The 56,277-nt window shown below is 72.0% G+C and carries 52 protein-coding genes (2 of these 52 cut by a window edge); 23 read left to right on the top strand and 29 right to left on the bottom strand.

What is annotated here, in order from left to right:
- Positions 1-748 carry the 5' portion of a GntR family transcriptional regulator gene (locus ACWD11_RS28120; protein WP_389420601.1) on the bottom strand. The gene continues 2 nt to the left of window position 1, outside the view, so the window shows 748 of its 750 coding nt (coding positions 1-748); the start codon lies at positions 746-748; its stop codon straddles the left edge of the window (only 1 of its three bases is visible, at position 1).
- Positions 749-865: 117 nt separating this feature from the next.
- Here ACWD11_RS28120 and ACWD11_RS28115 point away from each other — a divergent pair, with 117 nt between their 5' ends.
- Positions 866-1,888 (top strand): Gfo/Idh/MocA family protein, encoded by a 1,023-nt coding sequence (locus ACWD11_RS28115; RefSeq protein ID WP_451286318.1) that lies wholly within the window; start codon positions 866-868, stop codon positions 1,886-1,888.
- 58 nt (positions 1,889-1,946) lie between these two features.
- On the opposite strand, the gene ACWD11_RS28110 is transcribed toward ACWD11_RS28115, so the two are convergent.
- The 3 genes from ACWD11_RS28110 to ACWD11_RS28100 form a co-directional block, all read right to left on the bottom strand.
- Positions 1,947-3,125 (bottom strand): cytochrome P450 family protein, encoded by a 1,179-nt coding sequence (locus tag ACWD11_RS28110; RefSeq protein ID WP_451286316.1) that lies wholly within the window; start codon positions 3,123-3,125, stop codon positions 1,947-1,949.
- Positions 3,126-3,181: 56 nt separating this feature from the next.
- Complete coding sequence (locus ACWD11_RS28105) at positions 3,182-3,862, bottom strand: response regulator transcription factor (protein WP_389420561.1); 681 nt, start codon at positions 3,860-3,862, stop codon at positions 3,182-3,184.
- A gap of 193 nt (positions 3,863-4,055) precedes the next feature.
- Complete coding sequence (locus ACWD11_RS28100) at positions 4,056-5,291, bottom strand: sensor histidine kinase (protein WP_389420560.1); 1,236 nt, start codon at positions 5,289-5,291, stop codon at positions 4,056-4,058.
- Between the two features lie 191 nt (positions 5,292-5,482).
- Between ACWD11_RS28100 and ACWD11_RS28095 the strand changes: the two genes are divergently transcribed.
- Positions 5,483-5,683, top strand: a complete 201-nt coding sequence (locus ACWD11_RS28095; RefSeq protein WP_389420559.1) for a hypothetical protein — start codon at positions 5,483-5,485, stop codon at positions 5,681-5,683.
- Here ACWD11_RS28095 and ACWD11_RS28090 read toward each other — a convergent pair whose 3' ends face one another.
- Positions 5,684-6,070 (bottom strand): ribonuclease domain-containing protein, encoded by a 387-nt coding sequence (locus ACWD11_RS28090; RefSeq protein ID WP_389420558.1) that lies wholly within the window; start codon positions 6,068-6,070, stop codon positions 5,684-5,686. It abuts the gene before it with no gap.
- A 118-nt stretch (positions 6,071-6,188) separates the two neighbouring features.
- A complete protein-coding gene (locus tag ACWD11_RS28085; RefSeq protein ID WP_451286313.1) occupies positions 6,189-6,815 on the bottom strand; it encodes a dihydrofolate reductase family protein in 627 nt (208 codons plus the stop codon).
- Positions 6,816-6,968: 153 nt separating this feature from the next.
- Between ACWD11_RS28085 and ACWD11_RS28080 the strand changes: the two genes are divergently transcribed.
- Entirely contained in the window at positions 6,969-7,715 is a 747-nt protein-coding gene (locus tag ACWD11_RS28080) for an SDR family oxidoreductase (RefSeq protein WP_451286311.1), read from the top strand.
- Positions 7,716-7,784: 69 nt separating this feature from the next.
- On the opposite strand, the gene alc is transcribed toward ACWD11_RS28080, so the two are convergent.
- Positions 7,785-8,900 carry an allantoicase gene (gene alc / locus ACWD11_RS28075; protein ID WP_451286309.1) on the bottom strand — a complete coding sequence of 372 codons (1,116 nt, stop codon included), beginning with the start codon at positions 8,898-8,900 and terminating at the stop codon, positions 7,785-7,787.
- 38 nt (positions 8,901-8,938) lie between these two features.
- Positions 8,939-10,276 carry an allantoinase AllB gene (gene allB / locus ACWD11_RS28070; RefSeq protein WP_451286307.1) on the bottom strand — a complete coding sequence of 446 codons (1,338 nt, stop codon included), beginning with the start codon at positions 10,274-10,276 and terminating at the stop codon, positions 8,939-8,941.
- 272 nt (positions 10,277-10,548) lie between these two features.
- Between allB and ACWD11_RS28065 the strand changes: the two genes are divergently transcribed.
- Together ACWD11_RS28065 and ACWD11_RS28060 are read left to right on the top strand one after the other, a co-directional pair.
- Entirely contained in the window at positions 10,549-11,343 is a 795-nt protein-coding gene (locus ACWD11_RS28065; protein WP_389420553.1) for an IclR family transcriptional regulator, read from the top strand.
- Positions 11,340-12,014, top strand: coding sequence for a DUF6304 family protein (locus tag ACWD11_RS28060; RefSeq protein ID WP_451286305.1), 675 nt, complete (start codon positions 11,340-11,342; stop codon positions 12,012-12,014). The genes ACWD11_RS28065 and ACWD11_RS28060 overlap by 4 nt, the downstream gene beginning before the upstream one ends.
- Here ACWD11_RS28060 and ACWD11_RS28055 read toward each other — a convergent pair.
- Positions 12,011-12,364, bottom strand: coding sequence for a DUF5955 family protein (locus tag ACWD11_RS28055; RefSeq protein WP_389420551.1), 354 nt, complete (start codon positions 12,362-12,364; stop codon positions 12,011-12,013). The genes ACWD11_RS28060 and ACWD11_RS28055 overlap by 4 nt on opposite strands.
- A 189-nt stretch (positions 12,365-12,553) precedes the next feature.
- Between ACWD11_RS28055 and ACWD11_RS28050 the strand changes: the two genes are divergently transcribed.
- Positions 12,554-13,165, top strand: a complete 612-nt coding sequence (locus ACWD11_RS28050; RefSeq protein ID WP_389420550.1) for a nucleotidyltransferase family protein — start codon at positions 12,554-12,556, stop codon at positions 13,163-13,165.
- A 184-nt stretch (positions 13,166-13,349) separates the two neighbouring features.
- Entirely contained in the window at positions 13,350-14,972 is a 1,623-nt protein-coding gene (gene aceB, locus ACWD11_RS28045) for a malate synthase A (RefSeq protein ID WP_451286302.1), read from the top strand.
- A 1-nt stretch (position 14,973) separates the two neighbouring features.
- Here the strand turns inward: aceB and ACWD11_RS28040 are convergent, their stop codons facing one another.
- The 3 genes from ACWD11_RS28040 to ACWD11_RS28030 are packed head-to-tail and all read right to left on the bottom strand — an operon-like array spanning position 14,974 to position 17,658.
- On the bottom strand, positions 14,974-15,255 hold the full coding sequence (locus tag ACWD11_RS28040) for a SelT/SelW/SelH family protein (RefSeq protein ID WP_389420548.1): 282 nt from the start codon (positions 15,253-15,255) through the stop codon (positions 14,974-14,976).
- The gene (locus ACWD11_RS28035) at positions 15,252-16,157 is read right to left on the bottom strand and encodes a HipA family kinase (RefSeq protein WP_451286300.1); all 906 of its coding nucleotides are present in this window, start codon (positions 16,155-16,157) and stop codon (positions 15,252-15,254) included. The genes ACWD11_RS28040 and ACWD11_RS28035 overlap by 4 nt, the downstream gene beginning before the upstream one ends.
- 10 nt (positions 16,158-16,167) lie before the next feature.
- Complete coding sequence (locus ACWD11_RS28030) at positions 16,168-17,658, bottom strand: IucA/IucC family protein (protein ID WP_451286298.1); 1,491 nt, start codon at positions 17,656-17,658, stop codon at positions 16,168-16,170.
- Between the two features lie 92 nt (positions 17,659-17,750).
- Here ACWD11_RS28030 and ACWD11_RS28025 point away from each other — a divergent pair, with 92 nt between their 5' ends.
- Genes ACWD11_RS28025 through ACWD11_RS28015 form a run of 3 tightly spaced genes read left to right on the top strand, consistent with a single transcriptional unit; the run spans position 17,751 to position 21,301 of the window.
- Positions 17,751-19,247, top strand: a complete 1,497-nt coding sequence (locus ACWD11_RS28025) for an IucA/IucC family protein (RefSeq protein ID WP_451286296.1) — start codon at positions 17,751-17,753, stop codon at positions 19,245-19,247.
- 45 nt (positions 19,248-19,292) lie between these two features.
- On the top strand, positions 19,293-20,552 hold the full coding sequence (locus ACWD11_RS28020) for a VWA domain-containing protein (protein WP_389420544.1): 1,260 nt from the start codon (positions 19,293-19,295) through the stop codon (positions 20,550-20,552).
- Positions 20,552-21,301 carry a hypothetical protein gene (locus ACWD11_RS28015; RefSeq protein ID WP_451286294.1) on the top strand — a complete coding sequence of 250 codons (750 nt, stop codon included), beginning with the start codon at positions 20,552-20,554 and terminating at the stop codon, positions 21,299-21,301. The genes ACWD11_RS28020 and ACWD11_RS28015 overlap by 1 nt, the downstream gene beginning before the upstream one ends.
- Before the next feature lie 47 nt (positions 21,302-21,348).
- On the opposite strand, the gene ACWD11_RS28010 is transcribed toward ACWD11_RS28015, so the two are convergent.
- Entirely contained in the window at positions 21,349-21,975 is a 627-nt protein-coding gene (locus ACWD11_RS28010) for a winged helix-turn-helix transcriptional regulator (RefSeq protein WP_451286292.1), read from the bottom strand.
- 85 nt (positions 21,976-22,060) lie between these two features.
- Between ACWD11_RS28010 and ACWD11_RS28005 the strand changes: the two genes are divergently transcribed.
- The 4 genes from ACWD11_RS28005 to ACWD11_RS27990 are packed head-to-tail and all read left to right on the top strand — an operon-like array spanning position 22,061 to position 25,033.
- On the top strand, positions 22,061-23,269 hold the full coding sequence (locus tag ACWD11_RS28005; protein ID WP_389420541.1) for a pyridoxal phosphate-dependent aminotransferase: 1,209 nt from the start codon (positions 22,061-22,063) through the stop codon (positions 23,267-23,269).
- Between the two features lie 10 nt (positions 23,270-23,279).
- Positions 23,280-23,879 (top strand): histidine phosphatase family protein, encoded by a 600-nt coding sequence (locus ACWD11_RS28000; protein ID WP_389420540.1) that lies wholly within the window; start codon positions 23,280-23,282, stop codon positions 23,877-23,879.
- 40 nt (positions 23,880-23,919) lie between these two features.
- On the top strand, positions 23,920-24,558 hold the full coding sequence (locus ACWD11_RS27995; RefSeq protein ID WP_451286289.1) for a hypothetical protein: 639 nt from the start codon (positions 23,920-23,922) through the stop codon (positions 24,556-24,558).
- A gap of 52 nt (positions 24,559-24,610) precedes the next feature.
- The gene (locus tag ACWD11_RS27990; RefSeq protein ID WP_451286287.1) at positions 24,611-25,033 is read left to right on the top strand and encodes an acyl-CoA thioesterase; all 423 of its coding nucleotides are present in this window, start codon (positions 24,611-24,613) and stop codon (positions 25,031-25,033) included.
- 64 nt (positions 25,034-25,097) lie between these two features.
- Here ACWD11_RS27990 and ACWD11_RS27985 read toward each other — a convergent pair whose 3' ends face one another.
- The 7 genes from ACWD11_RS27985 to ACWD11_RS27955 all read right to left on the bottom strand — a co-directional run bounded on the left by ACWD11_RS27985 (position 25,098) and on the right by ACWD11_RS27955 (position 30,775).
- A complete protein-coding gene (locus ACWD11_RS27985; protein WP_451286285.1) occupies positions 25,098-26,486 on the bottom strand; it encodes a nucleobase:cation symporter-2 family protein in 1,389 nt (462 codons plus the stop codon).
- 230 nt (positions 26,487-26,716) lie between these two features.
- Positions 26,717-28,096: an 8-oxoguanine deaminase gene (locus tag ACWD11_RS27980; RefSeq protein WP_389420536.1), complete on the bottom strand. Its 1,380-nt coding sequence runs from the start codon at positions 28,094-28,096 to the stop codon at positions 26,717-26,719.
- 105 nt (positions 28,097-28,201) lie between these two features.
- The gene (pucL, locus tag ACWD11_RS27975; protein ID WP_389420535.1) at positions 28,202-29,125 is read right to left on the bottom strand and encodes a factor-independent urate hydroxylase; all 924 of its coding nucleotides are present in this window, start codon (positions 29,123-29,125) and stop codon (positions 28,202-28,204) included.
- 4 nt (positions 29,126-29,129) lie between these two features.
- Positions 29,130-29,543, bottom strand: coding sequence for a hydroxyisourate hydrolase (uraH, locus tag ACWD11_RS27970; RefSeq protein WP_389420534.1), 414 nt, complete (start codon positions 29,541-29,543; stop codon positions 29,130-29,132).
- A gap of 4 nt (positions 29,544-29,547) precedes the next feature.
- The gene (uraD, locus tag ACWD11_RS27965; protein WP_451286283.1) at positions 29,548-30,057 is read right to left on the bottom strand and encodes a 2-oxo-4-hydroxy-4-carboxy-5-ureidoimidazoline decarboxylase; all 510 of its coding nucleotides are present in this window, start codon (positions 30,055-30,057) and stop codon (positions 29,548-29,550) included.
- Between the two features lie 110 nt (positions 30,058-30,167).
- Positions 30,168-30,479 (bottom strand): helix-turn-helix domain-containing protein, encoded by a 312-nt coding sequence (locus ACWD11_RS27960; protein WP_389420600.1) that lies wholly within the window; start codon positions 30,477-30,479, stop codon positions 30,168-30,170.
- A gap of 44 nt (positions 30,480-30,523) precedes the next feature.
- On the bottom strand, positions 30,524-30,775 hold the full coding sequence (locus tag ACWD11_RS27955) for a thiamine-binding protein (protein ID WP_389420532.1): 252 nt from the start codon (positions 30,773-30,775) through the stop codon (positions 30,524-30,526).
- A 137-nt stretch (positions 30,776-30,912) separates the two neighbouring features.
- Between ACWD11_RS27955 and ACWD11_RS27950 the strand changes: the two genes are divergently transcribed.
- The 4 genes from ACWD11_RS27950 (at position 30,913) to ACWD11_RS27935 (ending at position 34,854) form a co-directional block, all read left to right on the top strand.
- Positions 30,913-31,734 carry a TIM barrel protein gene (locus tag ACWD11_RS27950; RefSeq protein WP_389420531.1) on the top strand — a complete coding sequence of 274 codons (822 nt, stop codon included), beginning with the start codon at positions 30,913-30,915 and terminating at the stop codon, positions 31,732-31,734.
- A 26-nt stretch (positions 31,735-31,760) separates the two neighbouring features.
- Complete coding sequence (locus ACWD11_RS27945; protein ID WP_389420530.1) at positions 31,761-32,654, top strand: 2-hydroxy-3-oxopropionate reductase; 894 nt, start codon at positions 31,761-31,763, stop codon at positions 32,652-32,654.
- 192 nt (positions 32,655-32,846) lie between these two features.
- Positions 32,847-34,304: a catalase gene (locus tag ACWD11_RS27940; protein WP_451286280.1), complete on the top strand. Its 1,458-nt coding sequence runs from the start codon at positions 32,847-32,849 to the stop codon at positions 34,302-34,304.
- 295 nt (positions 34,305-34,599) lie between these two features.
- Positions 34,600-34,854 carry a hypothetical protein gene (locus ACWD11_RS27935; RefSeq protein ID WP_389420528.1) on the top strand — a complete coding sequence of 85 codons (255 nt, stop codon included), beginning with the start codon at positions 34,600-34,602 and terminating at the stop codon, positions 34,852-34,854.
- 317 nt (positions 34,855-35,171) lie between these two features.
- On the opposite strand, the gene gcl is transcribed toward ACWD11_RS27935, so the two are convergent.
- Positions 35,172-36,956, bottom strand: a complete 1,785-nt coding sequence (gene gcl / locus ACWD11_RS27930; protein ID WP_389420527.1) for a glyoxylate carboligase — start codon at positions 36,954-36,956, stop codon at positions 35,172-35,174.
- 158 nt (positions 36,957-37,114) lie between these two features.
- Here gcl and ACWD11_RS27925 point away from each other — a divergent pair, with 158 nt between their 5' ends.
- Entirely contained in the window at positions 37,115-37,834 is a 720-nt protein-coding gene (locus tag ACWD11_RS27925; protein ID WP_451286278.1) for a hypothetical protein, read from the top strand.
- A 64-nt stretch (positions 37,835-37,898) separates the two neighbouring features.
- Here ACWD11_RS27925 and ACWD11_RS27920 read toward each other — a convergent pair whose 3' ends face one another.
- The 7 genes from ACWD11_RS27920 to ACWD11_RS27890 all read right to left on the bottom strand — a co-directional run bounded on the left by ACWD11_RS27920 (position 37,899) and on the right by ACWD11_RS27890 (position 49,459).
- Complete coding sequence (locus ACWD11_RS27920; protein WP_451286276.1) at positions 37,899-38,999, bottom strand: lytic polysaccharide monooxygenase; 1,101 nt, start codon at positions 38,997-38,999, stop codon at positions 37,899-37,901.
- A 100-nt stretch (positions 39,000-39,099) separates the two neighbouring features.
- Positions 39,100-41,313 (bottom strand): glycoside hydrolase family 6 protein, encoded by a 2,214-nt coding sequence (locus tag ACWD11_RS27915; protein ID WP_451286274.1) that lies wholly within the window; start codon positions 41,311-41,313, stop codon positions 39,100-39,102.
- Positions 41,314-41,354: 41 nt separating this feature from the next.
- Positions 41,355-43,595 carry a glycoside hydrolase family 3 N-terminal domain-containing protein gene (locus tag ACWD11_RS27910; RefSeq protein WP_451286272.1) on the bottom strand — a complete coding sequence of 747 codons (2,241 nt, stop codon included), beginning with the start codon at positions 43,593-43,595 and terminating at the stop codon, positions 41,355-41,357.
- 118 nt (positions 43,596-43,713) lie between these two features.
- Complete coding sequence (locus ACWD11_RS27905; RefSeq protein ID WP_389420522.1) at positions 43,714-44,847, bottom strand: GH12 family glycosyl hydrolase domain-containing protein; 1,134 nt, start codon at positions 44,845-44,847, stop codon at positions 43,714-43,716.
- A 263-nt stretch (positions 44,848-45,110) separates the two neighbouring features.
- Positions 45,111-46,142, bottom strand: a complete 1,032-nt coding sequence (locus tag ACWD11_RS27900) for a LacI family DNA-binding transcriptional regulator (protein ID WP_451286270.1) — start codon at positions 46,140-46,142, stop codon at positions 45,111-45,113.
- 63 nt (positions 46,143-46,205) lie between these two features.
- Positions 46,206-47,795, bottom strand: coding sequence for an AMP-binding protein (locus tag ACWD11_RS27895; protein ID WP_451286268.1), 1,590 nt, complete (start codon positions 47,793-47,795; stop codon positions 46,206-46,208).
- Positions 47,792-49,459: an AMP-binding protein gene (locus ACWD11_RS27890; RefSeq protein ID WP_451286266.1), complete on the bottom strand. Its 1,668-nt coding sequence runs from the start codon at positions 49,457-49,459 to the stop codon at positions 47,792-47,794. Before ACWD11_RS27890 ends, ACWD11_RS27895 begins: the two co-directional genes overlap by 4 nt.
- Positions 49,460-49,573: 114 nt before the next feature.
- Between ACWD11_RS27890 and ACWD11_RS27885 the strand changes: the two genes are divergently transcribed.
- The 3 genes from ACWD11_RS27885 to ACWD11_RS27875 all read left to right on the top strand — a co-directional run bounded on the left by ACWD11_RS27885 (position 49,574) and on the right by ACWD11_RS27875 (position 54,817).
- Complete coding sequence (locus tag ACWD11_RS27885) at positions 49,574-50,404, top strand: response regulator transcription factor (protein ID WP_451286264.1); 831 nt, start codon at positions 49,574-49,576, stop codon at positions 50,402-50,404.
- A gap of 170 nt (positions 50,405-50,574) precedes the next feature.
- Positions 50,575-53,805, top strand: coding sequence for a helix-turn-helix transcriptional regulator (locus tag ACWD11_RS27880; RefSeq protein WP_451286262.1), 3,231 nt, complete (start codon positions 50,575-50,577; stop codon positions 53,803-53,805).
- Positions 53,806-54,022: 217 nt separating this feature from the next.
- Positions 54,023-54,817 carry a S1 family peptidase gene (locus ACWD11_RS27875; protein ID WP_389420516.1) on the top strand — a complete coding sequence of 265 codons (795 nt, stop codon included), beginning with the start codon at positions 54,023-54,025 and terminating at the stop codon, positions 54,815-54,817.
- 93 nt (positions 54,818-54,910) lie between these two features.
- Here ACWD11_RS27875 and ACWD11_RS27870 read toward each other — a convergent pair whose 3' ends face one another.
- The gene (locus ACWD11_RS27870; protein ID WP_451286260.1) at positions 54,911-56,017 is read right to left on the bottom strand and encodes a winged helix DNA-binding domain-containing protein; all 1,107 of its coding nucleotides are present in this window, start codon (positions 56,015-56,017) and stop codon (positions 54,911-54,913) included.
- Between the two features lie 115 nt (positions 56,018-56,132).
- Between ACWD11_RS27870 and ACWD11_RS27865 the strand changes: the two genes are divergently transcribed.
- Positions 56,133-56,277 carry the start of a magnesium and cobalt transport protein CorA gene (locus ACWD11_RS27865; RefSeq protein WP_389420514.1) on the top strand. Its footprint extends 983 nt past the window's final position, so the window shows 145 of its 1,128 coding nt (coding positions 1-145); the start codon lies at positions 56,133-56,135; its stop codon lies off the right edge, out of view.

Below are 56,277 nucleotides of genomic sequence, written 5' to 3'. Positions count from 1 at the left end.
ACGGGCGTACGAGGAGCTGGAACTCGAAGGCGTAGCGGCTCGGGCGGTAGATGTGGTCGCCGAACTCGACGGCGCGGCCGGTGTCGTCGAAGGTGGTGCGCTGCATGGTGAGCAGCGGGGCGCCCTCGTGCTCGGTGAGCCGTTCGGCCTCGGCGGCGGTCGCGGAGCGGGCGCCGATGGACTGGCGGGCGCTGTGCAGGGTGATCCCGGCGCTGCGCATCAGCCGGTACAGGCCGGTGGCCTCCAGCTGCGCGGTGTCCAGGTCGAGCAGTCCGCCGGGCAGGTGGTTGCACAGGTACGCCATCGGCTCGCCGTGCGCGAGGCGCAGCCGCTCCACCCGGTGCACGTCGCCGCCCTCGGGGACGCCGAGCGCGGCGGCCACTTCGGCGGAGGCCGGGACGACGGTGTTGACCAGCACCTTCGTGGCCGGGCGCTGGCCGGCGGCCTCCAGGTCGTCGAAGAGGCTGCTGAGTTCCAGGGGGCGCTTGACCTGGCTGTGCACGACCTGGGTGCCGACGCCGCGGCGGCGGACCAGCAGGCCCTTGTCGACGAGCGACTGGATGGCCTGGCGGACGGTGGGCCGGGAGAGGCCGAGGCGTGCGGCCAGCTCGATCTCGTTGCCCAGCAGGCTGCCGGGAGTGAGCGCCCCGTGCTCGATCGCCGCCTCCAGCTGCTGGGACAGCTGGAAGTACAGCGGCACCGGGCTGCTGCGGTCCACACGGAGGGCGAGCGGCGAGGTCGGGTCCACTTCTGGTTTCGGCACGGGCCGAGCGTAGCTCCATGGCCGGTTGACGGGAAGTCGTGTAGTTCGATTGTCCGGACATTCAGATTGACAGGGTGGCCGGTACGACCGCACTTTGGTCCCATGCGCATCGGAGTCATCGGTACCGGCCGGATCGGGACGATCCACGCGAACACCCTGAGCCGGCACCGGGAGGTCGGATCCCTGATCCTCACGGACGCCGATCCGGCGCGGGCGGCGGAGCTGGCCCTGCGGCTGGGCGAGACGGCGGCGCCGGGGGTGGACGAGATCTTCCGGTGGGGTGTGGACGCGGTGGTCATCACGACGGCCACCCCGGCGCACGCCGAGCTGATCGGGCGGGCGGCGCGGTCGGGGCTTCCGGTGTTCTGCGAGAAGCCCATCGCGCTGGACCTGCCCGGCACGCTTCAGGCGATCGCCGAGGTGGAGACCGCCGGAACGATCCTGCAGATGGGGTTCCAGCGCCGCTTCGACGCGGGGTATCTGGGCGCCCGGGAAGCGGTGCGCGCCGGGCGGCTGGGACGGCTGCACACCGTACGGGCGCTCACCAGCGACCAGGCGCCGCCGCCGGCCGCGTATCTGCCGGGGTCCGGCGGGCTGTACCGGGACACGCTGATCCATGACTTCGACGCGCTGCGCTGGGTGACCGGGCGCGAGGTGACCGAAGTGTACGCGGCCGGGTCCGACGCCGGGCCCGCGATGTTCCGTGAGGCGGGTGACGTCGACACCGCGGCGGTGGTGCTCACGCTGGACGACGGCACGCTCGCGACGGCCACGGCGACCCGGATGAACGGCGCGGGCTACGACGTGCGCATGGAGCTGGCCGGGGAGCGGGACACGGTCGTCGTCGGCCTGGACGACCGCACGCCGATCGCGTCCACGGAACCGAGCGGACCCCCGGCCGCCGACAAGCCCTGGCCCGGCTTCCTGGAACGCTTCGGACCCGCCTACGAGGCCGAGCTGGCGGCGTTCGTCGAGGTGGTCCGGGGTGAGCGGGCCAACCCCTGCGACGGCCGCGAGGCCTTGCAGGCCCTGCGGATCGCCGAGGCCTGCGAACTGTCCAGACACGAGCACCGTCCGGTCCGCCCGGCCGAACTGCCGGGCGGGCACGAGACGTCGGCGGTCTGAAGGCGGACAACCGGGGTCCGGCGTCCGGCGGCGCACGCCTCCGGAGCCCGCCCCGTGTCTACCAGCGCACCGGCAGGGTGCGCATGCCTCGGATCAGCATGCCTGGGAGCCATTCGCCGGGTGGGCCGTCGAGGGTGAGGTGGGGGGTGCGGTCCAGGAGTGTGCGGATCGCCGTGCGCGCTTCCAGGCGGGCCAGGGGGGCGCCCAGGCAGAAGTGGAGGCCGTGGCCGAAGGCGATATGGCCGCGGGTGTCGCGGCGGATGTCGAAGCGGTCCGGGTCGGGGTAGCGGCCCGCGTCCCGGTCCGCCGCGGTGAGGCAGATCATCACCGGGTCGCCCGCCTCGATCCGGGCGCCCCCTATCTCCAGCGGCTCGGCGGCGTACCGGAAGGTGGCGTTCTCCACCGGGCCCTCGTAGCGCAGCATCTCCTCGACCGCGCCGTCGAGGAGGGTCATGTCGGCCCGCAGGGCGGCGAGTTGGTCGGGATGGGTGAGCAGGGCGTGGACGCCGCTGCTGATGAGGTTGACCGTGGTCTCGTGGCCGGCGATCAGCAGGATGAAGGCCATGCCGCGCAGTTCGTCCGGGGAGAGCCGGTCGCCGTCCTCCGCGGTGGTGCGGATCAGGTCGCTGAGCAGGTCGCCGCCCGGGCCCGCGGCCCGCTTGTCCTCGATCAGGTCGGTGAAGTAGGCGGCGAGGCCGACGAAGGCGTCGTACTCGCTGCCCGGACTGCTGGGCGCGACCGCCTCCGTGGACATCTTGCGGAACTCCGCGCGGTCCATCTCGGGCACGCCGAGCAGTTCGCAGATGACGGTGAGCGGGAGGGGATGCGCGAAGGACTCCACCAGGTCGGCCCGGCCGTGCGGCAGCATCGCGTCGAGGAGGTCGTCGGTGATCCGCTGGACGCGCGGGCGCAGTTCCTCCACCCGGCGCATGGTGAAGGCGCGGGAGATCAGGCCGCGCAGCCTGGTGTGCTGGGGCGGGTCGCAGACCAGGAGGTTCTTGCCGATCATCTCCTCGTCCAGGGACGACATGCCGATCTTGGAGGCGTCCTTGGACAGGCGCGGGTCGGCCAGCGCCGCGCGGGCCTCCTCGTGGCCGACGACGAGCCAGGTCGCGGACTCCCACTCCGGCGGCCGGACGCGGTGCACGGGCCCCATGGCCCGCAGGCTCGCGTACGCCGGATGCGGATTGCGGCGGAACTCCTCGCCGAACTCCCCCAGATCGATGACACCGCTCATGACCGCTCCCCCTCGGACCCTTCCCCCGACACCCTCACAACGGACGGGGCCCGCGCCTAGTGCCCCGCCTCGTCGGGTTCTTCGAGGAGCCCCGCGTCATGGGCGAGCAGGGCAATCTGGACCCGGTTGTTGAGGTCGAGCTTGGTCAGGATGCGGGAGACATGGGTCTTGACCGTGGCGACGCTCAGGAACAGGGCGCCGGCGATCTCCGCGTTGGACAGGCCGCGGCCCACCGCGACGGCGACCTCGCACTCGCGGTCGTTCAGTGCGGCGATCCGGGCCCGCGCGCGGGTGCGGCGAGTATCGGCGGCGGCGCCCGCCGCGTGCTCCATCAACTGCCGTGTCACCGTGGGCGACAGGACCGGATCACCCGCGGCGACCCGCCGTACCGCCTCGACGATCTCCGCGGGCGGGGTGTCCTTCAGGACGAATCCGGCGGCGCCCGCGCGCAGGGCACGCAGGACGTGCTCGTCGGCGTGGAAGGTGGTGAGCAGGACCACCTGCGGGGCGTCGGGCCGGCCGCGCAGCCGCTCCGTGGCGGTGAGACCGTCCACCGAGGGCATCCGGATGTCCATCAGGACGACGTCCGGGCGGGTGCGCTCGACGAGGTCCCCGACCTCCGCGCCGTCGGCGGCCTCACCGACGATCTCGATGTCGTCCGCGCCGCCCATCATCAGGGACAGACCGGCCCGCACCAGCGGGTCGTCGTCGACGAGGAGGAGTCTGATCGCAGTCATGGCGCTTACGTAATCATGATTGCCGGGGCGGGACGCGCGCGCTGTGACATCGAGCGGGAACTGCTGCGGCCGGCCGAGGTGTTCGGGATGCCCGGTGGCGGCGTGGAGCCCGTTGCGGGGCGGGTTCCTCCGGCTCCGTCGAGGCCGGTGCGGCTCGGGCCCGGTCGTCACCCCCAGGGCGGCCAGGCGGTCGTCATCCCCAGGGCAGCCAGGCCCGTACCTCGAAGCCGCCGTCCGTCGTCGGGCCGTGGGCCAGGCGGCCCCCGGTCAGGGTCGCCCGTTCGGTCAGCCCGATCAGTCCCTGCCCGGAGCCCGGCACCGGCGGTACGTCGCCGTCCGGCGCCGGATTGCGCAGGCACACGTCGAGCCCTTCGCCCGGGCCGCCGGTGACCGTGACGGTGACCTCGGTGCCGGGGGCATGCTTGCGGGCGTTGGTCAGGCCCTCCTGGGCGATGCGGTACGCGGTGCGGCCCACGGAGGCGGGGACGGCGGCGGGGTCGGTGACGCGGAGGTCGAGGGTGACCTTCATCCCGGCCTCGCGGGACTCGGTGACCAGCGCCTCCAGCGCGCCGAGGGTGGGCTGGGGCCGGCTGGTGTCGTCGCGCTCCCCCGCCCGCAGTACGCCGATGATCTCCCGCAGGTCCTGGAGCGCCTCGTGGGCGCTCTCCCGGATGACCCCGGCGGCCCGCACGATCTCCTCCCGGGGCGCGTCCGGCCGGAACTCCAGCGCGCCCGCGTGCACGCTCAGCAGGGTCAGCCGGTGGGCGAGGACGTCGTGCATCTCCCGGGCGATGGCCTCGCGCGCCAGCCGCTGCGCCTGCTCGGCCCGCAGCCGCGCCTCGGTCTCGGCACGGCGGGCGCGGTCCCGCAGACTGAGCATGAGCTGGCGCTTGGAGCGCACGAACATGCCCCAGCCGACGACGGCACCGGTCAGCACGACACCGATGAACAGCGTCCAGCCGTACGGGATCTCGGGGTCGGGCCGGTACCAGTAGAACAGCGGCGTCACCGCCAGCCCGGCCCCGCTCACCCAGGCCACGTACCGGAAGGGGCGGTGCACGGCGAGGGTGAACATCGCCACCAGGCTCGCGCCGCCCGCGGTGGCCGACAGGAAGGCGACCGGGATCATCGCCACGGCGAGCCCGAGGGGCCAGCGGCGGCGCAGCCAGACGGCCGCGCAGGCGAGCGCGCCCAGCACCTGGTCGAGGGCGGCGACGGCCTCCGGGAGCTTCTCCTGCTCCATGGCGTCGGCGCTGAGCAGGCCGAAGGAGATGGCCACCAGGAAGCACGAGAAGTCGACCACCCAGTCCCGCGCGGTGCGCCGGTGGCGCCGCCCCGCCCGCTCGTCATCGGGATCGAGTTCCTTCACCACGGCCGAGGGCAGCAGCCAGGGCTGCTCGACGAAGGGCTGCGACTCGGGCCCTGGCATGTCACCACTCACGGTCGACAAATCTACGCAGCCGCGCGCCCCGGCACCCCTGCCCCGGCGGGATCGTCGACCAAAGTCGCGGCACGTCAGACTTTCGGCGCGCCGGGGCCCGGGAGGCGGGGACTTCGGTCGGGCCGCTCTCGCCCCGCGGCCGATGTCCGTGGGGGGTCCGCGAGGCGAGGGTGCTGTCCATGAAGCAGTTGCTGGAACTTCTCGGATTCCTTGCCCTGGTCCAGGGCGTCGCCGGTCTGGTGCACCAGTTCACCGACTGGGACTGGGGGCTGGTGCAGCGGGTCGGCCTGCTCGACGGCTACGAGATCTACGCGAGCATCACGCTGCTGGTGCTGGCGTTCGCGCTCTTCGCCGTCGCCGAGAACCGGGGGTCCGGCTGATCAGCAGCCGTAGTCGATCAGGTCGAACGAGGCGTAGTGGTCGGCCGTGTAGTAGTCCTCCTGGTGTTCCTCGCCGGTGACGATCCGGCGTGCCCCGCGCGTGGACGCACCGGGCGTGATGACCGTGTACTCGTGGTAGTACCCGGTGGACTGCCCGGGCAGGATGCCTTCGCGGTTCTGGAAGACGGTGCCGTCCTGGGTGTACGGGAAGGGTCCGCCCTGCTCGATCAGGTCGAGCGTGTCGTGCGCCTGGGAGGGCAGGGCGCTGTAGCAGATGTCGCCGACCGCGGCGGCGGCCGGAGTGGCGGTGACGGTGCCGCCGACGAGGAGGGCGGACAGGACGGCGGCCGCGGCGCCGAGGCGAGTGATCCGTGGGGGGAATCTCATGGCCCCATGATGATGCGCGTAGATCATGGCACGTCAATGACCACCCGGCGGATCTTCACGGCAAGTCCGCGAAGGTTGCGGGGAGTTGACCCGCCGGGGCCGGCGTCGATCCGCCGCGTCACGCGTTCTCGGGGAGTTCGAACGCGCCGTACTCGGGCTTCCCGGCCACGTCGTACGTCTGGATGGAGACGCCCGTGGAGGTGACGCGGCCGCCCGTGCCGCGGAAGGCGGTCGGGGCGGTGCGCTCCGGGAAGAGGCGCCGGCCGGCGCCCAGGACCACCGGGAAGGTCAGCAGGTGCAGGGTGTCGAGGACGCCCAGGCCGAGCAGGGAGTGGACGAGGGCGCCGCTGCCGTGGATCTGCAGTTCGCCGTCGGTGCGCTCCTTCAGGGCGGTGACCTCCGTGGCGAGGTCGCCGCTGATCACGGTGGTGCCGTCCCAGTCCGGGTCGGTGAGGGTGGCGGAAGCGACGTACTTGGGCAGGGTGTTCAGCCGCGAGGCGACCGGGTCGGCGGGGTCGGTCACCTTGGGCCAGTACCCGCTGAAGATGTCGTACGTACGGCGGCCGAGGAGGAAGGCGCCGGCGCGGTCGAAGACGTCGCTGATGAACCGTCCGAAGTCCTCGTCGGCGTAGGGGAAACTCCAGCCGCCCTGACCGAAGCCGTCGCGGGTGTCCTCCTGGGGGCCGCCAGGGGCCTGGTAGACGCCGTCGAGGGTGACGAAGACCGTGGAGACGAGCTTGCCCATGGCGGGTACCTGCTTCCTGGTGCGGGATCTGCTGTCATCAGGGCAGACCCCGCGGGCCCCCGCAACTCATCGGTCCGGCGGGCGAGGAGTGCCGGTGATCTCCCTGTCCGTACGCCGCCAGCGCCGGGGCGGGCGGGCCGCTGGGATGGACCCATGACTTCTGACAGCGGAACTCTTGACGGCAAGGTCGCCCTGGTGACCGGCGGCAGCCGGGGCATCGGTGCGGCGACGGCGGTGCGGCTGGCCCGGGCGGGCGCGGACGTGGCCGTGACCTATGTGAACGGCAAGGAGGCGGCCTCGGACGTGGTCCGGGCCGTGGAGGCGCTCGGGCGGCGCGGGGTGGCGCTGCGCGCGGACTCCGCGGACGCCGGGGAGGCGGCGGAGGCCGTGGCGCGTACGGCGTCGGCGCTGGGCGGGCTGGATGTGCTGGTGAACAACGCGGGCGTGGGGGTGATCGGGCCGCTGGCGACCCTGTCGACGGAGGACGTGGACCGGGTGCTGGCGGTGAACGTGCGGGGGGTGTTCCTGGCCTCGCAGGCGGCTGCCGCGCTGATGCCGGAGGGCGGGCGGATCATCACGATCGGCTCGTGCATGGCGCAGCGGGTGCCCGGCCCCGGGGGGACCCTCTACACGATGAGCAAGTCGGCGCTGATCGGGCTCACGAAGGCGCTGGCGCGGGAGCTGGGGGCGCGGGGCATCACGGCGAACATCGTGCACCCGGGCCCGATCGACACGGACATGAACCCGGCGGACGGTCCGTACGGGCCCGACCAGGCGGCCCTCACGGCTCTGGGCCGCTTCGGCACCGTGGAGGAGGTCGCGTCCACGGTGGTGCATCTGGCGGGGGCGTCCTATGTGACCGGCGCGGAGTTCTCCGTGGACGGCGGCCACGCGGCGTGACCGCGGCGGCGGGGGTGGCCGCCCCCGCCGCCTGCCGGCCTGCGATTCCCCGTTCCAGGGCCGCACGGTTCAGCCGCCCAGCTCCTGGTGGCGTGCCGTCAGGCCCGCCGCCCCTTCGTCCGTCAGGGAGCCGAACAGGCGCAGGCGGGAGATTCCGCCGTCCGGGTAGATGTCCACGCGCGCGTGGGTGCCCACCGCGGGGGCCGCGAGGAGGAAGCGGTGGTTCGTGTCGGGCTGGAGGCGGGTCCGGGGAAGGACCTCGTGCCAGTCACCGGACTCGCCGTCCCGCACCGACACCGACGCCCACCCGGCGCTGTTGCCCTTGAGGTACGCCGTGTCGATCTCGATCGCCCGGATCCGGGACTGGGCCACCAGCCGGTACCGGATCCAGTCGTTGCCCTGGTCCCGGCGCCGCCGTGTCTCCCAGCCGTCGTCCATCTTCCGGGACCGGCCCGGCTGGATCGTGTTCGTGGCCGGCGAGTAGAAGAGGTTCGACGCGTCCTCGACCTGGCCGCCGTTCTCCAGCGCGACCACGTCGAAGGCGCCCAGCGCCGACAGCCACGCCGGATCCGGGACGACCTCGCCGTACACCCGCAGCCGTGCGATGCCGCCGTCGGGGTGCTGGTTGACCCGCAGGTGGGTGAAGCGCTGTTCGGCGGAGACGGCGAAGCCGTTCGCCGCGTGGCCCCCCACCGGGGTACGCGCCACCAGCGTCGTCCACTTCACGTCGTCGCCGAGCAGTTCCTCCGGCGAGGGGGAGCCCACGACCGACGTGCCCTCGACCGACACCGCCTGCGGGTAGTTCCCCCGGAAGTGGGCCGTGTCGACCACGATGCCGCGGATGACCCCCGGCGCTCCCAGGCGCACCAGCGCCCAGTCGTGGTCCTGCTCGGCCGGCCACGGGTGCCGCGCCGACACGCCCCGCCGGCGCCGCGTCTCCCAGCCGTCCATGATCTTGCCCTTGTGCCCGAAGTGCTCGGGGTCGAACTCGGCCCGCTCGGGCAGCAGCAGGTTCTCCCGCTGCGCGAAGAACTCGTCGTTGGCGGCGATGACACCGGCCCCGAGCTGCCGGTCGGCGAGGTTGGCGTACTGGGTGAAGGGGAAGTCCGCGGTGCGGTAGTCCGCGTACGGGTCACCGCCTCCGTACGGGTTCGCGTCGCCGGTGAAACTCACAATCGCCGTCACTTCAAGTGCCTTTCGGGTGTCGGGGCTGGGCAGGGCGGTCAGGGGGTGCGGTTGAGCAGGTGTCCCCTCGGCTCCGTGAACTCGCCGTCGAGGACCACGCGTTCGCCGCGCAGCCAGGTCGACTTGACCACTCCGTACAGGGTCTTGCCCGCGTAGGCCGTCACCCGGTTGCGGTGCTGGAGGGCCGCCGGGTCCACGGTGAAGGTCTCGTCCGGTGCGAGGACCGCGAAGTCGGCGTCACGGCCGGCCTCGATGGCGCCCTTGCGCCCGTCCAGGCCGACGAGTTCCGCCGTGCGGGAGGACATCCAGCGCACCACGTCCTCCAGGCCGTGCCCGCGCTTGCGGGCCTCCGTCCACACGGCCGCGAGGCTCAGCTGGAGGCCGGAGATACCGCCCCACGCGGTGGCGAAGTCGTCCGTCTTCAGGTCGGCCGTGGACGGCGAGTGGTCCGTGACCACGCAGTCGATCGTGCCGTCCGCCAGCGCCTGCCAGAGCAGGTCCTGGTTGGCGGACTCGCGGATCGGCGGGCAGCACTTGAACTCGCTCGCGCCGTCCGGGACTTCCTCGGCCGTCAGGGTCAGGTAGTGCGGGCAGGTCTCCACCGTCAGCCGTACCCCCGCCGCCTTCGCCTCGGCGATCAGCGGGAGCGCGTCCGAGGACGACAGATGCAGGACGTGCACCCGGGCGTCCAGCCGCCGCGCCTGCGCGATCAGCTGGGCGATCGCCGTGTCCTCCGCGTCGCGCGGGCGCGAGGCCAGGAAGTCGGCGTACTTGGGTCCGCCGTGCTGCGGTGCCGCCTCGAGGTGGTGCGGGTCCTCCGCGTGCACGATCAGCAGGCCGCCGAAGGAGGCGATCTCGGCCAGGGACTGGGCGAGTTGCTCCTGGTCCAGGTGCGGGAACTCGTCCACGCCGGACGGGGAGAGGAACGCCTTGAAGCCGAACACCCCCGCCTCGTGCAGCGGGCGCAGGTCCTTGACGTTGTCGGGCAGCGCGCCGCCCCAGAAGCCGACGTCGATGTGCGCCTTGTCGGCGGCGACCCGCTGCTTCACCCGCAGGTTCTCCACCGTCGTGGTCGGCGGGAGGGAGTTGAGCGGCATGTCGACGAGGGTGGTGATGCCGCCGGCCGCCGCCGCGCGGGTGGCGGTCCAGAAGCCCTCCCACTCGGTGCGGCCGGGGTCGTTGACGTGCACGTGGGTGTCGACCAGGCCGGGCAGCAGGACGTCGTCGCCGAGGTCCTCCACCCGGGCGTCCCCGACGGGCGCGTCGTACGGCAGTACGGCCGTGATCTTCCCGGCGGACACGGCGACCGATGCGGCCCGCGTCCCCTCCGGGGTGATGACGCGCGTCGAGCGCAGCACCAGTTCTACGTCGGACACCCGGGACCCCTCTCTCTGCCGTCGTCTGCTTCCGGCAACGGGATGCACTTCCACGCTACGGAATTCAACGTTCTGTTGAAGGAGTCTTCACTCCCGCTCCGGCGCCGTCAAGGGCAGACTGCCTCCTGGGGCATCCCGCACGGCCACTCTGGACGTTTCCACAAAGCGGAATTAGAATTCCACCAAGCAGAACGTAGCTACGCACAAGCGGGGAGTCAACCGCCTGCCGGGTACGCTTCTGCCCTTCCCGCCAGCCTCGAAAGGAACGTGCCGTGCCGACGTCCAGCGCCAGCACCACCGACTCCGCCAAGTCCGCCAGCGGTGGCGTCCAGTCACTCGAGCGCGCCTTCGACCTGCTGGAGCGGATGGCGGACGCCGGCGGCGAGGTGGGCCTGAGCGAGCTCTCCGCGAGCAGCGGACTGCCCCTGCCCACCATCCACCGGCTGATGCGCACCCTGGTGGCCTGCGGTTACGTCCGCCAGCAGCCCAACCGGCGGTACGCCCTCGGCCCGCGCCTGATCCGCCTCGGCGAGTCCGCCGCCCGGCTGCTCGGCACCTGGGCCCGCCCCTATCTCGCCCGGCTGGTCGAGGAGACCGGCGAGACCGCCAACATGGCGCTGCTGGACGGGGACGAGATCGTCTACGTCGCCCAGGTGCCGTCCAAGCACTCGATGCGGATGTTCACCGAGGTCGGCCGGCGGGTGCTGCCGCACTCCACGGGCGTCGGCAAGGCCCTGCTGGCGAGCACCCCGGACGCCGAGGTGCGCGCCCTGCTCTCCCGCACCGGCATGCCGGCCGCCACGGAGAAGACGATCACCACGGCGGACGGCTTCCTCGCGGCGCTGGCGGACGTACGCCGCCTCGGGTACGCGGTCGACGACAACGAGCAGGAGATGGGGGTGCGGTGCCTCGCGGTGTCCGTGCCCGACTCCCCCACCGCCGCCGCGATCTCCATCTCCGGTCCGGCGGGGCGCGTCACCGAGGCCGCCACCGACCGGATCGTGCCCGTGCTCCAGCAGATCGCCCAGGAGCTCTCCGAGGCGCTGGCCACCCAGGCTCCCGCGTGACCGGCTTACTGCGCCTGCCGGGCCGGTACACCGACCGGCACGGCGCGCAGGACATCGTCTTCGAGACGGACGGCCGCGAGCTGATCCGCACGACGATCAGGGGTGTCCGCTTCGAGGGCGGGACCATGGACTCGCTCGGCGCGCTGAGCGGGGAGCCGCCCGAGCCGATGTTCACCTTCCGGGACGGCGACCTGTGGTCCTGTCTGCTGGAGTGGGGGCTGACCGTGCCGGTGGAGGCCGAGGGGCAGGGTGAGCGGATCGCGACGGTGCACTGCGCGTTGCGGCTCGGGTATCCCGTGGAGAGGGAGGACCTGACCGTCACCCTGCGCCTGGACGGGCGCGAATACCGTGCCACGCACCCCGACTTCGAGGACGCGCTGCACGAGATCGGGGCCGCCCTTCCCCGGCAGGCCCGCCTCAAGGCGTGCATCTCCTGCGCCTGGTCCGACTACCACCCGGTGGGCCACGGCATGATGAGCGGGCTGGCCTGTTTCCGCGGCGCCAAGGACGTCTACCGGCGGTGCGACGGCAAGAAGGGCCCCCACGGCATCCTCACGATCTGGCCGCTGCACACCGAGTTCGTCCAGGAGACCTGGCTCTGCGAGCAGTTCGAGCACCGCACGTCGGACCGGGGCTACCGGGGGCCGTTCCCGTTCCGCGGCTGGGACTAGGGTCTGCCGGTGGGATCGTCCCGGCGTGGGCCCTGGTGCCGCTGCCGACCGAAGAGGTCCACCGCGTTCCGTACGTCCGTCAGCCCCCGTGAGAGCGCGCTCACCGACCCGATGGCCCCGGCGATCAGCAGTAACGACCGCTGCAGCCGCGGGATCTCGGGCGCGCCGCCGGCCGTCATCGCGGCCAGCGCGGCGAGTTCGTCCTCCGCGATCCCCCGGTCCGGGAACTCGGCCGGGAGCACGGCGAGTTGGCGGCGCAGCCGGGACACCGCGGTCCGCAGTTCCGCCACTCTCGGATCCTCGTCGCTGCCGGTCACCGGCCTCTGCCTCTGCCCCACGCTCCGCAACACAGTTCTCCCCCCGCGCACGCCGTTGTGCGCGTCCACGTCCTGATCCCGCCGGGCCGGCCCCGGTGTGTCGGCCGGGGCCCGTGGGACGCGGGCCAGTAAACGCCACCGGTGCGCCGTGCGCCACCGCGCGGACCGAAATTCAGCCCCCGGAAACCGTGCCGCCCTCGTGCCGTCAGGTATGCAGGAGGAATGAAGCAGAACGAACAGCAGGTCGCCGGTCTGGTCCTCGCCGCGGGCGGGGGGCGCCGGCTCGGCGGGCGGCCCAAGGCCCTGCTCCTCCGCCGCGGGCGCCCGCTCGTCGAGCACGCGGTCGGGGTGTTGCGCGCGGCCGGCTGCACCCGTGTCCATGTGGTCCTCGGGGCCGGTGCCGACGCCGTACGGGAGCGCGCGGAGCTCGGCGGCTGTGTGCTGGTGGACAACCCCGAGTGGGAGCGGGGCATGGGGTCCTCGCTGCGGGCGGGCCTCGCCTCGCTCACCGGAACGGGTGCACGGGCCGCACTCGTCTCGCTCGTCGACCAGCCCGGCATCGGCAGCCGGGCGGCGGCCCGGGTGCTCGCCGCCTACGACGGGGAGTCGTCGCTGGTCTCGGCCGCCTACGCGGGCGTACGCGGGCATCCGGTGCTGTTCGGCGCCGCGCACTGGGCGGGGATCGTCCGGGCCGCGACCGGGGATCAGGGGGCGCGCGGTTACCTCGGGGAGCACGCGGACGCGGTGAGGCTGGTGGAGTGCGGGGACGTGGCGCAGCCGTACGACATCGACACCGAGGCCGACCTGGTCCACCTTGAGAGAGACCTTGAGTGAGCGAGGTGGCACTGAGCGACACCTTCTGTCGACTCAGAGAATCTCGACATCAACAAACCATTGAAGTTCCACAATGAGGAAACTACTATCCACTGTTCAGAAGCGTCCGACCGCACAGCGGGCGCTCGTCGACCCAGGCGTGCCGCTTGGCACCCGGTGCCACCGCTGAAGGAAGTGACAGCTCATGTCCGCACCAGCGCCGTCCCCGCTGGCCATCGTCGACGCCGAGCCCCTGCCCCGGCAGGAGGAGGTCCTCACCGACGCGGCCCTCGCCTTCGTGGCCGAGCTGCACCGCCGGTTCACGCCCCGGCGTGATGAACTCCTCGCCCGCCGTGCCGAGCGCCGCGCCGAGATCGCCCGCACCTCCACCCTCGACTTCCTCCCGGAGACCGCCGCCGTGCGCGCGGACGACTCCTGGAAGGTGGCCCCGGCCCCCGCCGCCCTGAACGACCGGCGCGTGGAGATCACCGGCCCCACCGACCGCAAGATGACCATCAACGCCCTGAACTCGGGCGCCCGGGTCTGGCTCGCCGACTTCGAGGACGCCTCGGCTCCGACCTGGGAGAACGTGGTCCTCGGCCAGCTCAACCTGATCGACGCCTACACCCGCAGCATCGACTTCACCGACCCGAGGTCGGGCAAGTCGTACGCCCTGAAGCCCGAGGCGGAGCTCGCCACCGTGGTCATGCGGCCGCGTGGCTGGCACCTGAACGAGCGTCACCTGCAGATCGACGGGCAGCCGGTGCCCGGCGCCTTCGTCGACTTCGGCCTGTACTTCTTCCACAACGCCCAGCGCCTGCTCGACCTCGGCAAGGGGCCGTACTTCTACCTCCCGAAGACCGAGTCGCATCTGGAGGCCCGCCTCTGGAACGACGTGTTCGTCTTCGCGCAGGACTACGTCGGCATCCCGCAGGGCACCGTCCGCGCGACCGTCCTGATCGAGACGATCACGGCCGCGTACGAGATGGAGGAGATCCTCTACGAACTGCGCGACCACGCCTCGGGGCTGAACGCCGGCCGCTGGGACTACCTGTTCTCCATCGTCAAGAACTTCCGGGACGGCGGCGCCAGGTTCGTCCTGCCGGACCGCAACGCGGTGACGATGACGGCGCCGTTCATGCGGGCCTACACCGAACTCCTCGTCCGCACCTGCCACAAGCGCGGCGCGCACGCGATCGGCGGCATGGCGGCCTTCATCCCGTCCCGCCGGGACGAGGAGGTCAACAAGGTCGCCTTCGAGAAGGTGAAGGCGGACAAGGACCGCGAGGCGAACGACGGCTTCGACGGCTCCTGGGTGGCCCACCCCGACCTGGTGCCGATCGCCATGGCCTCCTTCGACGCGGTCCTCGGCGACCGGCCGAACCAGAAGGACCGCCTGCGCGAGGACGTCCGCGTCGAGGCGGCCGACCTGATCGCCGTCGACTCCCTGGACGCCAGGCCGACGTACGACGGCCTGGTCAACGCCGTTCAGGTGGGCATCCGTTACATCGAGGCCTGGCTGCGCGGGCTCGGCGCGGTCGCCATCTTCAACCTCATGGAGGACGCGGCCACCGCCGAGATCTCCCGCTCCCAGATCTGGCAGTGGATCAACGCGGGCGTCGAGTTCGAGAACGGCGAGAAGGCCACGCCCGAGCTGGCCCGCAAGGTCGCCGCCGAGGAGCTGTCGAACATCCGCCAGGAGATCGGCGAGGAGGCCTTCGCGGCCGGGCACTGGCAGCAGGCCCACGACCTGCTGCTCCAGGTCTCCCTCGACGCCGACTACGCCGACTTCCTGACCCTGCCGGCGTACGAGCAGCTCGACGGCTGAGCTACTGCGGCGCGGCCTTGTCCGAGTGGCCCAGGGACTTTCCCGGGGCCACTCGGTCGCGTACGGCCCGCTTCACGGCCGTGGGCTCCGGGAAGCCCTGCTCGCGGCGGTCCCAGACCACCTCGTCGTCCACGCGGACCACGAACACTCCGCCCTTGCCGGGCTTCAGTGCCAGTTCGGACAGCTCCGCCTCGAAGGTGATGAGCAGTTCCTGCGCCAGCCACGCCGCGCGCGGCAGCCAGCGGCACTGGGTGCAGTACTCGATCTCCACACGGCCACTCATCCGAGGTGCACCGACCAATCCTGTTCGGCCGCGGGCTTGCCGTGCAGGTCGGGGACCTGCTTGAGCCACGCGGGGCGTCCTTGCCGTGTCCTCGCCGCCCGCTTGGCCTCCTCGGCGGCGAGCTCCTCCCGGGTGGGGAAGTCCGTGGGCAGCCATGCCGTAGAGCCCCGCACGCGCGCGTGCAGGTAGCTGGCGTAGGCGTCGCGGGCCTCGTCCGGCGAGGCGTGGTCGGTGAGCCAGGCGTCCGGTACCTCGGCCGTGATCGACCGCAGCAGCTCCTCGGTGACCCGGGGCGCGAGTTCGGCGTCGGCGGCGCGGACGTCGGGGCCGTAGTGGCCGAGGGCGTGATGGCGGAAGTCGTACGCCTTCGCCGGGTCGGAGGTGTCCCAGCGGTGGTGGAAGACCAGCGCCGCGCCGTGGTCGATCAGCCACAGCCGCGGGGGCACGGTGCCGAGGGTGGGCCACACCATCAGGTTGGAGCTGTGCACGGTGCGGTCGACGTTGACGGTGAGGGCGTCCAGCCAGACGATCCGGCCCGCCTCCAGCGGATCGACCGGGAAGTGCCGGGCCAGCTCCGGCGTGAAGTCCTTCGCGCCGGGCAGGAAGTCCATCCCGAGATTGATCCCCGCGCTGGCGCCGTGCAGCTCCCGCACCTCCTGGTGGGGCTCCCCGTCCGCGATCGCGGGGTCGAAGTGCACGAGGACCAGCTCGGGGAAGCGCAGCCCCAGCGCGCGGGCCAGCTCGCCCACGATCACCTCGGCGACCAGCGCCTTGCGGCCCTGCGCGGAGCCGGTGAACTTCACCACGTAGGTGCCCAGGTCGTCGGCCTCGACGACGCCGGGCACGGAGCCGCCGGACCGCAGCGGTCTCACGTATCGCACACCTGTCACTTCATGCAGCACACCGGCCAGCCTAAGCGAGGCCGGTCGCGGCCAGCGGGTTGGGCAGGGGGCGGTAGCGGGCGTCGGCGCCGTCGGCTCCGGTCCAGCGCAGCAGCAGGTTGGTCTTGCCCGGGAGGGTGGGCGCGCTGAGCAGGGCGGGGATCTCGGGCAGGTCGTGGGCGGCGAGGACCCGGCGCACGGCGGGCCAGGGGTCGAGGCCCCGGTGGCGTTCGGCGAGGGCAGCGGCCACCTCCCACAGGTGGTTGACCACCAGGCAGTACACCAGCCGCTCCCACCCGGCGGCCCGGTCCGCGTCGGCCGGCAGCTTCACGCCCTCGGCGTCCCGGTACAGCGCCTGCACCGGGGTGCCCCCGGCGTCGACGGCGACCAGCGTGTTCTGCAGGTGCGCCTCCAGGACGACGCCGTGGTCGGCGAAGGCCCTCAGGGCGGGCGGTACGACCGCGGCCAGGTAGGCGTCCCACCAGAGCGCCGGGTCCCGCGTGGTGTCGAGCGGGCTGCCCGGGAAACCCTCCACGAGGCCCGCCGCGAGGAGCGGGGTCGCGCCGGGACGCAGGTGCGGGCGGAACCCGTCGCGGACGAGGACGGCCAGCTCCTCGAAGGCGAAGTCGGCCGTACGGTAGCCGCGGTCGCTGAGCCAGGCGCCGGGGCCGGTGGTGAACGCCCGCACCACGGCCGAGTCGGTCCTGCGCAGTTTCCGCAGGTCGTGGCGCCAGAGCCGGCGGATGTCGTTGGTGATGCGGACGTCGAGGCTGAACTTCAGGAAGAGATCGCGCTCGGGGACGTACACCGTGCGGACGGCGGCCGTCGGCCACGCCGGGAAGCCGGTCGTGCCGAGGCGGATCAGCAGGCCGTCGGCGAAGGCTCCGCCGAGGTCGACCAGGTCGAGCTGCCAGGGGTGGGCGGGCAGCAGCCGGTAGCCGGGGGGCGCCGCGCCGAGGGCGTCCAGGACGGCGGTGTCGCCCTCCTCGACGACCCTGTCCTCGCGCACCCCGAGCAGCACCAGCGGAAAGCGGGCGTACGCCTCGGGCGCGTACGGCAGCCAGCCCGCCACCGGTCCGCCGCCGCGCGCCTTCGGGGCCGGGTGGTGCGGGTGGCCGGTGATCAGGGACTGTTCGGAGCGCAGATACGGGTCGGCGGGCGGGGCCGTCCGGTCCCGCGCGGTGAGCAGCGCGGCGACCACGTCCCGGCTGTCGGCCATCTCGGCGGGCAGCTCGTGGTTGTCCCGGCCGGTGTGACGGCGCAGTTCCTCCGCGACGAGTTTCACCAGCTCAGGGTGGCCGACGCGGAGCCAGCGGCCGTCGGCGCGGACCTCCGGGTCGGCCGGGCGGCGCTCGCCGCGCACCCGCAGCAGGCGGCCGCTGGGCAGCCGGTACACCTGGGGCCCGGCCGGTTGTGCCACCTCCCGCAGCAGGCAGTTGAGCAGGGGGGCCGCCGCGACGGCGTCCGCGCGGGTCGCTGCGTCGGCGTCGGCGGGCGGGGGCATGAGGTCCACGCGGTTCACTCGTTCTCTGCGGTCCGTTCGGGCGGAGAAGATCAGTATCGCTGTCGTCGTCGCCCGACCTGACGTCCCACTCGTACCCGAGGAGCCCGACCGTGCACCGTCCCCCCACCGCCGAGGCCGAGGTAGCGGCCGAGTTGGCCGATGTCCGCCCCGGTCTGGCGTCCCGGTACGCGGCCGGGCTGCCCGGCGCCCGGGCGGCCGTGCTGACCCGGCTGTGGCGGGCGCTCGCCCATGAGCCGCTGCCCTGGGTCACCGCCCGCGAGAACGGCCGGGAGGGCCTCACCCTGCGCCTGGGCGACGGCCGCCGGCTGCACGGACCGCACGCCGACCCGTACGCCACCGCCGGCCAGGTCACCGCCGTACGGCTCGACGGGACCGAGTACCGCGATCCGGCGCGGCTGGTGACCGAGCTGGGGGTGGCACGGGGTACGGCGTTCGTGGCCGAACTCGGGCACAGCGTGGCCTCGTTGGCGCTGTCCCGGGCCGGGCAGCCGACTGCCCCGGAGGAATGGCCGGACAGCGACTGGGAGTGGGAGCAGCGGGTGGTGGACGGGCATCCGTACCACCCCACCTGCCGTTCGCGCCCCGGGTTCTCGGTGGCCGAGCAGCTCGCGTACGGGCCCGAGCACCGGCCGCTGGTGGAACTGGGCCTGTGGCCGGTTCCGGCGGCCGAGGCGCTGCTGACCGGCAGCTGGCCGGACGAACTGCGCGACGGCAGCCGTCTGTTGCTGCCGGTGCATCCGTGGCAGGCGGCACATGTGCTCAAGCGCCCCTGTGCGCGTTCGATCCCCGGCGCGCGTCCGCTGATGTCCCTGCGCACCCTCGCGCTGCCCGGCGGACCGCACGTGAAGACGGCGCTGAGCGCCCGGTTGACCTCGTCGGTGCGGGACATCTCGGTGTACTCCATCGCCCTGGCGGCCACCCTGTCCGCGTTCGCGGAGTCGCTGGCCGCCCGCACCGACGGGCTGCTGCACATCACCCGCACCCTGGGCGCGGCCACCGCGGACTCCCCCGATCTCGCCGCCGTACTGCGGGAATCGCCGCAGCGGTACGCCGGTCCGGGTGAGCGCGTGGTGCCGGTCGCCGCGCTCGCCACCACCGACCTGCCCGCCCGCGCCGGCTGGCTCGCCTCCTTCGCCCGGCTCGCCCTCGGCGCCGGCCTGCGGCTGCTGGAGCTGGGCGTGGCGCTGGAGGCGCACGGCCAGAACCTGCTCGTCGTGCTGGGCGCCGACGGCACCCCGCTGCGCCTCGTCTACCGCGACCTCGCCGACATCCGGGTCAGCCCGGCCCGGCTGACCCGGCACGGCATCCCGGTGCCCGAGCTGACCGGCCGGATCGTGACGGACGATGAAACCACCCTGCGCCGGAAGCTGTTCGGCTCGCTGGTGGCGGGCGCGCTCGCCGGTACGGCGGGTTCGGCGGCGGCCCTGGGGGCGGCGCTGGAGACGGCCGTACGGGATCTGCCGCGCACGCCCGATCTGGCCGTGCTGCGCGAGGAGCCGCTGCCCGCGAAGGCGCTGACGCTGATGCGGCTGTCGCCGCGGACGCCCGGGGACCAGTGGGCGCGGCTGCCCAACCCCCTGGGGTGAGCGGCCGTTTTGGAGCCGGACACCCCTGATCAATAGGATCCGCCGATGATCACAAGAACACGGCTGGCGGCGGGGGCCTGTGCCCTGCTCGCCGCGCTGACGGCCGGGACGGCGTTCCCGGCCGGGGCGGCGGCCGGCGAACCCACGGGCGAGGACGCGCCGAAGGTGAACCTCGTGCTCGACGTCAGCGGTTCCATGCGGGCGCGGGACATCGACGGCCGGTCCCGGATGGCCGCGGCGAAGCAGGCGTTCAACGAGGTGCTCGACGCCACGCCCGAGGAGGTCGAGCTGGGCATCCGGACGCTCGGCGCCAACTACCCGGGCGACAACCAGAAGACGGGCTGCAAGGACACCGCGCAGCTGTACCCGGTCGGCCCGCTGGACCGCACCGAGGCCAAGACGGCGGTGGCGACGCTCACGCCCACCGGCTGGACCCCGATCGGTCCGGCGCTGCTGAAGGCGGCCGACGACCTCGACGGCGGCACCGGCTCCAAGCGCATCGTGCTGATCAGCGACGGCGAGGACACCTGTGCCCCGCTGGACCCGTGCGAGGTGGCGCGGGAGATCGCCGCCCAGGGCATCGGGCTGACGATCGACACGCTCGGCCTGGTCCCCAGCACCAAGATGCGGCAGCAGCTGAGCTGTATCGCGGAGGCGACCGGCGGCACCTACACCTCGGTGGAGCACACCGACGAACTGACCGACCGGGTCAACCAGTTGGTCGACCGGGCGGCCGACCCCGTGGTGACACCGGTGGCGACCGAGGGCGGCGACCGGTGCGCACAGGCGCCCACCCTGGAGTCGGGTCTGTACACCGACCGCGCCGAGTTCGGGCAGCAGCGCTGGTACCGGGTGGACGTCGAGCCGGGGCAGGAACTGCGCGCCTCGCTGAGCGTGGCCGCGGACCGGGCGGTGAACCCCTCCTACGGCGTGCTGCTGCGGGCGGTGACCGTGCACGGCCGGGAGATCGTGCGCGGCGAGGCGGCGGGCAACGGCCGTACGGACGTGATCTCGACCGGCGTGCGCTATCCGAAGGCGGAGAGCGACGAGGCGCCCGCCGAGGGCGTGTGCCTCCAGGTCACGCACTCGTTCTCGGCGGCCACCGGGGTCAAGACCACGCCCGGTATGCCGCTGGAGCTGACGGTCGATGTCGTGGACGGTCCGTCGGAGTCGGCCGATGTGGCCTCCTTCGGGCTCGGGCGGGGCTGGTGGCTGCTCGGCGCGCTGATCCTGACCGGCTTCCTGGCGGGGCTGATCTGGGGCTGGGTGTCGCGCTGGCGGGTCGCGGTCTGGAGGACCAACTGATGAGGTTCACACGTCCCTTGAGCGCGGCCCTGCTGATGCTGGGGCTCGCGGCGGCCCCCGCCACGGCGGCCGAGGCGCCGACCGAGGCGGGCACGTCCTTCCGTACGGCGGCGGAGATCGAGCAGGGCCAGGAGGCCACCGCCGGCGGTTCCGCGGGTGACTACCTGTACTGGTCGTTCCCGGCGGACGCGGGGCAGCGCCCCACCGTCAGCGCGACGGTGAAGCTCCCCGAGACGCACGCCGCCGAGACCTGGCAGATCGACGTCTACGACGGACTGCGGCGCCGTCAGGCCTGCCAGTACGGCGCCCAGACGCGCACCGCCGCCGCGGACGCCGCGTCCGTGGAGCTGACCTGCGTCCTGCGCACGGTCCGCGCCTGGTCGGAGCCGTGGGCGAACGACCCGCTGCCGGGCACCTATTACGTCCGGCTGACCGTGGTGAACCTGGCGACGGCCGATCTGGGTCTGCCGGTGGACGCCTCGGTGCGGGTCGACTCCAAGGACATCGGCGGCGCGGCGGCGGTGGACGGCTCGCTGGCGAAGCCGCTGGTGCCGGGGATCGCGATGAAGTCGGCTGCGGACGAGGAGAGTCCGGCGGTGCTGTCCAGCATCGATCCGGAGGACGGCTGGGCGTCCGGCCGGTGGTCCGACCGCTGGCTGTGGACGGCGGCGGGCGGGGTGCTGGCCGCGCTGGCCGGTGTCGGCGGGTACGCGCTGACGCGCGGCTCGGGACGGCCGCCGGGGGTCTGATCCTCAGGCGCGGGGGCCCGTCGCACTCCGGTGCGGCGGGCCCTTCGCTATGCCTCCCGCAGGGCCTTGGCGAGGGTCCCGTCGCCGGTCACGGTGATCCGGCCGTCCCGTACCGCGTCCGGGACGCTCAACTCCCCTCGCGCCACCGCCGTACAGGTGCCGGTGTCCAGCTCCAGACGCGCGTCGGGCTCGGCCGGTGCGGGGCCCTCACCGTAGACGGGTCCTTCCTCGGCGCCCGCGTACAGGTGGAACTCCCCCTCCTCCAGCCGCACTTCGACGAGCCCTTCTCCCGGCAGGAAGTTCAGCAGCGGCAGCGCGAACCAGTGGGCGCGTACGGCGTCGGTCGGCCGCCGCTCGCCCAGCTCGGCCCGGCCCCACGCCCCGAGGGCCTGGAGGACCGGCAGCAACTGCCGTCCGCGCGGGGTGAGTTCGTAGACGTAGGCCGCGCCGGGCGGGGGCAGCCGGCGCCGGGTGGTCAGCCCGTCCCGTTCCATGTCCTTCAGCCGTGAGGCGAGCACGTCGGTGCTCACGCCCGGGAGATCCGCGTGCAGGTCGGTGTAGCGGCGCGGACCGGCCAGCAGTTCGCGGACGATCAGCAGGGTCCAGCGGTCACCGACGACATCGAGGGCGCGGGCGGCGGAACAGTACTGGTCGTAGCTTCGGCGTGGCGACATGGAACGCAGTCTAGACATGTCATTGGACTTTCCAAGCGCGGACTTGGTAAAACCAAGTAACACCAGATACCGGAGGGGCGCGCGCATGGAGTTCCGGCAGTCCAACAAGCTCAGCGAGGTCTGTTACGAGATCCGCGGCCCGGTGATCGAGCACGCCGACGCACTGGAGAAGGCGGGCCACAGCGTGCTGCGCCTGAACACCGGCAACCCCGCGCTCTTCGGCTTCGAGGCGCCGGAGGAGATCCTCCAGGACATGATCCGGATGCTCCCTCAGGCGCACGGCTACACCGACTCCCGGGGCGTCCTGTCCGCCCGCCGGGCCGTCGCCGGGCGCTACCAGACCCTGGGCCTGGAGGTCGACGTCGACGACGTCTTCCTCGGCAACGGCATCTCCGAGCTGATCTCGATGGCCGTGACCGCGCTGGTCGAGGACGGCGACGAGATCCTGATCCCGGCGCCCGACTTCCCCCTCTGGACGGCCGTCACCACCCTCGCGGGCGGCAAGGCGGTCCACTACCGCTGCGACGAACAGGCCGACTGGTACCCGGACCTGGACGACATGGCGGCGAAGATCACCGACCGCACCAAGGCCGTCGTCATCATCAACCCGAACAACCCGACCGGCGCCGTGTACCCGAAGGAGATCATCGAGGGCATCCTCGACCTCGCCCGTCGGCACGGTCTGATGGTCTTCGCGGACGAGATCTACGACCAGATCCTGTACGACGACGCGGTCCACCACTCGGCCGCCGCCCTCGCCCCCGACCTGGTCGTGCTGACCTTCTGCGGACTGTCGAAGACCTACCGGGTGGCGGGTTTCCGCTCGGGCTGGCTGGTCGTCACCGGCCCCAAGCAGCACGCCAGGAACTACCTGGAGGGCCTGACCATGCTGGCCTCCATGCGGCTGTGCGCCAACGCGCCCGCGCAGTACGCCATCCAGGCCGCGCTGGGCGGCCGCCAGTCCATCCACGAGCTGACCGCGCCGGGCGGCCGGCTGCACGAACAGCGCACCGTGGCCTGGGAGAAGCTCAACGAGATCCCCGGCGTCTCCTGCGTCAAGCCGAAGGGCTCGCTGTACGCCTTCCCGCGCCTGGACCCCAAGGTCCACCGGATCCACGACGACGAGAAGTTCGTCCTGGACCTCCTCCTGCGCGAGAAGATCCAGGTCGTCCAGGGCACCGGCTTCAACTGGCCCACCCCCGACCACTTCCGCATCCTCACCCTCCCGCACGCCGAGGACCTGGAGGCGGCGATCGGCCGCATCGGCCGGTTCCTCAGCGGGTACCGCCAGTAGCCTGGGGGCCATGGGTGATCTTCTTCTGGTGCGGCACGGTGAGACCTCGTGGTCCCGTTCGGGGCGGCACACCGGTCTGACGGACGTGCCGCTGACCGAACAAGGGCGCGAGGAGGCGCGGCGGCTGGTGCCGTTGATCCGCTCGCACCGGATCGGTGCCGCGTTCGTCAGCCCGTTGCAACGGGCCCGCGAGACGGCCGAGCTGATCGGCCTGACCTCGCACCGGATCGATCCCGACCTGCGGGAGTGGGACTACGGCGGCTACGAGGGCATCACGACCGTCGAGATCCAGCGGGAGCGGCCCGGCTGGTTCCTGTTCACCGACGGGGTCGCGCCGGGTCCGCCGGAGCACCCCGGGGAGAGCCCCGCGCAGGTCGGGGAACGCGCCGACCGGATGCTGGCCAAGGTCGACGCCGCGCTCGCCAACACCGAGGGCGTCGTCGTCCTGGTGGCGCACGGTCACTTCCTGCGGGTGCTCACGGCCCGGCGGCTCGGGCTGCCGCCGGCGAACGGCGCGCTGTTCCAGCTGGCCACCGGCACCGTGTGCCGGCTGGGCACCGAGCACGGGCGGCCGGTGATCGCGGGGTGGAATGTCAGACCCGGGTCGTAGCCTTCGAAGCGGTGGGGAAACCGCTTGAGGGGAGCACGCCGTGACACGACCGCCGACCGCCGCGCAGCGGCGTGTGCTCGACTCCGCCGACCCGGTCACCGGGCGGCTGCGCGGTGGCACGGAGACCCAGCTCGCGGCCCTGGTCAAGCGCGGGCTCGCCTTCCGGCATCCCCGGCCGCCGCACGATCACTTCCTGACCCCGGCGGGCCACCGGATACGGGAGACGGCGGACGTCCCGGCGGTCCCGGCCGTACGGGCGCCCGCCGCCGGGTCCGGGGTGTTCGCCGCGCGCATCGGCGGCGAGGAGGAACCGCCCGCCGGCGGTCCGGCCCGGCTGCGCGAGGTGCGCGGTGCCTGGGAAGGGCTGGTGGAGCTGCGCCGGATGACCAACCCGGACGGCGCCACCGACCGGCCGTGCGGCTGGGAGCGTACGCATCTGGTGCAGGCCGCCGCGCTGGCACTGGAGGCGGCCGGGCACCCGCCCGCCGGACCCGACGGCACCGGCGGCTACCGGGTGCGGGCCACCCCGCAGCCGGAGGCGGTGGCCGTGCACCGGCCCGATGCCGAGGGTCTGCGCGCGTGCGCGGCGACTCTGGAGCAGGGGGGCTGGCAGGTGAGCGAGCACACCGATCCCCGTACCCGCGCGCGATATCTGCTGGCGTCACCGCGCCGGACGTGAGGAGGATGCCACGATCACCGCACAGGGCATCGACGACGAAAAGAGGAAGTCCGTGAGCGAGCCGTTCTCCGTCCGGATCACCGTCCGTGGCTACGAGACCGACGTACAGGGTCACCTCAACCAGAGCGTGTACCTCAACTACGCGGAGCACGCCCGCTGGTCGCTGCTCCAGGCGGCCGGCATCAGCCAGACGGGACTGATCTCCCAGGGGATCGGACCGGTCGCCCTGGAGACGACCATCCGCTACCAGCGCGAGCTCCTGGCGGGCGACGAGGTCGACGTGTCCTGCGCCTTCGTGTGGGGCGAGGGCAAGACCTTCCGCATCGAGCAGACCATCACCAAGGCGGACGGCACCGTGGCGGCCGAGGTCACCGGCGTCGGCGGGCTGCTGGACCTGACCGAGCGCCGGCTGGTGGCGAACCCGCAGGACTACTTCAAGGAGCTGGCCACCGACCCGGGAGCGTTCGGGCTCTGAGACTGGCGAATGCGGCGGGGGCGGTGACCGGCCCCCGCCGCCTCCCTGTTGAAGGGCCCTCGGTTCAGGACGTCGCCGGGGCCGTTCGGGGCGGGCCCGTGAGTTCTTCGCCTGATTCCATCGGGTGGGTGACGTCCTCCGCGTCCTGGTTCCTGCCGAGGTGGTTGAAGACCAGGTTCAGCAGCACCGCCACCACACAGCCCGTCGAGATGCCCGAGTCCAGGACGATCCGGGCGGTCTCCGGGAAGGCGTGGTAGAACTCCGGCGCGGAGATCGGGATGATGCCGACCGCCAGCGAAACGGCCACGATCAGGACGTTGTTGTCCTTCTCCAGGCCGGCGCGGACCAGGGTCTGGATACCGCTCGCCGCGACCGAGCCGAACAGCACCACGCCCGCCCCGCCCAGCACCGGCCGCGGTACCACCGCGATCAGCGAGGCGGCCATCGGGCACAGCCCCATCAGGACCAGGAAACCGCCGCCCGCGGCCACGACGTACCGGCTGCGGATCTTCGTCATCGCGACCAGGCCGATGTTCTGGGCGAAGGCGCTGCACATGAAGCCGTTGAAGAACGGGCTGATCGCCGAGCCGAGGGTGTCGGCGCGCAGGCCCGCCGCGATCGTCTTCTCGTCGGCCGGGCGGTCCACGATCTCGCCCAGCGCCAGCATGTCCGCGGTGGACTCGGTCATCGAGACCACCATCACCACGCACATCGAGATGATCGCGGCGACCTGGAACTGCGGCGCCCCGAAGTGGAACGGTGACGGGAACCCGATCACGCTCGCCTCCGCCACCGGGCCGAAGTCCGTGACACCGAACGGGATCGCGATCAGGGTGCCGCCGACCAGGCCCAGCAGCACCGCGATCTGCTTGACGAAGCCTCGCGTGAAGCGGCGCAGCAGCAGCACCAGGAGCAGTGTCACGGCCGCCAGCGTCAGGTTCGTACTGGAACCGAAGTCGTCCGCCGCGGGGTTGGGGCCCTGCGCCCAGCCGAAGGCCACCGGCAGGAGCGAGACGCCGATCAGGGTGATCACCGTGCCGGTGACCACCGGGGGGAAGAAGCGGACCATCTTGCTGAAGAACGGGGCCGCTATGAAGCCCAGCAGTCCCGCGACGATCACCGCCCCGAAGATGATCGGCAGCGCGTCGGACTTGTCGTCGGTGGCGGCGACGATCGCGGTCATGGGGGCGACACCGGCGAAGGTGACGCCGTTGACGAAGGGCAGCCGGGCGCCGATGTTCCAGATGCCGAGCGTCTGGAGGAAGGTCGCGAGGCCGGCCGTGAAGAGGCAGGCACCGGTGAGGAAGGTCAGTTCGGTGGCGCTGAGACCGACGGCCGCACCGACGATCAGGGGCGGGGCGACGACGCCCGCGTACATGGCGGCCACATGCTGCAGGCCGGTGGTCGCCATTTTCAGGGCGGGGAGTTTCTCGTCGACGGGGTGGGCGGACACGGGCGGCTCCTCCGGTCGGTTAACAGCACGTCGGCTCTGACGTGGGTTTCAAGGAGGTGGTGCGCGGTCGTGCGGGACCGTTGAAAACCGTGGAACGTTGAAGAGAGGACGGGAGGCCGTTCCGGGGCGCACACGCTTGTGGGCGCCCCGGAGACGGCCGCCATGGACCCCGCTCGGGTCCACGGCCACCGGTCGAGGGCCGTCCCCCTCGACCGGAGATCTTCAACCGGTCAGCCCTGCGCGGCGATCCGCGCCAGGCGCTGCGCCTGCTCCCGGGTGGAGCGGGCGATGGTGTCCTCGTCGACCGTGAGCAGCCGGTTGTCCGCCACGATCTGCTCGCCGCCCACGAAGGAGGCGGTCACCGGGGCCGCGGCGCCGAAGACCAGCGCGGTCACCGGGTCGGCGATCGAGGCGTGGGCCAGCGTGTCGAGCTTCCACAGCACCAGGTCGGCCAGCTTGCCCGGCTCCAGCGAGCCGATCTCGGCCGCGCGGCCGAGCACCTGGGCGCCACCGTGGGTGCCCAGGCGCAGCGCCTGACGGGCGTTCAGGGCGGCCTCGCGGTGGGCGCCGAGGCGGTTGATGAGCAGCGCGTTGCGCAGCTCGGTGTGCAGCTCGCCCGACTCGTTGGAGGCCGTGCCGTCGACGCCGAGGCCGACCGGGACGCCGGCCGCCAGCATGTCGGGGACGCGGGCGATGCCGGCCGCGAGACGGGCGTTGGACGAGGGACAGTGGGCGACACCGGTCTTGGTCCGGGCGAAGGCGGCGATGTCGGAGTCGTTCATGTGGACGCAGTGCGCCATCCACACGTCCTCGCCGAGCCAGCCGGTGGACTCGAAGTAGTCGGTCGGGCCCATGCCGAACAGCTCGTGGCAGAACTTCTCCTCCTCGACCGTCTCCGAGCCGTGGGTGTGCAGCCGTACGCCGAGGCTGCGGGCCAGCTCGGCGCCCCGGCGCAGCAGGTCGGTGGAGACGGAGAAGGGGGAGCAGGGTGCGACGGCGACCTGGGTCATCGCGTCGAAGGAGGCGTCGTGGTGCTCCTTGACGGTGGCCTCGGTCGCGGCGAGCGCGCCGTCCAGGGTCTCGACGGCGAAGTCCGGGGGCAGGCCGCCGTCCTTCTCGCTGCGGTCCATCGAGCCGCGGGCGAGGGTGAAGCGGACGCCCATCTCGCGGGCGGCGCGGATGATCGAGCCGGACAGGTCGCCGGAGCCCTGCGGGAAGACGTAGTGGTGGTCCATCGCGGTGGTGACACCGCCGCGGGCCATCATGGCCAGCGAGCCCTGCGCGGCCGAGTACGTCATCTGCTCGTCGATGCGCGCCCAGGTCGGGTAGAGGGCGACGAGCCAGTTGAAGAGGTTGTGGTCGGTGGCCAGGCCCCGGGTGATCCACTGGTAGAAGTGGTGATGGGTGTTGACCAGGCCGGGGGTCACGAGGTGGCCGGTGGCGTCGATGCGCCGGACCACGTTCTCCAGGCCGTCGGGGGCCCTGCCCGCGCCCAGCGCCTCGATGCGATTGCCGTTGAGGACGACGTGACCCGAGGCGTACTCGGTGTCGTTCGCGTCGACGGTCGCGATCGCACAGTTGTCGATGACGATGCGCTGGTTGGCTGCCATGGTTCGTCCTTTGCGCTGTTGTGGAGAGGGCACGGCAGGACCCGGGAGATTTGAGTGCCGCGGCCGGGTGCACAAGTCCCGGCCGCGGGTGCCGAGATGGTGTTGCTAGAGGTTGGTGAGGTCCACCGGAATCCTCGGCTCGCAGCCGTCCCGCAGGATGGTGGCCTCGATCAGGCCGTAGGGGCGGTCCGCGGCGTAGTAGACCTCGTTGTCGTTCTTCAGCCCGAACGGCTCCAGGTCCACCAGGAAGTGGTGCTTGTTCGGGAGCGAGAAGCGCACCTCGTCGATCTCGCTGCGGTTGTTGATGATCCGCGAGCCCATCTGGTACAGCGTCTGCTGCAGCGAGAGCGAGTAGGTCTCGGCGAAGGCCTGGAGCATGTGCTTCTTCACCTGCTCGTAGGACTTCTCCCAGTTGGGCATCTTCTGCTCGTCGTCGGTCCAGTTGAACCGCCAGCGGCCGGAGACCTGGGTCGCGAGGATCCGGTCGTAGGCCTCCTGGAGGGTCGTGTACTTGTCCTTGACGTAGCCCCAGAACTCGGAGTTGGTGGAGTTCATCACGGTCAGGTCCTTCAGACCCGAGACGACCTCCCACGACGAGCCGTCGTAGGTGATCTGCGTGACGCGGGTCTCCTGGCCCTGGCGCACGAAGGAGTGCTTGACCTCGTCGGCGCCGATGAACCGGGAGTTGGCGTCGGAGGTCGCGATCCGCTCCCAGGCGTACTCCTCGATGCGGATCCGCGCGATCTCGATCGGCTCCTGCGAGGTGACGAAGTGCCGGGCGAGGTGGATGCCGAACTGCTCGGCCGACTCGATGCCGTACTCCTTGGCGAACGCGTACACCGTGTTCTTGGTGGTGTCGGTCGGCAGGACATTCGCATTGGAGCCGGAGTAGTGGACCTCGTCCATGTCGCCGCTCAGCGCCACGGATACGTTGAGGTCCTTGATGTGATGGGTGGCGCCGTCCCGCGTGATCTTGACGACTCGGTTCTCGGCCTTGCCGTACTGGTTCTGTCCCAGGATGGTGGGCATTTAGCTAGCTCCCTCGGTAAACGGAGTAGCCGAACGGGTTGAGCAGCAGCGGTACGTGGTAGTGCTCGCCCGGCACGACGGCGAACGTGATCGCCACCTCCGGGAAGAACACGGCGGCACCGCTGTCCCGATTCGCGGGGGCGTCCTGCTGCGCATCGGCTTGCTTCTTCTCGAAGTACGGCTCCACGGCGAAGTCGAGCCGTACGTGGGTGGTCCCCTCCGGCAGGGCGGGGAGGTCCTTGCACCGGCCGTCCGCGTCGGTCGCGGAGCCGCCGAGCGTCCGCCAGTCGCCTCCTTGCCCGTACTGGGCGGACCGGCCGCCGCGGGCCGAGAGCTCGACGGCGACGCCCTCGGCGGGGCGGCCGGCGCTGGTGTCCAGGATGTGCGTGGACACGGAAGCGGTGGTGCTGGTGCTCATGGTGTCAGGCTTCCTCTTCGACGAGTCGGGCCAGTCGGATGCGGTTGATCTTCCCCAGCTCGGTGCGGACGATCTCGCGCTCCTGCTCCGGCGCGTTGCCGATCCGCTCCTTGACCGCGTCGCGCATCTGCTCGCCGGTGCGGCCGGTGGCGCAGATGAGGAAGACATGGCCGAACTTCTCCTGGTAGGCCAGGTTCAGTTCGAGCATCTCCGCCTTGAGCTCCTCCGCGGCGCCGGCCATGCCGCGCTGTTCGCGGGCGGACGTCGGATCGCCGGGCTTGGGGCGGCCGATCGGCGGGTGGCCGGCCATCGCCTCTTCCAGGTCCGCGGTGGTCAGCTCGGCCATCGCGGCGTCACTGGCGGAGTACAGGTCCTCCACGGTGGCGTACGGGCGGGCGGCGAGAAGCCGCTCGGCCCACGCCCGGGAGGCGCACGCCTCGTGGAGCGCGGCGAAGGCCGCGTGCTCCTCCAGGGCGTTGAACCGGACCAGGCCCGGCGTGGATGTGGACGTCACGGGAGCCTCCGTGGCCTTGTGCTGAACGGGCTGCCGATAGCTAACGCCCTGCGCGACACCACGTCAACACTTTGTTGAAAATTCCGGGTAACGAAACCCGGAGCCCCCCGTCAGGCCCCTTTCTCGCGGTTCAGGTAGTTGTAGACGGTGAAGCGGCTGACACCCAGGGCGCCGGCCACGGTTTCCACGCCGTGCCGCACGGAGAAGGCGCCGCGCGCCTCGAGTATCCGGACGACCTCCTGCTTGGACTTGCGGTCCAGGTCGGCGAGCGGCTTGCCCTGCTTGCGCTCCATGGCGGCCAGAATGTGGTCCAGCGAGTCCGCGAGCTGGGGCAGGCGTACGGCGACGACGTCGGCGCCCTCCCATGCGAGCACCACGTCCTCGGGCCCGGCCTCGTCGGGCGGCAGCATCTCGCCGCCCATGGCGTCGACCAGCGGCTTCACGGCCGTGATGAAGGGTTCGACGTTCACCGCTCCCCCTCCTCGACCACGTTGACCTGGAGCGATACCCGGGTGGCGCCGGACTCCAGGGTCTTGCGCAGCAGCGCGTCCACGGCGCTGAGGACGGCGTCGGCGCTGCCCTCGGCGGTGTTGCCGAACGGGCCGACGTCCACCGCGTCCAGCTCGGCCGCCTCGATGACCTCGCGGGCCACGACCGCGTGCGCGGGGGCTTCGTCGAGGTCGAAGGGCTCGGTCGTGAATTCCACTCTCAGTCGCACGCGCTCAACCTAACGCGCGCCGCCGCTTTCCGCCGACCCCTCTTGACAAGCTCGAACACCCGACGGCAATCTTCCAGTAAGCAGAAAAGAACTTCCGTCATACGGAATCTCGACAACGGAAGGGAGCGCCGGACCCCATGGGATTCGCAGAGCAGCGCTTCAACGTCAACCTGTCGATCCTCTTCACGGAACTCCCGCTCCTGGAGCGCCCCGCGGCCGCCGCCGCGGCCGGCTTCACCGCGGTCGAGCTGTGGTGGCCCTGGATCGACTCCCCCACCCCCGAGCGGTCCGAGCTCGACGCCCTGAAGAAGGCGATCGAGGACGCGGGCGTCCGGCTCACGGGCCTGAACTTCTACGCCGGACAGCTCCCGGGCCCGGACCGCGGCGCCCTGTCGGTGCCCGGCGAGGAGTCGGAGAAGTTCCGCGCCAACATCGACGTGGCCGCCGACTTCGCCGCCTCCCTCGGCTGCACGGCGCTCAACGCGCTCTACGGCAACCGCGTCGAGGGCGTGGACCCGGCCGAGCAGGACGCGCTGGCGCTGGAGAACCTGGTCCTCGCGGCCCGGGCCGCCGACCGGATCGGCGCGATCCTGCTGATCGAGGCGCTGAACCGGCCCGAGTCGCCGCGCTACCCGCTGGTGTCGGCCCCGGCCGCGGTGGGCGTCGTCGACAAGGTCAACGCCGCGACGGGCCTGGGCAACGCCAAGTTCCTCATGGACCTCTACCACCTGTCGATGAACGGCGAGGACCTGCCGGCGGTGATCGAGCAGTATGCCGCGCAGACCGGCCACGTGCAGATCGCCGACAACCCCGGCCGCGGCGCCCCGGGCACGGGTTCGCTCCCCCTCGAAGACCTCCTCGACCAGCTGCAGAAGGCGGGTTACGACGGCTGGGTCGGCCTCGAGTACAAGCCGGGCGACCGCCCGAGCGCCGAGGCCTTCGACTGGCTGCCCCGCTGACCCCCCTGACCGAAAGGCACACCCTCATGAGCAACGCACTCCCCAAGATCGCCTGGATCGGCCTCGGCATCATGGGCTCCCCCATGTCCGAGAACCTGATCAAGGCGGGTTACGACGTCACCGGGTTCACGCTGGAGCAGGACAAGCTGGACCGGCTGGCCAAGGCCGGCGGCACCGCGGCCGGTTCGATCGCCGAGGCCGTCAAGGACGCGGACGTGATCATCACGATGGTCCCCGCCTCCCCCCAGGTCGAGGCCATCTCCTACGGCCCCGACGGCATCCTCGAGAACGCCCGGTCCGGCGCCCTGCTGATCGACATGTCCTCGATCACCCCGCAGACCTCCGTGGACCTGGCCAAGGCCGCCAAGGACAAGGGCGTCCGCGTGCTGGACGCCCCGGTGTCCGGCGGCGAGGCCGGTGCCATCGAGGCCGTACTGTCGATCATGGTCGGTGGCGAGCGGGCCGACTTCGACGAGGCCAAGCCGGTGCTGGAGGCCCTCGGCAAGACCATCGTGCTGTGCGGTCCGCACGGCTCGGGCCAGACCGTGAAGGCCGCCAACCAGCTGATCGTCGCCGTGAACATCCAGGCGTGCGCCGAGGCCGTGGTCTTCCTGGAGAAGTCGGGCGTGGACCTCAAGGCAGCGCTGGACGTCCTCAACGGCGGCCTGGCCGGGTCCACCGTGCTGACGCGCAAGAAGGACAACTTCCTGCAGCGCGACTTCAAGCCGGGCTTCCGGATCGACCTGCACCACAAGGACATGGGCATCGTCACCGACGCCGCCCGCAACGTCGGCGCGGCCCTGCCCGTCGGCGCCGTGGTCGCCCAGCTCGTCGCCTCCCTGCGTGCGCAGGGCGACGGCGGCCTGGACCACTCCGCGCTGCTGCGCGCGGTCGAGCGCCTCTCCGGCGCCCAGGTCTGAGGACCTGCCGAGAACTCCGGGCGGCGTCGCCGCTGACACCTGTCCTGTCGCGCCCAAGCGGCGGCGCCGCCCGGAATCCACTGCAACAGACCGTTGAGTATCTTCAACAAACTGTTGACGCCTTGTTTGCCCCCTCCTAGGCTCCACGAAGCGGAAACAGGTTTCCGCTGACTCCCGCACGGAAGGTCCACGATGTCGAAGCGCGTGCTCACCACCGAGTCCGGCGCCCCGGTCGCCGACAACCAGAACTCCGCCTCCGCCGGCGTCGGCGGTCCGCTGCTCCTCCAGGACCAGCACCTCCTGGAGAAGCTCGCCCGGTTCAACCGTGAGCGCATCCCGGAGCGCGTCGTGCACGCCCGCGGCAGCGGTGCCTATGGCTACTTCGAGGTGACCGACGACGTCAGCGGCTTCACCCACGCCGACTTCCTGAGCGCCGTCGGCAAGCGCACCGAGGTCTTCCTGCGGTTCTCGACCGTGGCCGACAGCCTCGGCGGGGCGGACGCGGTCCGCGACCCGCGGGGTTTCGCGGTCAAGTTCTATACCGAAGAGGGCAATTACGACCTCGTCGGGAACAACACCCCGGTGTTCTTCATCAAGGACCCGATCAAGTTCCCGGACTTCATCCACTCGCAGAAGCGCGACCCGTTCACCGGCCGGCAGGAGCCGGACAACGTCTGGGACTTCTGGGCGCACTCCCCCGAGGCGACGCACCAGGTGACGTGGCTGATGGGCGACCGCGGCATCCCGGCGTCGTACCGCCACATGAACGGCTACGGCTCGCACACCTACCAGTGGACGAACGCCGAGGGCGAGGCCTTCTTCGTCAAGTACCACTTCAAGACCAACCAGGGCATCCGCTGCCTGTCCGCCGAGCAGGCCGCCGAGACCGCGGGCAAGGACCCCAACTCGCACCAGACGGACCTGCTCCAGGCCATCGAGCGGGGCGTGAACCCGTCCTGGACGCTGTACGTGCAGGTGATGCCGGCCGCCGAGGCGGCGGAGTACCGCTTCAACCCGTTCGACCTGACCAAGGTCTGGCCGCACGCCGACTACCCGCTGCAGCGCGTGGGCCGCCTGGTCCTGGACCGCAACCCCGACAACGTCTTCGCCGAGGTCGAGCAGGCCGCGTTCTCCCCGAACAACTTCGTCCCGGGCATCGGCCCGTCGCCGGACAAGATGCTCCAGGGCCGCCTGTTCGCCTACGCCGACGCGCACCGCTACCGCCTGGGCGTCAACCACACCCTGCTCGCCGTGAACGCCCCGCGGGCGACGAGCGCGCGGAACTACGGCCGGGACGGCCTCATGGCCGCCAACTCCCAGGGCCGGTACGCCAAGAACTACGAGCCGAACTCCTACGACGGCCCGGTCGAGACCGGCCGTCCGCTGTCCGCCCCGCTCGCGGTGTCCGGGTACACCGGCACGCACGAGGCCCCGCAGCACACCAAGGACGACGACTTCTTCCAGGCCGGTGAGCTGTACCGGCTGATGTCCACCGAGGAGAAGTCCCGGCTGGTCGCGAACATCGCCGGGGGCCTCTCCCAGGTCTCCCGCGACGACGTGATCGAGAAGAACCTGGCCCACTTCCACGCCGCCGACCCGGAGTACGGCAAGCGCGTGGAGGAGGCGGTCCGCGCCCTGCGCGAGGACTGAAAGGCTCCCTGACCGCGTCCGAGCGGCCGACAGACCCGGATGAGGGGTGGTCGATCGGCTTCGGACGCGGGTCAGGGTGAGGACCGCGGCGGTGTGCGAGCCAGTGCGGTGGTGAAGGACCGGGACCCCTTCTCGACCTGAGGGAAGGGTGTTTCAGGCTCCGTCGCGACCGCCGCGGTCCCGAAAACCCGCACGCCTCACCGGCCGACAGGCGCCGGATACGGACGGTCCCGTATCCGGCGCTTGTCGGCGTTCCCGGCGTGCGGAACCGCCCCTGGCGCAGCAGGCTGAAGACATGGCACAACCGACGCAGCAACCGCACATCGTGGTCCACTCCCCCGCCCTGGACGGCTCCCGGCGGGTCACCGCGGGGGACGAGACCCTCGGCATCGCCTCGCACATCGACGACGTCGCCGAGTTCCTGCGGCTGGCCGACCTGTACGTCACCGATGTCTCGGAGAGCGACCTCGTCGAATGGCAGGGCGGCGGCCCCGAGGAGTGGCCGGGGCTCTCGGAGCCCCACGGGACGCACGGGACACCGGGGACGTGAACCGTCTACGCCGCCGTCCGTAGCCCGGCTACGCAACCCTCAAATCAACCTCTGAACCCGCGCCCGGGGGCTTCAACCGCCCCCGGGCGCGGGCACATTCTCGGAACACGGGGCCCGCCGGCACGGGGGCGGCGGGCTCCGGCGGGCCACACACCGGTCAGGGGTGTCCGGGCGGCCCGCGGAACACGGGGGCGTCCTGAGGCCCGCCGGTACGGGGGTGTGCGGCGGGCCTCAGGACGGGAACGGCGAAACGGGGGAACGACGAAGGGGCAGCCCACCTCACGGGTGGGCTGCCCCTGGTCGAGCCGGTCGGTGTATCAGACCTTCAGCGTCTTGACCGCGGTCGGCGCATGGCCGGGCTCGGTCGCGATCTCCTCGAACTCCACGACGTTGCTGATGTCGTTGGTGGTCGACATCGAGATGTTGGTGACGCGCTCCAGGATCGCCTCGACGACGACCGGCACCTGGAACTCGGCGGCGAGCTTCTTGGCCTGCTCGAAGGCCGCGCCGAGCTCCGCCGGGTCGGTCACCCGGATCGCCTTGCAGCCGAGCCCCTCGGCGACCTTGACGTGGTCGACGCCGTAGACGCCCAGCTCGGGCGAGTTGATGTTCTCGAACTCCAGCTTGACCTGGAAGTCGATGTCGAAGGCCCGCTGCGCCTGGCGGATCAGGCCGAGGTAGGAGTTGTTCACCAGGACATGGACGTACGGGATCCGGTGCTGCGCCCCGACCGCCAGCTCCTCGATCATGAACTGGAAGTCGTAGTCGCCGGAGAGCGCCACCACGGACGCCTCCGGGTCGGCCTTGGCGACACCCAGCGCGGCCGGGATCGTCCAGCCGAGGGGGCCGGCCTGGCCGCAGTTGATCCAGTGGCGCGGCCGGAAGACGTGCAGCATCTGGGCGCCGGCGATCTGGGAGAGGCCGATGGTGGAGACGTACCGGGTCTCCGGGCCGAAGGCCTTGTTCATCTCCTCGTAGACGCGCTGCGGCTTGATCGGGATGTCGTCGAAGTGGGTACGGCGCTGCAGCGTCGCCTTCCGCTCCTGCGCGGAGGCCGCCCACGCCGAGCGGTCGGGCAGCTTGCCGGCCGCCTTCAACTCCCGTGCCACCTCGACGAACAGCTCGAGCGCCGCCTTCGCGTCGGAGGCGATGCCGTAGTCCGGGGCGAAGATCTTGCCGATCTGGGTGGGCTCGACGTCGACGTGGACGAACTTCCGGCCGGCGGTGTAGACGTCCAGCTTGCCGGTGTGCCGGTTGGCCCAGCGGTTGCCGATGCCGAGGACGAAGTCGGACTCCAGGAAGGTCGCGTTGCCGTAGCGGTGCGAGGTCTGCAGGCCCACCATGCCGGCGTTCAGCTCGTGGTCGTCGGGCAGCAGGCCCCAGCCCATCAGGGTGGGGACGACCGGGGTGCCGGTCAGCTCGGCGAACTCCACCAGCAGATCGGCGGCGTCGGCGTTGATGACACCGCCGCCCGCGACGATCAGCGGCCGCTCGGAGGCGTTCAGCATCCCGAGCGCCTTCTCGACCTGGGCGCGGCTCGCGGCCGGCTTGTAGACCGCCAGCGGCTCGTACGTCTCCGGGTCGAACTCGATCTCGGTGAGCTGGACGTCGATCGGCAGGTCGATCAGGACCGGGCCGGGACGGCCGGAGCGCATCAGGTGGAAGGCCTGCTGGAAGACGCCGGGGACCTGCGCGGCCTCCAGGACGGTCACCGCCATCTTCGTGACCGGCTTGGCGATCGAGGCGATGTCGACGGCCTGGAAGTCCTCCTTGTGGATCACGGCGGTCGGCGCCTGGCCCGTGATGCACAGGATCGGGATGGAGTCACCGATCGCGGAGTACAGACCGGTGATCATGTCGGTGCCGGCCGGTCCGGAGGTTCCGATGCACACCCCGATGTTGCCCGCGTGGGTGCGGGTGTAGCCCTCGGCCATGTGCGAGGCACCCTCGACATGCCGGGCGAGGGTGTGCTGGATGCCGCCGGACGCCTTGAGCGCCGCGTAGAACGGGTTGATCGCCGCGCCCGGCACACCGAACGCGTTGCTGACGCCCTCGCGCTTGAGGATCTCAACTGCCGCTCGGGCAGCGGTCATTCGAGCCATTGAGTACTCCTGCTTCGGCTGTCGGATTCGCATCCCCGTCGCGCCCCGCGGTTGAGCTCTTCCGTATTGCGGAAAGTCTTTTCTACTATCTGGAAGCAATGTAAGTGGGAGGACGAAGCCCGTCAAGAGACGGACAAGCGGGGGCGCGCTGGAGCACCATGGGTGCCATGCCCCAGAGCGTGGCGGTGCGCTGCCCGGCCTGCAGTCATGAGCACCAGTACGCGGCCGTGGCCTATCCGTGCGCCTGCGGTGCCCCGGTCGCCCCGCCGCTGGATCCGCGCGGGGTCCCGGTCGCCGTCCGCCACCGGGCCTGGGCCGAGGAGTGGGTGACCGTCCGGTGCGCCGCCTGCGGCCGGAGCGGCCAGTGGCCCCGCCCCGAGCTGGGCTGCCCGTGCGGCACGGTCCTGCGGATCCCGGTGACGGGGACGCTCTCCTCGGCCGGTCCCGCCGCCGCTCCCCCGGCCTCCGGCGCGCGTACGCCCGTGCCGCCCCGGTGCCGGGCCCCCTTCGTGCCGGTGCCGATCCGCACCGCCCGGGACGCCGTCACGGCCGCCGCCCTCTACCTGCGCTGGCTCGGCTACCGGGACATCCGCCGCGCCGACCAGCGGCCCCCCGCCGGCATCGGACTCGCCGCCCCTGGCCTGCTCGCCCAGGTCGACCCCACCGTCCGCCCGGCCTCGGTTCGGGACGTGGAGTGCCTGTGGCTGACCGCCATGGCCGAGTCGGCGCGCTGCGTCTACTTCTCCCTGGCCGGATACGCCACCGAGGGCCGCGTCCGCGCCGACGCCCTCGGCGTCCCGCTGTTCGTCCTGGACCTCGCGGGCACCCCGCAGCCGGTCAACGACCACGCCGACGCGCTGGTCTCCCCCGCCCGCTGACCGCCGCGCACACGAGAGCGCCGGCTCCCCGCGGTGCGGGGAGCCGGCGCCTCGGCGGTACGGGTTACGGGGTGACGCAGCCGATCGAGCCGACCGGATGGTTGTTGCCGGTGGAGGTGGCGGTGAAGCCGAAGTTCACGCTGCCGTCCGGTGCGACGGTCCGGTTGTGGTCGACGTTTCTGACCGTGACCGTGCCGTCGGATCCGGTACTGAGCGTGCCGTTCCAGACCTGGTTGAGCTTGGTGCCGGTGCCGAGCTGCCAGCGCACGGCCCAGCCGTTCATCGGTGCCGTGTTGTGGTTCATCACCTGGACGGAGCCCTGGAAGCCGCCGTTCCAGGCGTTCGTCACCGAGTAGACGGCCATGCAGCCGCTGTGCGGGTTGGTCGGGGTGGGCGTCGGCGTCGGGGTCGGCGTGGGCGTCGGCGTGGGCGTCGGGTTGCCGCCCGAGCCGCGGATGCCGGTCACCTCGCCGTTGCCGCCGTCGAAGACGATGTCGGAGCAGGAGAAGAAGTTCTCCTGGCTGTCCGAGCGCACCCACTGGATGAACAGCACCGCGTCGCCCGAGCGGCCCGCGGGCAGGTTCAGGTTCCAGAAGTAGTGACCGGAATCGCTGCCCACCGAACCCGACTGGGCGGGGTTGGTGACGGTCTGGATGAGCTCCAGGTCGTTCCAGCCCAGCGGGCTGCTGGGCGAGTAGCCGGGCTTGGACAGGTACACCCGGAAGTCGCCCGGGTGGGCCGCCCAGTTGCTGTACCGGACCTGCATGCTCTTCCCGGAGGTCAGATGCGTGCGGGGCCAGTCGGCGCGGGCGGCGTTGTAGCCGGTGAAGTTGTACGGGGAGCGGTCACCGGCACTGCACAGCTTGCCGTCCGGCACGTACCCGGGGCCGCGCCCGCCCGCGTTGGAGTCGAGCACGGCGAACCAGTTGTACAGCGCCGTAGAGCCGCTCTCGGCCAGCGCGGCCTTGCACGCCGGGTTCGTCGGGTCCAGGGCGCCGGTGCCCGTCTTGGCGTCCTGATAGCAGAGATACGTCCGCGAGCCGGGCATCATCGCCACCCCGTGGGCCTGCGCGCTGCCCTGGCCGAGCAAGGCCAGACCGAGTCCGCTCAGCAGGGTGGCGAGCACCGCCGCCCAGGAGAGGAGCCGGTTTCTGCGTCGAACCATGGTGCCTCCTGTCGTTCCTTGGCTGTCCGCTGTGGAGCCCCCGCCCGCCCGGGGAAGAGATCGCTCCGGGCGGGCGGGGGAGTGTGGGGAGGTACGCGGATCAGGCGGGCGGGGTGCCCCAGGCCAGGGTGGTGCCGAGGTAGCCGGGGATCGCCGGGGCGTCGGTGTACGAGGTGGCGGTGGTGCGGCTGTGGTCGCCGACCTCGTTGAACGCGGACCAGTCGGACTTGGCCATCCGGAGCTGGAGGTCACCGGTGTCCCGGCCCGCGGCCAGCGAGCCGGCCGAGAAGGCGACCTCCAGATAGGCGTCGGCGCCCGCGACCGGGGTGCTCAGCGGGACGACCCTGAGCTTGACGTTGGAGCAGCCGACCGCGGCGTAGTCGCACCAGGCGTTGACGGTGGGCGAACCGCCGTCCCGGGTGAAGTAGTAGCGGGCGGTGACCTTGGTCAGGTCCAGGGCGGCGCTGCCGGTGTTGGTGATCCGCAGGCCGGGGCGGATGGCGTTGTCGGTGGCCGAGGAGTCGTTGTTCTTGTAGGCGATCTTGAGGCCGCCCGCCGGGTCGGGGCCGCCGCCGCCCGTCTCGGTGGTGACGCTCAGCGCGGTGGAGGCGGCGGAGACGTTCCCGGCCGCGTCGAGGGCCCGCACGGTGTAGCTGTAGGCCGTGGCGGCGCTCAGCCCGGTGTCGGTGTACGTGGTGCCGGCGGCCGGCGCCGAGCCGACCCGGGTGCCGTTGCGGTACACGTCGTAGCCGGTCACGCCCACGTTGTCGGTGGCCGCGGTCCAGGCCAGGGAGACACTGCTCGCGGTCTTGGCGGTGGCCCGCAGTGCGGTCGGGGCGGTCGGGGCGGTGGTGTCACCCGGGTCGGTGCCGCCCGTCGGGACGGCCGGGTACGCGTTGCGCACCAGCATCGCGAACTGGTTGTGGAACCAGTGCCCGGCCAGCGGCGCGTCGGGCAGTGCCCCCGTCTTGTTGTTGCCCGCGTTGGGCGCGGTGTAGTCGGGGTTGCACATCGGGTCCTGGCGCTTGCCCTCGTCGTTCGGGATGTCCTTGCTGGCGCCGTCCGACTCACCCGGCGGCTTGACCCACAGGAAGGCGTCGAGGTGCGAGTCGGGGTATCCCGCGGGCGAGGCCTGCGGCGGCTGCCCGATGCCGGCTCCGCTCACGTTGCACCACAGTCCGCGGTGGGTACGGCGGTCGGCCTTGGACTCGGTGACGTAGGTGTCGAGCGTGGTGCTGGTGCTCTCCGCGGTGGGCCGCGCGGCGCCGCCCCAGCCGTTGCGGGAGGTGTCGATCACCATGCCGGTGGAGGCGGGCCAGCCCGCCGCGACCAGCGCCCGGTGTACGTTCTTGGTGAAGTCGGCCTCGTCGAAGTTCGGGTTCCACTCGTAGAACTTGCTCGACTTGACCATGTTGCCGCCGACCGTCTTGTCGGGGTTGGTCAGGAAGGGCTCCTCCAGCGGCGTGTAGTTGGCGACGTTGGTGATCAGGCCGTCGACGCTGCTCAGACCGGCCGCGGTGCCCCTGGCCACCTCGGTGTACTGCTGCACGGTCTGGGTGAGGTTGGTGTCCCAGCCGAGCCAGCCGGAGTGCGCGTAGTCCAGGTACGTGTATACGTTCGGGATCGCGTGCAGCTTGTCCAGGGCGTACTGGATGCCCTTGACGTACAGACCGCTGCTCTTGACCTGGGCGCACTCGGGGTCGGCGGTGTTGGTGACCAGGTTGGGCAGGCTGTCGGGCTCGATGACCGTGGTGATGCGGATGTCCTGGTACTTGGGGTTCTTGAAGACGTTCGCGATGACGTCGATGTACTCGGTCTTGTAGCGGTCCAGACCCGCCTGGGTGGCCGGGAGTTCGCCGTTGGAGGCGAGGGCGGCGCAGTCCCGTCCGGGCAGGTCGTACACCACGATGGTGGCGGTGATCGGCTGTCCGGGCTTCTTCTGGGCAAGTGCCAGGTCGAGATGGTCGGCGAGGCTCTTGCGTCCGGCGTTGGCGGCACCGCCGTGGATGGCCGCGATCCGGTCCAGCCAGACGGCGGTCGGATAGTTCTTGACCTTCTCCATCTTCGCCTTGAGCGTGGCGTCGGAGGTCTGCGCGATGGACGTGTCCACGTGCTCGGCGTAGTCGGGGTTGATGTAGAAGGTGGCCCCGGCGAAGGGGTTGTCGACATGTGCTTCCGCCGCTGCCGCGGGCTGTCCCGCGATCTGGCCCGCCACCCCGAGCATCAGGGTGGCCAGGGCGGTGGCCAGGGCTGCCGACCGTCGTCGGCGCCTGCGCGGCCGCATGGCGCCGTCGGCTCTGGTCGGTTCGGTCATCGTGCCCTCCTCGGTGGTACGTGCGGATGTGCGGTCGTACGTCAGGAGCCGGTGCACTGCGGAGCGGGCGTGCCCGCGCCGCCGTTCGCGGTGAAGCCGAACGAGGTGGTGGCGCCGGGTGACAGGGCGCCGTTGTGGGCGGCGTTGCGGACGGTCGCGCGGCCCTGGGCCACGGTCAGCGAGCCGTTCCACAGGCTGTTGACGGTGGAGCCGCCCAGGTCCCAGGCGACGGACCAGCCGGTGAGCGGGCCGCTGCCGGTGTTCTTGACGGTCATCTCCGCCTGGTAGCCGCCGGACCAGGCCGAGACGACCTTGAACTGGGCGGTGCAGGACTTGGGTTGCGGCTCCGGGTCCGGGTCCGGATCGGGGTCGGGGTCGGGAGCGCTGCCGTAGGTCAGGCCGTGCCCGTACGCGAAGAGCGGGCTCTTGCCGTCGCCGTCGTTGATGGGCTGCTGGGAGGCACTGCGCATCCACGTCACGGGGAGCTTGCCGGTCGGGGCGTGGTCGCCGAAGAGCACGTCCGACACTCCGGCGCCCTCGGTGCCGGGCAGCCAGGCCGCCAGCAGGGCGCGCCAGTCCGGGAGTTGGGCGGCGATGTCGAGCGGGCGTCCGGAGACCAGGACGACCACGACGGGCACACCGCTGGCCTTGAGCCGGCTGAGGGTCTGCAGATCCTCCTGGTCCAGCCCCATGCCGCCGGGCCGGTCGCCGTGCATCTCGGCGTACGGGGTCTCCCCGATCACCGCGACGGCGGCGGTGTAGCTGCCGTCGATGCCGTTGCCGTAGCGGTCGTAGGTGATCCGGGACGGGTCGGTCGCGGCGGCGCGGATGCCCTGAAGGACGGTCGTGCCCTCGGTGACGGGCCCGCTGCGGCCCTGCCAGCCCATGGTCCAGCCGCCGCTCTGGTTGCCGATGTCGTCGGCGGACTTGCCGGCCACGAACAGCTTGGCGTTCTTCGCCAGCGGCAGGATCGCGCCGTCGTTCTTCAGCAGCACCTGCGACTGCCGCACCGCCTGCCGGGCCAGCGCCCGGTGCTCCGCGGAGCCGACGGTCGGGGTCAACGACCGGTCGGTGAGCGGCTTTTCGAACAGGCCGAGCTGGAACTTCTTGGTGAGGATGCGCCGGTTGGCGTCGTCGACGCGGGCCAGGGGGATCCGTCCGGCGTTCACCTCGCCGCGCAGCAGGGTGAGGAACCTCTTGTAGTCGTGCGGGACCATCACCATGTCGACGCCGGCGTTGACGGCCGTGGCGATCTCGGCGCCGGTGAAACCGGTCTGCCCGTCGAGCTTGTCGACCGCGGCCCAGTCGGAGACGACGAAGCCGGTGAAGCCCAGCTCGCCCTTGAGCACGTCGGTGACCAGGTACTTGTGCCCGTGCGAGCGGACGCCGTTCCAGCTGCTGTAGGACAGCATGACCGAGCCCACGCCGCGGCGTACCGCCTCCTGGAAGGGCGGCAGGTGGATCGCGCGCAGCTCGGCCTCGGACAGCTCGGTGTTGCCCTGGTCGACGCCTCCGGTGGTGCCGCCGTCGCCGAGGTAGTGCTTGGCGGTGGCCAGCACCGACGCCGGGTCGCCGCCCAGGCTCGTGCCCTGCATGCCGGTGACGAACGTGGCCATGGAGGTGGCCAGTTCGGGCTTCTCCCCGAACGACTCGTAGGTGCGGCCCCACCGGTCGTTGCGGGCCACGCACAGACAGGGCGCGAAGGACCAGTCGATGCCGGTGCCGGCCACCTCCTCGGCCACCGCCCGTCCGATCCGCTGCACCAGCGCCGGGTCACGGGTGGCGCCGAGGCCGATGTTGTGCGGGAAGAGGGTGGCGCCGCGCACCGCGTTGTGGCCGTGCACCGCGTCGATGCCGTAGATCATCGGGATGCCGAGCGGGGTGCCGAGGGCGGTGCGCTGCAGGGAGTCGTAGGTGTCGGCCCAGGTCTGGGCGTTGTTGGGACTGACCGCCGAGTCGCCGCCGGAGAGCACCGAGCCGATGCGGTAGGTGGCGAGGTCGGACTGCGGGACGAGCGCGTCCTTCTCGATCTGGGTCATCTGCCCGAGCTTGTCGTCGAGCGTCATCCGGGAGAGCAGATCGGCGACCCGCTGGGGCACCGGCACGGAGGGGTCCTGGTACGGCAGCGCGGCGGCGGCCGCCGGGACCTGGGCGGGCGGGGCGGCCGCGAGGCCGGTCAGGGCGAGGGTCGCGGCGCACAGCGCGGCGACGAGGGCGGGGCGGCGGGTCCGGGAACGCAGGGGCACGGGAGGGCTGGCGGACACGGTGCGGCTCGGGCTCATGGAGTGCGGCCTTTCCGGGTGCGGGCCGGAGGGGCGGATGTGGTGCCGGGGCCCGCCCCCGTCGGTGCGGGAAGGCGGGGCGGGCCCCGGAGGAGGCCGGTGCGGCGCACCGGCGGGGTCAGGCGCTGGTGCAGGCGGTGCCGTTCAGGGTGAAGGCGCCGGGCTTGGCGAAGGTGCCGCTGTAGGTGCCCTGGAAGCCGAAGGTCTGGCTGCCGCCGGCGGCGATCTGCGCGTTGTGCGCCACGGGAGTCGCCGTCACCGCGCCGGAGGAGCCGGACAGGGTGGCGTTCCAGGAGTTGGTGACGCGCTGCCCGGAGGGCAGGGTGAAGCCGAGCTGCCAGGTGTTGAGGGCAGTGCTACCGGTGTTCTTGACCGTGACGTTGGCGGTGTAGCCGCCCTGCCAGACGCTGGTCGCGTAGGTCACCTGGCAGGCCGTGGCCGGCCCACCGGGGCCGCCCGGGTCGCCGCCGCCCCCGAGGTTGACGGCGGAGGAGAAGGAGTTCACCGCGAGTCCGGCGCCGTTCTGCCACGGCTCGAACCCGGCCTGGACGCTCGTCAGGTACCAGTTGTTCTGCGCCATCCCCCGGGCGACGGTCTGGTCGACGAAGTCCATGACGTCGAAGCTCCAGCTGCTGATCGCCGAGGGAGCGACGAAGGAGATCACGTCGTTGTGGCCGTTGCTGCCGGTCCACACCTCGAAGGTGCGGCCGCCGACGGTGGCGTTGCCCACCGGCGAGCCGATCGGCTGGATCGGGCCCACCCGGTTGAACCAGATCATGATCTCGGTCCGGTTGACGCCGTCGGTGCGGGGCGTCGGGTCCAGCCAGATGTCGTACGAGGCGTTGTACACGGCATTGGAGACATAGCCGTAGGAGATGCTGCTGGGGGCGCTGGAGATGGTGCTGATCTGCGCCGGAAGGTTGGTGCCCGGCGAACAGTTCGTGTAGTGGCAGCCGTTGAACACCGACGGGTACGACTTCGGGGCGCCGTTGGTGGGCACCGAGCCGTCGGCCTGGGTGAGGCGGAAGCCGGTGTCGGTGGCGGTGACGCACTGGGTGGCGCTGGTGCCCCAGCGGTTGTTCTGGACGACGTAGCGGCCCTGGATGACGGTCGAGCCGTACTGCTCGCAGATCGTGGTGTCGGCCTGGGCCGGCGGTGCGGCGACGAGAAGAGCCGCGACGGCGGCGAGAGCGGACAGCAGCGCGGCGAACAGGCCGCGCGCGGGGCGGGGACGGTGCGGTAACAGTCGCATGCGGGTGGCCTCTCTCGGAGATGGCGCCGGTCATTCGGGGCCGGTACGGGAGCGCTCCCAACTCCCCACTGATGGGAGCGCTCCCACCCCACCGGTTCGGTCCGGACTGTAGGAGTCCGTCCATGTTCCTGACAACCCTGCGCGCGCGAATGCATCGAATGGATTTCGAAGTCGCAGGTCACAGGGACGCATTCGCAACGCCCAAACGGGCTCCGGGACTTGGGAGCGCTCCCGAAACTTTCGCTCGTACCCTTCGACGGCCCTCAGGCCGAGTCGCGGACCACCAGCCGGGTGCGCAGGATGACGTGGCGCCAGGCCACCTCGGGTTGCTCGCCCTCTTGCAGTTCCTCCCTCAGCAGCCGCACCATGGTCCGGCCGATCTCCTTCAGCGGCTGCCGGACCGTCGTCAGCGACGGATCGGTGTGCCGGGCGAGCGGGAAGTCGTCGAAGCCGATCACCGCGACGTCCTCGGGCACCCTGCGGCCGGCCGCCCGCAGCACGCCCAGCGCACCGGCCGCCATGGTGTCCGAGGCGGCGAAGACGGCGTCCAGGTCCGGGTGCCGGGCGAGGAGTTCGGCCGTCGCCCGGCGCCCGCTGTCCTCGGTGAAGTCACCCTCGGCGACCAGCGAGGCAGCGGCTTCCAGGCCGGCGGCGGCCAGCGCCTGCCGGTACCCGCGCAGCCGGCACTGGGTGACGTACATGTCGAGCGGCCCGGTGACGGCGGCGATCCTGCGGCGCCCCCCGCGCAGCAGATGCTCGACCGCGCCCCGGGCGCCGCCGACGTTGTCCGCGTCCACGTAGGTGACGTGCTCGTCGCCCGAGCGGCGGCCGAGCAGCACCGTGGGCAGTCCGGCCTCGGCGAGCATGTCCGGCAGCCGGTCCTCGGCCCGTACGGACATCAGCAGGACCCCGTCCACCCGCCCGCCGCGCGCGAACTCCACGAAGCGCCGCCGCTCGACGTCCGTGCGGACCAGGGTGAGCAGCAGTTGCATCGAGGTGTCCGCGAGGGCGTCCCCGACCGAGCGGATGATCTCGGAGAAGAAGGGTTCCCCGAACTGCCGCCAGTCCCGTTCGGTCAGCGCCAGCGCCACCGCGTCGGCGCGCCGCCCGGCCAGTGAACGGGCCGCCAGATTGGGCACGTAGCCCAGTTCGTCGATGGCCCGCTCGACGGCCCGGCGCGTGGACTCCTTCACGCCCGCCGCGTTGTTGATGACCCGCGAGACGGTGCCGCGTCCGACACCGGCGAGAGCCGCGACTTCCTCCAGCGTCGGCGAACCGGGGCGCTGCCTGCCCATAACCACCCCCAAGGGCACCCGATCTTACGGGCCGCGCCCGCTGTGATCGAAGACCCCGCAGGATCAGCCGGTGTACCGCTCCCGCAGCTCGATCTTGCGCACCTTTCCGGACACCGTCATCGGGAAGGAGTCGAGCACCCGCACCCCGGCCGGGATCTTGTAGTGGGCCAACTGACCTTCGCAGAACGCCCGTACGTCCTCCAGCGTCGGCGGGTCGGCCGGATCGCGGGGGATGACGCAGGCCAGCACCTGTTCGCCGTACCGCTCGTGCGGCACGCCGATCACCTGGACGTCGGCGATCTTCGGGTGGCCGTGCAGGAACTCCTCGATCTCGCGCGGGTAGATGTTCTCGCCACCCCGGATGATCATGTCCTTGATGCGGCCGACGATCTCGACATAGCCGTCCTCGCGCATCACCGCCAGGTCGCCGGTGTGCATCCAGCGGGCGGGGTCGATGGACTGCGCGGTCTTGTCGGGTTCGTTCCAGTAGCCGAGCATCACGCTGTAACCGCGGGTGCACAACTCCCCTGCCGTGCCGCGCGGTCGGGTGACTCCGGTGGCGGGGTCGACGATCTTCACCTCGACGTGCGGCAGGACGCGGCCGACGGTTCCGGTGCGGTGTTCCAGGTCGTCGTCCATCCGGGTCTGCAGCGAGACCGGGGAGGTCTCGGTCATGCCGTAGCAGATCGACACCTGCTCCATGTGCATCTCGGCGACCACCCGTTTCATCACCTCCACCGGGCAGGGCGAGCCCGCCATGATGCCGGTGCGCAGCGAGGAGAGGTCGTACCGCGCGAAGTCGGGCAGGTTCAGTTCCGCGATGAACATGGTCGGGACGCCGTACAGCGAGGTGCAGCGCTCCCGCCGGACCGCCTCCAGGGTGGCCGCCGGGTCGAAGGAGGGGGCGGGGATGACGATGCAGGCGCCGTGCGTGGTGGCCGCCAGGTTTCCCATGACCATGCCGAAGCAGTGGTAGAACGGCACCGGCAGACAGATCCGGTCCTGCTCGGTGTAGGCGATCGACTCCCCGACGAAATAGCCGTTGTTGAGGATGTTGTGGTGGGAGAGCGTGGCTCCCTTGGGGAATCCGGTGGTGCCCGAGGTGTACTGGATGTTGACCGCGTCGTCGCAGCTCAGGTCGTCCGGCAGGGCGCGTGGGAGGGCGCGGCCGAGCAGCGCCTGCCAGCTCGGGTCGCCGAAATACACGGCCTCGCGCAGATCGGGGCAGTTGCCCCGCACCTCGTCCACCATGGCCCGGTAGTCGCTGCTCTTGTGGCCCAGGGAGGCGAAGAGCAGGCGGATCCCGGCCTGCTTGAGCACGTACTCGACCTCGTGCACCCGGTACGCCGGGTTGATGTTCACCATGATCGCGCCGATGCGGGCGGTGGCGTACTGCACCAGCACCCACTCCGGGCAGTTGACCGCCCAGATCCCGACCCGGTCGCCCTTGCCGACCCCGCTCGCCAGCAGCGCGTACGCCAGCTCGTCGACGTCCGCCATGAGCCGGGCGTACGTCCAGCGTCGCCCCGACGGGACGTCGACCAGCGCCTCCCGCTGCGGCCAGGTGGCGGCGGTGCGCGCCAGGTTGTCCCCGATCGTCTCGCCGAGCAACGCGGTCGCGCCGGTTCCGTGCGTGTACGACAGTGCGGTCACCGGAAGTCCTCCTCGCGGTACTCGTCGTGCGAACCGGCCGCGGTGGCCTCGCGCAGTTCGATCCGGCGGATCTTGCCGGAGACGGTCTTGGGCAGGGGCGCGAACTCCAGCCGGCGGATGCGCTTGAAGGGGGCGAGGACCTCGCGGGAGTGCTCGAAGAGGACCTTCGCGGTGCCGGCACCCGGCTCCCAGCCGTCGGCGAGGACGACATAGGCCTTGGGGACGGCGAGGCGCAGCTCGTCCGGGGCGGGCACCACGGCGGCCTCGGCGACCGCCTCGTGCTCCAGCAGGGCGCTCTCCAGCTCGAAGGGACTGATCTTGTAGTCGCTCGCCTTGAAGACGTCGTCACTGCGCCCGACATACGTCAGGTAGCCGTCGTCGTCCCTCGACGCGATGTCCCCGGTGCGGTAGTAGCCGCCCGCCATCGCCTCCGCCGTACGGTCGGCGTCCCCGTGGTAGCCGGTCATCAGGCCGACCGGGCGGGCCGACAGGTCGAGCGCGATCTCGCCCTCGGCCGCGCCGGGCGCGCCGGTCACCGGGTCCAGCAGCTCCACCCGGTAACCGGGGCTGGGGCGGCCCATCGCGCCCGTCTTCAGCGGCTGGCCCGGACTGTTGGAGACCTGCACGGCGGTCTCGGTCTGCCCGAAACCGTCCCGGACGGTGACGCCCCAGGCCCTTCGGACCTGCTCGATGACCTCGGGGTTCAGCGGCTCCCCCGCCGCCACGGCCTCGCGCGGAGGGGTGCGCAGGGCGGTCAGGTCGGCCTGGATGAGCATCCGCCACACCGTCGGCGGGGCGCAGAAGGTCGTCACGCCCGCCCGGTCCATCTCCGCCATCAGGCGGGCCGCGTCGAAGCGCGTGTAGTTGTGCAGGAAGACGGTCGCCTCGGCGTTCCACGGCGCGAACAGGTTGGACCAGGCGTGCTTGGCCCAGCCCGGCGAGGAGATGTTGAGGTGCACGTCGCCGGGGCGCAGTCCGATCCAGTACATCGTGGTGAGGTGGCCCACCGGGTACGAGACGTGGGTGTGCTCGACGAGCTTGGGGCGGGCGGTGGTGCCGGAGGTGAAGTAGAGCAGCAGCGGATCGTCGGCACGGGTGGGGCCGTCCGGGACGAAGCCGGCGGGGGCCGCGTAGGCGTCCTCGTACCGGTGCCAGCCCTCGCGGGCGCCGCCGACGACGACGCGGGTGCAGGTGCCGGGCACCTCGGCGAACTTGCCGGTGTCCGCGGACCGCACGATCACCTGCCGGACCCGCCCGCGCTCCACCCGGTCGCGCAGGTCGGCGGGGCCGAGCAGCGGGGTGGCCGGGATGACGACGGCCCGCAGCTTCATGGCGGCCAGCGCGGTCTCCCACAGCTCGGTCTGGTTGCCGAGCATGACCAGGATCCGGTCCTCGGCGCCGACGCCCCGCTCACGCAGCCAGTTGGCGACCCGGTCGGACCGGGCGGACAGCTCGGCGAACGACAGCCGCACCTCGGTGCCGTCCTCCTCGACGAGGTGCAGCGCGGTGCGGTCATTGCCGTCCGCGATGACGTCGAACCAGTCCAGCGCCCAGTTGAACCGCTCCGGCCGGGGCCACTCGAACCCTTCGTAGGCGGTGGCCCAGTCCTCGCGATGCGCCAGCAGAAAGTCCCGTGCCCCGCGGAAGTCGTCGGTGGCCGTCATGTGTCCTCCTCTGTCCCGGACCATTGCCCGGCGGCTCCCTGCCATCGTGTAATCCGTGATGCAGGTCTCACCACCCCCGAACGGGGGTGTACGCCGCAGAGGGAGGGCGGGCAGTTGGCAGCAGATGTCACCGCGGCCGCGGAGATCCGGGGTGCGCTGGTCCGGCTGCGGCGCTCGACCGGTCTCCCGGTCGCGTTCGGCGGCCTGATGGAGCCCGCCCGCCCGCGGATGCTCATCAGCGAACTCAACGGCACCGCCACGCACGCGCTGAGCCGGCTCACCGTCGCCTCCGGCAACGGCCTCGGCGGTCGCGCGGTCGCCCTGGCCCGCGCCTGTGCGGTGACCGACTACTCCTCCTCGCGGCAGATCAGCCATGAGTACGACACCGCCGTCGCCGCCGAGGGCCTGCGCTCGGTCCTCGCGGTCCCGGTCGTCGTACGCCGCCGGGTGCGCGGTGTCCTCTACGGCGCCCTGCGCACCCCGCAGCCGCTGGGCGACCGCACGCTGAGCGCTGCGGTGGCCGCCGCGCGCGAGGTGGAACAGGCGCTCGTCGTGCGGGAGTCGGCGCAGGAGCTGCTGGAGGCGGCGCGGCCGCGCCCGGAGCGGGACGGCGAGGGAGCCGTGCGGGAACAGGTGCGGGAGGCTCATGCGGCCCTGCGGGCGCTGGCACCGCGGATCTCCGATCCGGGGTTGCGCGCGGAGCTGCTGGAGGTGTGCGGGCTGCTGACGCCCGAGGGGCCGGCCGAGGGGGTGCGGCTGGCGCCCCGGGAGGTGGATGTGCTGGCCTGGGTGGCGGCAGGGGCGACCAATGCCGTGGCCGGCGAGCGGTTGGGGCTGCGGGCCGAGACGGTGAAGGGGTATCTGCGGTCGGCCATGCGGAAGCTGGGGGCGCACACCCGGGGGGAGGCGGTGGCCGCCGCGCGACGGGCGGGGCTGCTTCCATAGGGCTTCCGCAGGGCTTCCCGGCCGCTCTGGCGTGCGCTCCCCCATTCATTCACCCGCACCCTGAATTTACCTATGCTCCCGGGCTGTTATTTCCCTCACCCGGCAGGCACTCCGAAATTCAAAGACCTGTTGCCTAATATTGGCCAGGACACGACACACGGAGGGGAGCGGTGACCGTGCCACGGGACTTCACGGAACCTGCCCGATCCCGCCCCGACCTGGTCATCGGCCGGGACGAGCCGTTCACGGCGGCGCGTCGGCAGCTCGCCCGGGGCGGCAGCGTCCTGCTCCACGGGCCCGCCGGAATAGGAAAGTCGACCGTCCTGCGGGCATTGGCCGCGGAATACGGCGCGGCGGCCCGGACGGTGTTGCGCTGCTCGGCGACCGAGTCCGAATCCCATCTCCCCTTCCTCGCCCTCGCCGACCTCCTCGGCCTGGTCCTGGACGACGTCTGCGGCCGGCTGCCCGCCGCCCAGCGCACCGCCCTGGAGTCGGCGCTCACCGGCCGCGGCGAGTCCACCCTGCAGCGCGACGGCCTCGCCCTGCGGCTGGCCGTCCTGTCCGCCCTGCGCGCCCTCGCCGCCGAGGGCCCCGTCCTGATCGTCGCCGACGACCTGCAATGGCTGGATCCGGCCAGCGCCGAACTCCTCGGCTTCGCCGCCCGCCGCCTCGGCGACACCCCCGTGCGGATGCTCTGCGCGGCGCGGACCGAGCACGAGGAGTACGACCGCCATCTGGGCGCGTCCCCGCCGGACACCCTGGCGCTCCGGCTCGGCCCTCTCTCCCGCACCCAGGTGGCCGCCCTGCTCGACCACCGCGGCTACACCGGGCTGTCCCGCTCCACAGTCCGCGACATCCACCGCACCAGCGGCGGCAACCCGCTCTTCGCCCTGGAACTCGGCCGTGCGCTCGCCGAGAACCCCACTCCGCCCCGGCCGGGCGAGCCGCTGCCGGTGCCGACCTCGCTGCGCGCCCTGGTGCTCAACCGGCTCGGGATGCTCTCCCCCGACGCCCGCCACACCCTCCTCGTGGCCAGCGCCGGCGCCCGCCCCACCCTGGCCACCCTGCGCGCGGCGGGGCGCGCCGACGCCGAGGCGGAGACCGCGCGGGCGGCCGAACTGGGACTGCTGGCGACGGAGACGGAGGGGCCGGCCGTACGCTTCGCGCATCCGCTGATCTCTGCGGCGCTGTACGCGGAGGCGCCCGCGCAGGAGCGGCGGGCCGCGCATGCCGCGCTGTCCACGGCCGCCTCGGACCCGATCGAACGGGCCCGGCATCTGGCGCTGGCGACCATCGGCACCGATCCGGAGGTGGCGGCCTCACTGGCGGAGGCGGCGGCCCTGGCCCGCGACCGCGGAGCGCCCGCGGTGGCCGCCGCCCTGGGCCGCCTGGCCGCCCGCCACGCACCCACGCCCACGGAGAGCCCGACGAAACGGACACGGCGCCCCGGCGACGCCGGGGGCACCGGGGGCACCGGGGGCACCGGGGGCACCGGGGGCACGGTCCAGGAAGACCACGACACCGCAGCGCCCGCCGCCGAAGCCCATGCCCCGGCCCCAGGAGAGCCGCGACGCCCGACCCACGACACCGCGGCGCCCGTCGGCGAAGCCCATGGCCCGGCCGCCGACGACCCCGAGTCCACGACCCCGGGAGAACGACGACACCGGGACCACGGCACCGAAGCCCATGCCCCGGCCCCAGGAGAGCCGCGACGCCCGGACCACGCCTCCCTCGAAGCCCACCCCGACACCGACGCGCGATCCCCGGCCCCCACAGAACCGCAACACCCCGACCCCGCCACCGCAGCACCCACCCCCGAACCCCCCGCCGAGCGGACACCCCCCGGTCCGCAGGATCTGCTGCTTCAGGCTGCCGAGGACGCCATCACCGCCGGGGAGCTGGACCTCGCCCGGGACATCGCGCGCGAGGTGCTGTCCGGCTCGACCGTGCCCGCGCAGCGGGTGCGGGCCTGGATCGTGGTGATCGAGACCGCGGGCCACGCCATGTCGGAGGTCGACGCCGTCTTCCCGCAGGCGCTGGCCGACGCGGGCGACGACCCGCGGCTGCTCGCCCTGATCCACTATCAGCTGGCCTGGCGGGCGCTGCTGGTGGACGGCGACTTCGACCCGGCCCGGGAGGAGGCCGCCTACTCCGCGGAGCTGGCCGCGCGGGGCGGTGACCGGTACACCGAGCTGATGGCGCTCGCCTTCGAGGCGCAGATCGAGACCCTGATGGGTCACCCGGACGCACCCGCGACCATCAAGCGCGCCCTGCGGGAACCGCAGGACCCGCGGGTGGCCTGCCACCACAACGGCGCCGGGTACGCCCGCTTCCGCTGGCTGGTGATGAGCGACCAGCTGCCCGAGGCCCGCGCCACCGTCACCGCGCTGCTGCGCGAGGTGCGGCGGCGCGGCTCGGTGGAGAGCGAGGTGCACTTCCTGCGCGGTCTCGCCGAGACCGAGCTGCGCACCGGGCACTGCGCCCGCGCCCTCGACCTCGCCCGCGAGAGCCTGCGGCTGGCCCGGGACACCGGGATCGGCGAGGTCGCCTCGGCCGTGCTCACCTCCCTCGCGGAGGCCGCGGGCGGCGAGGTGGACCGGGCGCTGGCGCTGGCCCGGGAGGCGCTCGACCACGCCGAGCAGGACGGCGACCAGATGTACGTCTCCCGCGCCCTGGCCGCCCTCGGCCATGCCCAGCTGGTGGCCGGGGACGCCCCCGCGGCGGTGGCCTCGCTGCGCCGGGTGCGCGAGCTGGAGCAGGGCCTCGGCATCACCGACCCGGCACGCGGGCGCTGGCACGGCGATCTCGCCGAGGCGCTGGTCCGCGTCGGCGCGACCGAGGAGGCGCAGGACGTCATCGACACGGCACGGGCCCGCGCCCTGCGCCTGGGCCGGGAGAGCGTGCTCGCGGTGCTGGACCGCGCGGAGGCCCTGGTGTGCGCCGCCCGCGGCGAACGGGAGTCCGCCGCCGAACGGCTGACCTCGGTGCAGGACCGGCTCGCCAAGCTCGGCTACGGCCTGGAGGAGGCCCGGGCGGCCTTCGCGGCGGCGGCGCTGCGCACCGGCAGGCCCGGACCGGTCTCCTACGACGAGGCGGCCCGGCTGTTCCGGCGGTGCCGCGCGCTGCCGTGGCTGCGCCAGGTGGAGGCGGCCGCGACGGCGCCGGCGGCCGAACCGGCACCCGCGCCGGCCGCCGCCCTGGACGCGCTGGACTCCCTCGCCTCGATGGAGCGTCAGGTCGCGGCGCTGGTCATGGAGGGCGCGACCAACCGGGAGATAGCGGCGCGGCTGTTCATCAGCGTCAAGACCGTCGAGGCGACCCTGACCCGGGTCTACCGCAAACTCGGGATCCGGTCGCGCGTCGACATCGTCCGGCTGGCGGCGGGCCGTCCCGGCGGCTGAGATCCCGCGCGATTCACCGCAGCGGCGGGTTCGGCCGGGGCCGACCGAGGGTTTTCCCTGCCCAACTGCCCTAGGGGGTTCCCTCATTGGGAAGGTGACCTGCGGGTTCTAGCGTAAGGGCGTGCCGCTCGCCGGGCACACGGGGGCCTGTCCCGAGACCCCCGTGCAGCGCCCCCCACCCGCGAGGCCCCCCACCGGCCACCCAATGAGGAGACTCATGCTCGGGCTCATCCGCGCCAAGAAGACCGCCACCGCGCTCGCGGCGACCGCCGCCGCCGCGGCCACCGCACTGATCGGCGTCGCCCCCACCGCCGCCGCGGCTCCCCAGCCCATCGTGGGCGGTTCGACGACCACCACGACCGCGTACCCGTTCATGATGCAGATCACGGACTCCGCGCAGAACCAGTTCTGCGGTGGCACGCTCGTCTCCGCCACCAAGGTCGTCACCGCGGCCCACTGCCTGGTCGGCGAGTCCATCGGCAGCGTCAGAGTGGTCGGCGGCCGCACCTACCGCAACGGCACCGACGGCACGGTGGCCCGGGTCAGCGGCATCTGGATCCACCCGGGCTACACCGACGCCACCAACGGCGACGACGTGGCGGTGCTGACGCTGTCGACGTCGATGCCGTACACCCCGGCGCCCTACGTCTCCGCCGCGCAGACGGGCGTGTACGCGGCCGGCACCACCGCCCGCATCCTCGGCTGGGGCACCACTTCCGCGAGCGGCAGCTCCTCGAACCAGCTGCGCACGGCCACCGTGCCGATCGTGTCCGACGCCGGCTGCGCGAGCTCCTACGGCACGGACTACCTCGCGTCCGACATGGTCTGCGCCGGTCACACCTCCGGCGGGGTGGACACCTGCCAGGGCGACAGCGGCGGTCCGCTGCTGGTCGGGGGCGTCCTGGCGGGGATCACCTCCTGGGGCGAGGGCTGCGCGGCGGCCGGCTACCCGGGCGTGTACACCCGGCTGACGTCCTTCTCCGGTCTGGTGGCCGCGCAGGTCGCCTCGTGACCCGTACCGACTCCTGAGTACCCCTCAGGTGCACTGCCAGGGGGCGTTGCGGGCCTCCACGAGCGGCCCGCAACGCCCCCGATCCATGTCCGGCTACGGCAGCACGGTCCCGAAGCGGATGTCGTACGACGACTGCGGGTGCATGACGTCCAGCAGGTACGCGCCCTCCGCCAGGACCTCGGCGCGCTGGGCTTTGGTGAGGTCGTCGAAGGGCTCGATGACGAGGGCGTCGTCGATGATCCGCCAGACGCCCGCGAGGAAGCCGTCGACGAGGAACGGGCAGTAGACGGTGTTCACCTGCCAGGTGCGGCCCCGGTTCGCGGGCGGGATCACCCGGGTGCGGTCGGCGTGGGAGAGCAGGAGGTTGTCGAACTCGGGCAGGAAGCGGGGCGGGGCCGGGGTGTCGGGGTCGGGGCGCGGGGCGTCGGGGAGGTCGAAGAGCTCGACGCCGTTGTCGTCGCGGAAGGTGACCAGTTCCGGGCGGAGCCGCTCGAAGACGGGGCGCATCCGGGTCAGACCGCACCAGGTCTGCAGGTCCTTCACGGAGGCGGGCCCGAAGGCGGCCAGATAGCGCAGGACGGTGGCGTCCGGGGAGGCGGGCGGCTCGACGGGGCGGCCCAGCCAGTGCTCGACGGTGGTCAGGCAGACCTGGGCGCTCTTTCCCCACACACCGCGCGGGGTGATCTGGACCAGCGGCAGTTTGCAGCGGGCGGCGATGGCGAGGGCCGCCGGATCGGCGTCCGGCCATTCGGCACCCAGCGCCTCGCGCAGCTGCTTCATGGTGCGCGGTGTCTCTTCGACGAGGTCGCGGGCGAGGGCGGCGAGCCGGTCCAGGTCGACGCCGACAAGGCCCTTGCGGAAAATGTTGATCTCCCGGTCCCGGGCGGGCTGCACCAGCGGGCGCAGCGCGAGGCTGTCGTCGGCGGTGTGCAGGTGGATGGTCGAGCGCATGCTGACGATCCGTACCGCCTCCCGCCGCTCCAGCAGCCCGGCCGGCTCCTCGGTCCGGAAGCCGTCGAGGCGGGCGGCGAGCGCGTAGTACGGCGGCTTGACCTCCTGGGCCTGGAGGCCGACCAGATGCTCCACCGCCGCCTTCGCCGACATCGGGGCGCGGCGCAGCAGCAACTGCCGTTCCAGGGTCGCGCGGTTGAGGGCGCGGGTGCCGAGAACGGGGCCCGGGGCGGTCGTCGTCTTCGTCATGACCCGCACGCTAGTAGGACTTGCGGACAGCCCGGGTCCGCAACTGTGGATCTCCTGCGAAGTGCCGCGTATAACCTGCTCGGAGATCACTGGCGTCGGCCGAGGGGCAGCCACGATGTCGAAGCGCAACCGGAAGTCCGTCTGGCGCCGCGCCCTGACACCGCAGTCCGGCCCGCCGGGGCCCCCGCGGCAACGAACCGGGCCCGCCCCCGAACCGGAACCGGCGAGCATCGTCCAGGCGGTCCTGTACCGGGACGGCG

The sequence above is a fragment of the Streptomyces sp. NPDC002776 genome (assembly GCF_053592195.1).
This window is presented reverse-complemented; position numbering and strand designations above follow the sequence as displayed.

Coding starts and splice junctions, on each gene's coding strand:
- ACWD11_RS27960 (WP_389420600.1), bottom strand. CDS start 30,479: ATGGGCGGCGAGATGCTGCCGCCCGACGAGGCCGGGCCCGAGGACGTG.
- pucL (WP_389420535.1), bottom strand. CDS start 29,125: ATGCCCACCATCCTGGGACAGAACCAGTACGGCAAGGCCGAGAACCGA.
- ACWD11_RS27870 (WP_451286260.1), bottom strand. CDS start 56,017: ATGACGAAGACGACGACCGCCCCGGGCCCCGTTCTCGGCACCCGCGCC.
- ACWD11_RS27910 (WP_451286272.1), bottom strand. CDS start 43,595: ATGAGCCCGAGCCGCACCGTGTCCGCCAGCCCTCCCGTGCCCCTGCGT.
- ACWD11_RS27950 (WP_389420531.1), top strand. CDS start 30,913: ATGGGATTCGCAGAGCAGCGCTTCAACGTCAACCTGTCGATCCTCTTC.
- aceB (WP_451286302.1), top strand. CDS start 13,350: ATGTCCGCACCAGCGCCGTCCCCGCTGGCCATCGTCGACGCCGAGCCC.
- ACWD11_RS27945 (WP_389420530.1), top strand. CDS start 31,761: ATGAGCAACGCACTCCCCAAGATCGCCTGGATCGGCCTCGGCATCATG.
- ACWD11_RS28110 (WP_451286316.1), bottom strand. CDS start 3,125: ATGAGCGGTGTCATCGATCTGGGGGAGTTCGGCGAGGAGTTCCGCCGC.
- ACWD11_RS28115 (WP_451286318.1), top strand. CDS start 866: ATGCGCATCGGAGTCATCGGTACCGGCCGGATCGGGACGATCCACGCG.
- ACWD11_RS27890 (WP_451286266.1), bottom strand. CDS start 49,459: ATGACGGCCACCGACGACTTCCGCGGGGCACGGGACTTTCTGCTGGCG.
- ACWD11_RS28050 (WP_389420550.1), top strand. CDS start 12,554: ATGAAGCAGAACGAACAGCAGGTCGCCGGTCTGGTCCTCGCCGCGGGC.
- gcl (WP_389420527.1), bottom strand. CDS start 36,956: ATGGCTCGAATGACCGCTGCCCGAGCGGCAGTTGAGATCCTCAAGCGC.
- ACWD11_RS28100 (WP_389420560.1), bottom strand. CDS start 5,291: ATGCCAGGGCCCGAGTCGCAGCCCTTCGTCGAGCAGCCCTGGCTGCTG.
- ACWD11_RS28085 (WP_451286313.1), bottom strand. CDS start 6,815: ATGGGCAAGCTCGTCTCCACGGTCTTCGTCACCCTCGACGGCGTCTAC.
- ACWD11_RS27935 (WP_389420528.1), top strand. CDS start 34,600: ATGGCACAACCGACGCAGCAACCGCACATCGTGGTCCACTCCCCCGCC.
- ACWD11_RS27925 (WP_451286278.1), top strand. CDS start 37,115: ATGGGTGCCATGCCCCAGAGCGTGGCGGTGCGCTGCCCGGCCTGCAGT.
- ACWD11_RS27980 (WP_389420536.1), bottom strand. CDS start 28,096: ATGGCAGCCAACCAGCGCATCGTCATCGACAACTGTGCGATCGCGACC.
- ACWD11_RS28090 (WP_389420558.1), bottom strand. CDS start 6,070: ATGAGATTCCCCCCACGGATCACTCGCCTCGGCGCCGCGGCCGCCGTC.
- ACWD11_RS28005 (WP_389420541.1), top strand. CDS start 22,061: ATGGAGTTCCGGCAGTCCAACAAGCTCAGCGAGGTCTGTTACGAGATC.
- ACWD11_RS27915 (WP_451286274.1), bottom strand. CDS start 41,313: ATGACCGAACCGACCAGAGCCGACGGCGCCATGCGGCCGCGCAGGCGC.
- ACWD11_RS28000 (WP_389420540.1), top strand. CDS start 23,280: ATGGGTGATCTTCTTCTGGTGCGGCACGGTGAGACCTCGTGGTCCCGT.
- ACWD11_RS27920 (WP_451286276.1), bottom strand. CDS start 38,999: ATGGTTCGACGCAGAAACCGGCTCCTCTCCTGGGCGGCGGTGCTCGCC.
- ACWD11_RS27940 (WP_451286280.1), top strand. CDS start 32,847: ATGTCGAAGCGCGTGCTCACCACCGAGTCCGGCGCCCCGGTCGCCGAC.
- ACWD11_RS27900 (WP_451286270.1), bottom strand. CDS start 46,142: ATGGGCAGGCAGCGCCCCGGTTCGCCGACGCTGGAGGAAGTCGCGGCT.
- ACWD11_RS28010 (WP_451286292.1), bottom strand. CDS start 21,975: ATGTCGCCACGCCGAAGCTACGACCAGTACTGTTCCGCCGCCCGCGCC.
- ACWD11_RS27875 (WP_389420516.1), top strand. CDS start 54,023: ATGCTCGGGCTCATCCGCGCCAAGAAGACCGCCACCGCGCTCGCGGCG.
- ACWD11_RS28095 (WP_389420559.1), top strand. CDS start 5,483: ATGAAGCAGTTGCTGGAACTTCTCGGATTCCTTGCCCTGGTCCAGGGC.
- ACWD11_RS28020 (WP_389420544.1), top strand. CDS start 19,293: ATGATCACAAGAACACGGCTGGCGGCGGGGGCCTGTGCCCTGCTCGCC.
- ACWD11_RS28105 (WP_389420561.1), bottom strand. CDS start 3,862: ATGACTGCGATCAGACTCCTCCTCGTCGACGACGACCCGCTGGTGCGG.
- ACWD11_RS27905 (WP_389420522.1), bottom strand. CDS start 44,847: ATGCGACTGTTACCGCACCGTCCCCGCCCCGCGCGCGGCCTGTTCGCC.
- ACWD11_RS28040 (WP_389420548.1), bottom strand. CDS start 15,255: ATGAGTGGCCGTGTGGAGATCGAGTACTGCACCCAGTGCCGCTGGCTG.
- uraH (WP_389420534.1), bottom strand. CDS start 29,543: ATGAGCACCAGCACCACCGCTTCCGTGTCCACGCACATCCTGGACACC.
- ACWD11_RS28015 (WP_451286294.1), top strand. CDS start 20,552: ATGAGGTTCACACGTCCCTTGAGCGCGGCCCTGCTGATGCTGGGGCTC.
- ACWD11_RS28080 (WP_451286311.1), top strand. CDS start 6,969: ATGACTTCTGACAGCGGAACTCTTGACGGCAAGGTCGCCCTGGTGACC.